50 protein-coding genes, 1 riboswitch and 2 other annotated features are annotated in these 50,984 nt (G+C 38.1%); of the genes, 39 read left to right on the plus strand and 11 right to left on the minus strand.

From position 1 onward, the window contains the following. Together rplT and B3D98_RS14220 are read left to right on the plus strand one after the other, a co-directional pair. On the plus strand, nucleotides 1-328 hold a 328-nt coding region (rplT, locus tag B3D98_RS14215), incomplete at its 5' end, for a 50S ribosomal protein L20 (RefSeq protein WP_288583748.1). 146 nt (nucleotides 329-474) lie between these two features. Further along, the gene (locus B3D98_RS14220) at nucleotides 475-738 is read left to right on the plus strand and encodes a DUF1294 domain-containing protein (RefSeq protein ID WP_048393614.1); all 264 of its coding nucleotides are present in this window, start codon (nucleotides 475-477) and stop codon (nucleotides 736-738) included. A gap of 23 nt (nucleotides 739-761) precedes the next feature. On the opposite strand, the gene B3D98_RS14225 is transcribed toward B3D98_RS14220, so the two are convergent. After that, nucleotides 762-1,157: a hypothetical protein gene (locus B3D98_RS14225; protein ID WP_016994855.1), complete on the minus strand. Its 396-nt coding sequence runs from the start codon at nucleotides 1,155-1,157 to the stop codon at nucleotides 762-764. A gap of 105 nt (nucleotides 1,158-1,262) precedes the next feature. On the opposite strand from B3D98_RS14225, the gene B3D98_RS14230 reads away from it, so the two are divergent. Next, nucleotides 1,263-1,748 (plus strand): dUTP diphosphatase, encoded by a 486-nt coding sequence (locus B3D98_RS14230; protein WP_288583752.1) that lies wholly within the window; start codon nucleotides 1,263-1,265, stop codon nucleotides 1,746-1,748. A gap of 94 nt (nucleotides 1,749-1,842) precedes the next feature. After that, nucleotides 1,843-2,931: a M42 family metallopeptidase gene (locus B3D98_RS14235; protein ID WP_016994857.1), complete on the plus strand. Its 1,089-nt coding sequence runs from the start codon at nucleotides 1,843-1,845 to the stop codon at nucleotides 2,929-2,931. A gap of 239 nt (nucleotides 2,932-3,170) precedes the next feature. Here B3D98_RS14235 and B3D98_RS14240 read toward each other — a convergent pair whose 3' ends face one another. Together B3D98_RS14240 and B3D98_RS14245 are read right to left on the minus strand one after the other, a co-directional pair. Next, the gene (locus tag B3D98_RS14240) at nucleotides 3,171-4,169 is read right to left on the minus strand and encodes a serine hydrolase domain-containing protein (RefSeq protein ID WP_115674486.1); all 999 of its coding nucleotides are present in this window, start codon (nucleotides 4,167-4,169) and stop codon (nucleotides 3,171-3,173) included. Nucleotides 4,170-4,191: 22 nt separating this feature from the next. Further along, nucleotides 4,192-4,638 carry a MarR family winged helix-turn-helix transcriptional regulator gene (locus B3D98_RS14245; protein WP_054549962.1) on the minus strand — a complete coding sequence of 149 codons (447 nt, stop codon included), beginning with the start codon at nucleotides 4,636-4,638 and terminating at the stop codon, nucleotides 4,192-4,194. A gap of 242 nt (nucleotides 4,639-4,880) precedes the next feature. Between B3D98_RS14245 and argF the strand changes: the two genes are divergently transcribed. The 9 genes from argF to B3D98_RS14290 all read left to right on the plus strand — a co-directional run bounded on the left by argF (nucleotide 4,881) and on the right by B3D98_RS14290 (nucleotide 12,691). Further along, on the plus strand, nucleotides 4,881-5,846 hold the full coding sequence (gene argF / locus B3D98_RS14250; RefSeq protein ID WP_048393624.1) for an ornithine carbamoyltransferase: 966 nt from the start codon (nucleotides 4,881-4,883) through the stop codon (nucleotides 5,844-5,846). Nucleotides 5,847-6,143: 297 nt separating this feature from the next. Then, nucleotides 6,144-7,040 (plus strand): LysR family transcriptional regulator, encoded by an 897-nt coding sequence (locus B3D98_RS14255; RefSeq protein ID WP_288583758.1) that lies wholly within the window; start codon nucleotides 6,144-6,146, stop codon nucleotides 7,038-7,040. A gap of 143 nt (nucleotides 7,041-7,183) precedes the next feature. Further along, nucleotides 7,184-8,512 (plus strand): LLM class flavin-dependent oxidoreductase, encoded by a 1,329-nt coding sequence (locus B3D98_RS14260; RefSeq protein WP_288583760.1) that lies wholly within the window; start codon nucleotides 7,184-7,186, stop codon nucleotides 8,510-8,512. A 45-nt stretch (nucleotides 8,513-8,557) separates the two neighbouring features. After that, nucleotides 8,558-9,571, plus strand: coding sequence for an LLM class flavin-dependent oxidoreductase (locus B3D98_RS14265; RefSeq protein WP_288583762.1), 1,014 nt, complete (start codon nucleotides 8,558-8,560; stop codon nucleotides 9,569-9,571). Between the two features lie 13 nt (nucleotides 9,572-9,584). After that, entirely contained in the window at nucleotides 9,585-9,863 is a 279-nt protein-coding gene (locus tag B3D98_RS14270; protein ID WP_004226351.1) for a glutaredoxin family protein, read from the plus strand. Nucleotides 9,864-9,883: 20 nt separating this feature from the next. Beyond that, the gene (locus tag B3D98_RS14275) at nucleotides 9,884-10,708 is read left to right on the plus strand and encodes a transporter substrate-binding domain-containing protein (RefSeq protein ID WP_048393633.1); all 825 of its coding nucleotides are present in this window, start codon (nucleotides 9,884-9,886) and stop codon (nucleotides 10,706-10,708) included. A 24-nt stretch (nucleotides 10,709-10,732) separates the two neighbouring features. After that, complete coding sequence (locus B3D98_RS14280) at nucleotides 10,733-11,437, plus strand: amino acid ABC transporter permease (protein ID WP_288583769.1); 705 nt, start codon at nucleotides 10,733-10,735, stop codon at nucleotides 11,435-11,437. A gap of 12 nt (nucleotides 11,438-11,449) precedes the next feature. Continuing rightward, nucleotides 11,450-12,163, plus strand: a complete 714-nt coding sequence (locus B3D98_RS14285; protein WP_288583771.1) for an amino acid ABC transporter permease — start codon at nucleotides 11,450-11,452, stop codon at nucleotides 12,161-12,163. 15 nt (nucleotides 12,164-12,178) lie between these two features. Next, complete coding sequence (locus B3D98_RS14290) at nucleotides 12,179-12,691, plus strand: GNAT family N-acetyltransferase (RefSeq protein ID WP_048393639.1); 513 nt, start codon at nucleotides 12,179-12,181, stop codon at nucleotides 12,689-12,691. Between the two features lie 47 nt (nucleotides 12,692-12,738). On the opposite strand, the gene B3D98_RS14295 is transcribed toward B3D98_RS14290, so the two are convergent. Together B3D98_RS14295 and sspI are read right to left on the minus strand one after the other, a co-directional pair. Continuing rightward, entirely contained in the window at nucleotides 12,739-14,118 is a 1,380-nt protein-coding gene (locus B3D98_RS14295) for an FAD-binding oxidoreductase (protein WP_066037535.1), read from the minus strand. Between the two features lie 78 nt (nucleotides 14,119-14,196). Continuing rightward, entirely contained in the window at nucleotides 14,197-14,406 is a 210-nt protein-coding gene (gene sspI, locus B3D98_RS14300; protein ID WP_066037534.1) for a small acid-soluble spore protein SspI, read from the minus strand. Nucleotides 14,407-14,644: 238 nt separating this feature from the next. On the opposite strand from sspI, the gene B3D98_RS14305 reads away from it, so the two are divergent. Continuing rightward, on the plus strand, nucleotides 14,645-15,172 hold the full coding sequence (locus tag B3D98_RS14305; RefSeq protein ID WP_269897628.1) for an RNA polymerase sigma factor: 528 nt from the start codon (nucleotides 14,645-14,647) through the stop codon (nucleotides 15,170-15,172). A 198-nt stretch (nucleotides 15,173-15,370) separates the two neighbouring features. Further along, entirely contained in the window at nucleotides 15,371-17,515 is a 2,145-nt protein-coding gene (locus B3D98_RS14310; protein ID WP_288583777.1) for a bifunctional diguanylate cyclase/phosphodiesterase, read from the plus strand. Between the two features lie 45 nt (nucleotides 17,516-17,560). Here the strand turns inward: B3D98_RS14310 and B3D98_RS14315 are convergent, their stop codons facing one another. From B3D98_RS14315 to B3D98_RS14325, 3 genes are all read right to left on the minus strand, one after another. After that, a complete protein-coding gene (locus tag B3D98_RS14315) occupies nucleotides 17,561-17,752 on the minus strand; it encodes an H-type small acid-soluble spore protein (RefSeq protein WP_004226369.1) in 192 nt (63 codons plus the stop codon). 12 nt (nucleotides 17,753-17,764) lie between these two features. Continuing rightward, nucleotides 17,765-17,929 carry a YfhD family protein gene (locus B3D98_RS14320; protein ID WP_004226371.1) on the minus strand — a complete coding sequence of 55 codons (165 nt, stop codon included), beginning with the start codon at nucleotides 17,927-17,929 and terminating at the stop codon, nucleotides 17,765-17,767. Nucleotides 17,930-18,060: 131 nt separating this feature from the next. Then, nucleotides 18,061-19,470: a LysM peptidoglycan-binding domain-containing protein gene (locus B3D98_RS14325; protein ID WP_288583782.1), complete on the minus strand. Its 1,410-nt coding sequence runs from the start codon at nucleotides 19,468-19,470 to the stop codon at nucleotides 18,061-18,063. A 154-nt stretch (nucleotides 19,471-19,624) separates the two neighbouring features. Between B3D98_RS14325 and B3D98_RS14330 the strand changes: the two genes are divergently transcribed. The 3 genes from B3D98_RS14330 (at nucleotide 19,625) to B3D98_RS14340 (ending at nucleotide 22,893) form a co-directional block, all read left to right on the plus strand. Continuing rightward, a complete protein-coding gene (locus B3D98_RS14330; RefSeq protein WP_054549973.1) occupies nucleotides 19,625-20,974 on the plus strand; it encodes an FAD-binding oxidoreductase in 1,350 nt (449 codons plus the stop codon). Nucleotides 20,975-21,099: 125 nt separating this feature from the next. Further along, nucleotides 21,100-21,891, plus strand: a complete 792-nt coding sequence (locus tag B3D98_RS14335; protein ID WP_048393651.1) for an alpha/beta fold hydrolase — start codon at nucleotides 21,100-21,102, stop codon at nucleotides 21,889-21,891. Nucleotides 21,892-21,915: 24 nt separating this feature from the next. Next, nucleotides 21,916-22,893: a sensor domain-containing diguanylate cyclase gene (locus tag B3D98_RS14340; RefSeq protein WP_066037531.1), complete on the plus strand. Its 978-nt coding sequence runs from the start codon at nucleotides 21,916-21,918 to the stop codon at nucleotides 22,891-22,893. Nucleotides 22,894-22,900: 7 nt separating this feature from the next. Here the strand turns inward: B3D98_RS14340 and B3D98_RS14345 are convergent, their stop codons facing one another. Next, a complete protein-coding gene (locus B3D98_RS14345) occupies nucleotides 22,901-23,296 on the minus strand; it encodes a (deoxy)nucleoside triphosphate pyrophosphohydrolase (RefSeq protein ID WP_288583786.1) in 396 nt (131 codons plus the stop codon). A 172-nt stretch (nucleotides 23,297-23,468) separates the two neighbouring features. Here B3D98_RS14345 and B3D98_RS14350 point away from each other — a divergent pair, with 172 nt between their 5' ends. The 3 genes from B3D98_RS14350 to pheT all read left to right on the plus strand — a co-directional run bounded on the left by B3D98_RS14350 (nucleotide 23,469) and on the right by pheT (nucleotide 28,091). Further along, nucleotides 23,469-24,233 (plus strand): TrmH family RNA methyltransferase, encoded by a 765-nt coding sequence (locus tag B3D98_RS14350; protein ID WP_048393656.1) that lies wholly within the window; start codon nucleotides 23,469-23,471, stop codon nucleotides 24,231-24,233. 90 nt (nucleotides 24,234-24,323) lie between these two features. Further along, nucleotides 24,324-24,564, plus strand: a binding site (T-box leader). Nucleotides 24,565-24,623: 59 nt separating this feature from the next. Beyond that, nucleotides 24,624-25,661 carry a phenylalanine--tRNA ligase subunit alpha gene (gene pheS, locus B3D98_RS14355; RefSeq protein WP_004226385.1) on the plus strand — a complete coding sequence of 346 codons (1,038 nt, stop codon included), beginning with the start codon at nucleotides 24,624-24,626 and terminating at the stop codon, nucleotides 25,659-25,661. A 12-nt stretch (nucleotides 25,662-25,673) separates the two neighbouring features. Next, nucleotides 25,674-28,091: a phenylalanine--tRNA ligase subunit beta gene (gene pheT, locus B3D98_RS14360; RefSeq protein WP_288583791.1), complete on the plus strand. Its 2,418-nt coding sequence runs from the start codon at nucleotides 25,674-25,676 to the stop codon at nucleotides 28,089-28,091. 182 nt (nucleotides 28,092-28,273) lie between these two features. Here the strand turns inward: pheT and rnhC are convergent, their stop codons facing one another. Beyond that, entirely contained in the window at nucleotides 28,274-29,197 is a 924-nt protein-coding gene (gene rnhC / locus B3D98_RS14365; protein ID WP_103118620.1) for a ribonuclease HIII, read from the minus strand. 135 nt (nucleotides 29,198-29,332) lie between these two features. Here rnhC and zapA point away from each other — a divergent pair, with 135 nt between their 5' ends. The 14 genes from zapA (at nucleotide 29,333) to B3D98_RS14435 (ending at nucleotide 46,063) form a co-directional block, all read left to right on the plus strand. Beyond that, nucleotides 29,333-29,593: a cell division protein ZapA gene (gene zapA / locus B3D98_RS14370; protein WP_016991554.1), complete on the plus strand. Its 261-nt coding sequence runs from the start codon at nucleotides 29,333-29,335 to the stop codon at nucleotides 29,591-29,593. Between the two features lie 5 nt (nucleotides 29,594-29,598). Then, nucleotides 29,599-30,138: a CvpA family protein gene (locus B3D98_RS14375; RefSeq protein ID WP_004226395.1), complete on the plus strand. Its 540-nt coding sequence runs from the start codon at nucleotides 29,599-29,601 to the stop codon at nucleotides 30,136-30,138. A 58-nt stretch (nucleotides 30,139-30,196) separates the two neighbouring features. Further along, nucleotides 30,197-31,906 carry a DNA polymerase/3'-5' exonuclease PolX gene (gene polX, locus B3D98_RS14380; protein ID WP_288583797.1) on the plus strand — a complete coding sequence of 570 codons (1,710 nt, stop codon included), beginning with the start codon at nucleotides 30,197-30,199 and terminating at the stop codon, nucleotides 31,904-31,906. An 18-nt stretch (nucleotides 31,907-31,924) separates the two neighbouring features. Further along, the gene (locus B3D98_RS14385) at nucleotides 31,925-34,291 is read left to right on the plus strand and encodes an endonuclease MutS2 (RefSeq protein ID WP_048393664.1); all 2,367 of its coding nucleotides are present in this window, start codon (nucleotides 31,925-31,927) and stop codon (nucleotides 34,289-34,291) included. Between the two features lie 22 nt (nucleotides 34,292-34,313). Further along, the gene (locus tag B3D98_RS14390; RefSeq protein WP_008179180.1) at nucleotides 34,314-34,727 is read left to right on the plus strand and encodes a DUF350 domain-containing protein; all 414 of its coding nucleotides are present in this window, start codon (nucleotides 34,314-34,316) and stop codon (nucleotides 34,725-34,727) included. A gap of 447 nt (nucleotides 34,728-35,174) precedes the next feature. Next, nucleotides 35,175-36,869, plus strand: a complete 1,695-nt coding sequence (locus B3D98_RS14395) for an AMP-binding protein (protein WP_048393666.1) — start codon at nucleotides 35,175-35,177, stop codon at nucleotides 36,867-36,869. Nucleotides 36,870-36,923: 54 nt separating this feature from the next. Continuing rightward, entirely contained in the window at nucleotides 36,924-37,589 is a 666-nt protein-coding gene (locus tag B3D98_RS14400) for a TetR/AcrR family transcriptional regulator (RefSeq protein WP_371824156.1), read from the plus strand. 14 nt (nucleotides 37,590-37,603) lie between these two features. Beyond that, complete coding sequence (locus tag B3D98_RS14405) at nucleotides 37,604-38,377, plus strand: enoyl-CoA hydratase (RefSeq protein ID WP_004226413.1); 774 nt, start codon at nucleotides 37,604-37,606, stop codon at nucleotides 38,375-38,377. Nucleotides 38,378-38,491: 114 nt separating this feature from the next. Further along, a complete protein-coding gene (locus tag B3D98_RS14410; protein ID WP_004226415.1) occupies nucleotides 38,492-39,265 on the plus strand; it encodes an electron transfer flavoprotein subunit beta/FixA family protein in 774 nt (257 codons plus the stop codon). A gap of 47 nt (nucleotides 39,266-39,312) precedes the next feature. Then, the gene (locus B3D98_RS14415; RefSeq protein ID WP_288583806.1) at nucleotides 39,313-40,290 is read left to right on the plus strand and encodes an electron transfer flavoprotein subunit alpha/FixB family protein; all 978 of its coding nucleotides are present in this window, start codon (nucleotides 39,313-39,315) and stop codon (nucleotides 40,288-40,290) included. 139 nt (nucleotides 40,291-40,429) lie between these two features. After that, nucleotides 40,430-40,663 (plus strand) — a binding site (T-box leader). Nucleotides 40,664-40,754: 91 nt separating this feature from the next. Then, nucleotides 40,755-42,071, plus strand: coding sequence for an amino acid permease (locus tag B3D98_RS14420; protein WP_284705897.1), 1,317 nt, complete (start codon nucleotides 40,755-40,757; stop codon nucleotides 42,069-42,071). Nucleotides 42,072-42,192: 121 nt separating this feature from the next. Continuing rightward, nucleotides 42,193-42,504, plus strand: coding sequence for a thioredoxin (gene trxA / locus B3D98_RS14425; protein WP_004226420.1), 312 nt, complete (start codon nucleotides 42,193-42,195; stop codon nucleotides 42,502-42,504). 123 nt (nucleotides 42,505-42,627) lie between these two features. Next, a complete protein-coding gene (uvrC, locus tag B3D98_RS14430) occupies nucleotides 42,628-44,418 on the plus strand; it encodes an excinuclease ABC subunit UvrC (RefSeq protein ID WP_237898408.1) in 1,791 nt (596 codons plus the stop codon). Nucleotides 44,419-44,525: 107 nt separating this feature from the next. After that, nucleotides 44,526-44,703: riboswitch (Lysine riboswitch) on the plus strand. A 133-nt stretch (nucleotides 44,704-44,836) separates the two neighbouring features. Beyond that, on the plus strand, nucleotides 44,837-46,063 hold the full coding sequence (locus tag B3D98_RS14435) for an aspartate kinase (RefSeq protein ID WP_066037528.1): 1,227 nt from the start codon (nucleotides 44,837-44,839) through the stop codon (nucleotides 46,061-46,063). A 98-nt stretch (nucleotides 46,064-46,161) separates the two neighbouring features. Here the strand turns inward: B3D98_RS14435 and B3D98_RS14440 are convergent, their stop codons facing one another. After that, a complete protein-coding gene (locus tag B3D98_RS14440; RefSeq protein WP_048393678.1) occupies nucleotides 46,162-46,596 on the minus strand; it encodes a YslB family protein in 435 nt (144 codons plus the stop codon). Between the two features lie 272 nt (nucleotides 46,597-46,868). Here B3D98_RS14440 and B3D98_RS14445 point away from each other — a divergent pair, with 272 nt between their 5' ends. The 4 genes from B3D98_RS14445 (at nucleotide 46,869) to B3D98_RS14460 (ending at nucleotide 50,743) form a co-directional block, all read left to right on the plus strand. After that, a complete protein-coding gene (locus B3D98_RS14445; RefSeq protein WP_004226428.1) occupies nucleotides 46,869-47,477 on the plus strand; it encodes a succinate dehydrogenase cytochrome b558 subunit in 609 nt (202 codons plus the stop codon). A gap of 66 nt (nucleotides 47,478-47,543) precedes the next feature. After that, entirely contained in the window at nucleotides 47,544-49,298 is a 1,755-nt protein-coding gene (gene sdhA, locus B3D98_RS14450) for a succinate dehydrogenase flavoprotein subunit (protein WP_288583813.1), read from the plus strand. Between the two features lie 5 nt (nucleotides 49,299-49,303). Beyond that, a complete protein-coding gene (gene sdhB / locus B3D98_RS14455) occupies nucleotides 49,304-50,083 on the plus strand; it encodes a succinate dehydrogenase iron-sulfur subunit (protein WP_004226431.1) in 780 nt (259 codons plus the stop codon). A 195-nt stretch (nucleotides 50,084-50,278) separates the two neighbouring features. Continuing rightward, nucleotides 50,279-50,743 carry an acyl-CoA thioesterase gene (locus B3D98_RS14460; RefSeq protein WP_288583816.1) on the plus strand — a complete coding sequence of 155 codons (465 nt, stop codon included), beginning with the start codon at nucleotides 50,279-50,281 and terminating at the stop codon, nucleotides 50,741-50,743. Nucleotides 50,744-50,984 lie beyond the last annotated feature (241 nt).

The raw sequence follows: 50,984 nt of genomic DNA on the forward strand, positions 1-50,984 counted from the left end.
CAAACGTCGTAAAAAAGTATTGAAATTAGCTAAAGGTTACTATGGTTCAAAACATACATTATACAAAGTTGCTAACCAAGCAGTAATGAAATCAGGTCAATATGCATACCGTGACCGTCGTCAGAAAAAACGTGATTTCCGTAAATTATGGATCACTCGTATCAACGCAGCTGCTCGTATGAACGGTCTTTCTTATAGCCGTTTAATGCACGGTTTAAAAGTTGCTGGTATTGAAGTTAACCGTAAAATGTTAGCTGACCTTGCAGTAACTGATGCTGCAGCATTTACTCAATTAGCAGACGCTGCTAAAAAAGCAGTAGCTAAATAATAGCTGACAACATTCACTATTATTTCTGCACCGAAAGCTTAGCTACAGGTGTGAAATATCATAAGTGCAATAAAAAGACTGATGGGTTTTTCCATCAGTCTTTTTTGTGTTAGATTAATAGTATCACGGTTTTAAAGGAGTAAGAAATGGGACAAGCATTATTAGCTTATATGAGCATTGTATCAATTGTATTGCTCATTTTAATGGGGATGGATAAATCACGCGCAAAGAATCATGAATGGCGTATAGCAGAGCGTACATTATTTACACTAGCCATAGCAGGAGGGGCAGCTGGGGGTGTATTGGGTATGTATTTATTCCGCCACAAAACACGTCATAATCGTTTTGCATTTGGTTTTCCCCTACTTGCAGCCATACAAATTTTTATCATTGTGCAACTCTGGACATAAATGAGAATAATTAAAACACATCCTCATGATGAGGATGTGTTTCGCATAAGCTGTTCAATGGGCTGCTTCCAATTGATTTTGGCGCTTGGATAGTTCAATAATATTTCTTGCTGCAAATATTCAAAGTCGCTTTTGCTGAAGCCTTGTAATGTGGCAGCATCACGCGCACCGACGAAAATGGTTACAACCTCAAATGCATCCTCTGTTGTGCCTAGGTATTTTTCACCTTCAAAAAGAGCACCCTTATAGGAAATAAAGAAATTTTTTCGGACATTTTTAACGTCATCATAGAAATAATACTGGCCTTTTTCATAGGCTTCATCAAGTTTGCGTTTAGGATCAGTTATATAACGAATCGCTTTGTAAAATACATAAATAATAAGCGCTATTACAGCAAGTCGAATTAGTAACGGCAACATGTTTAAATTTCCCCCTTGAAGAAAGGTTATTCTTTCCTATACGGTTAGAAGGGTCAAATAGTTTCACTTTTTATAAAAAATTTTTTAGAAATTTAGGAGAAAAAAATGAATTTACAACAATTGTTTACCATGCAAAAAGAGCTTGATGATTTTATCGAGCAAACACAAAATATTCAGCAAGATGTGTTTCAGGAAAAGGGCTTAGCCTTACTAGTGGAACTAGCTGAGCTTGCTAATGAAACACGTTGCTTTAAATTTTGGAGCACAAAGGGACCATCAGCACGTGAAGTCATTTTAGAAGAATATGTAGATTCGATTCATTTTATCTTATCTCTTGGCTTATTAAAGGGCTATACATCGATTGACATGTGGCCTTTTGTAGAAGAGATGAAGGATTTAACGGCTACTTTTTTAGAAACACAAAGTGTTATTTTAGCATTTATTCATCAACCTACAGAGGAGCGTTATTTAGCTATTTGGCAATACTATGGATTAATAGCGTATAATCTCGGTTTTACATTTGAGGATGTAGTTGGTGCTTATCTTGAAAAAAATCAAGAAAATTATCATCGGCAGCGTTCAGGTTATTAAATTAAGAAATACACCAATTTTCAGACGATTAAGCTAGGAATATTTCGGTAAACGAAGTATAATAAAATAGATACAAGAAGTAGGAGGCAAAAGGATGACACAACTAGATCCAACATTACAAATGTTTAAAGATTTAACAGATGCGAATGGTATCGCAGGTAATGAACGTGCACCGCGTGAGGTCATGAAAAAATACATCGCACCATATGCAGATACTGTAGAAACAGATAACTTAGGTAGTGTCATTGCTAAAAAAGTTGGCGATGAAAACGGTCCTAAAATTGTTGTAGCAGGACATTTAGATGAAGTAGGCTTCATGGTTACACAAATTGATGACAAAGGCTTTATCAAATTCCAAACAGTGGGTGGCTGGTGGAGCCAAGTTATGCTTGCACAGCGTGTAACGATTACTACACGTAAGGGCGATGAAGTGATTGGGGTTATTGGTTCAAAGCCACCTCATATTTTACCTGCGGATGTACGTAATAAGGTAGTAGACATTAAAGATATGTTTATTGATATTGGTGCAGCTTCTAAAGATGAAGTACTTGAGTGGGGCGTACGTCCTGGCGATATGGTAACACCGTACTTTGAATTTAATGTAATGAAAAATGATAAGTATCTATTAGCTAAAGCTTGGGATAACCGTATCGGCTGTGCAATCGCGATTGATGTTATGAAAGCGTTACAAAATGAAAAGCACCCTAATATTCTTTATTCTGTAGGGAATGTACAAGAAGAAGTTGGACTTCGCGGTGCAAAAACTGCTACACATAAAATCCAACCAGATATTGGATTTGCAGTGGACGTAGGTGTAGCAGGAGATACTCCTGGAGTTACAGCAAAAGAATCAACGAGTAAGATGGGTGCAGGCCCTCAAATCGTTGTGTATGATGCATCTATGGTTTCACATCGTGGCTTACGTGAATTCGTATTAGATGTAGCAGATGAGCACAATATTCCATATCAATTTGAAGCGATGGCTGGCGGTGGTACAGATGCTGGCTCCATCCACGTAACAGCAAATGGTGTACCAGCACTATCAATCGGTATTGCAACACGCTATATTCATTCACATGCAGGTATCCTACATCGTGATGATTATGATAATGCCGTTAAATTAATGGTAGAAGTCATTAAAAAATTAGACCGTGATGCAGTCAATAAAATTACTTTTGACTGATACTGCTAAAAAGATATAGCATGATTTTGCCTTCTAACAAAATGTTAGGAGGCTTTTTTATCATTCCAAGACAATTAGACTTGCTAATATGAATAGTAATTATAAACACAAGTCCCATTCTTATTAGTGAGTAAGACTCTTATAGAAATCAAAATATAGAGAAGTATTAATTTGTAGGTTAATGGAAAATATCTGCAAGTAAATTGATTGTTGCTGTGCTGAGCAACAGCCCATTTTCGCTATAAAGAATTTTGCAAGAGCTGTAGAATATTTTTCCCCATTTCAAGAGGGTTTGTTGCTAGTATAGAGGATCGATAATTGGATAGAATCACGACACCTGTTTGCTGTTTTTTATTAAATCCTAGATAACTAGAGAAGCCTTTCGTTGATCCGTTATGCCAAATAATATCGTCTTCAAGTACCCATCCTAATCCGATCCTTACATCTTTTGAAATAGTATGAGTAGCTTGATGTGTTAATAGATAGCCTGAATTTTGATTGCCAATGTGTATTTTTAAAAATTTTAATAAATCATCAACAGTGGATCGTATAGCGCCAGCTGCCATAAATTCATTCATTTCAAGTGGGGGCTTGTTATGTCCCCGAACAGAATATCCCTTCAATACGGTATTTTCTTTAGAGGGGGGGATAGAAATAAAGGTATTCGTTAAATTTAAAGGTTCTACGATTCTACGAGTAATGGCTGTTTCAAAGTCAGTGTGAAGTTCATTTGCTAATAAATATCCTAAAAGGCCCATTCCTACATTAGAATATCTAAACTTAACTTTAGGCTCCTGGGTATGGGTTTTAAAATACTGTATTACCTCATTCAATGAGTAGGGACAAAAGGGGTCACGAGGCGTTTGGCTATCAAAAAGATTATAGATGTTCTTCAGTACACCAATTCCCGGTAGACCAGATGTGTGATTTGCCAAATGCCTCAAAGTTACAGGGTGATTATCGGGAATTTCAGAAAAGTATTTGGCGATAGAATCTTCTATCTTCACGATTCCTTCTTGAATCATTTCCCCAAACATGGATGTTGTTAAAACTTTAGAGATTGACCCAATTTCATAGACATAGGGTTTTTTATCATATGTGACATTTGAGCCGTTGAATATAAAAGCAGCATCTAGATTACGACAAATAACACCAATGGATAGGATTACATTCGGACGAGTCTTTACGTAAGGATAAGCAATTTTAAAAATATCCTTTTTTAAATCATTTAAATCCACAAATATTCCTCCTTTTCAATCTCTAATTTTTTTGATCGCTAGAGACGATAGCATGGAGTTTCGTGTATATTTCTTTTAATTGCAGTAAATCCTCTTTAGAGAGCTGTGAATAGTATTTATTGATAATGGCTAGTTCAATTTCTTCCTGTTTTTGAAAATAATCAAAGCCCCGCGTATCTAACTCGATGATGATCTCTCTACGGTCCTTTTGATTTATGGTTCTTTTTATAAAGCTCTCCTGTTCTAATCTTCCTACTAATTGACTTACAGCACTAGCAGATGTCCCCATCAACTTTGCTAATTCGAAGGTTTGCAAAGGGCCATGTGTTTGAAGAAGACTTAAAAATAGTGCCTGCTTTGTAGTTAATGTTTCATCTAATAGGGTGGAGAATTCTTCTGTTAGCATCACATTTGTTTCATATTCTACTTGGTTCAGCTCTTTGACCAGCTGTATCAGCTCTTTTTCCATTTTTTCACCGCCTCAATAGTTAATGCATATTAATTATAAATATATATAAACTATAATGCAATTATTTAAGAATATGAATGTTTAGTAAAAAAGAAAATATGTATAAATATTCGCTTTGACGAATTTTTGACACATTTAATAACAAATGAATAATAATTAAGATTAATTATAAAAATTCAGTTGATTTTATATTTATGCATGTTATACTAATTTCAACAGCAACGATATAAGGAGCGAAGGCTATGAAATTACTCGAAGAAGTACAGTTAAAGTTAGTGTCTAGTTTAAAGGGAAAAGATTTACTAACTTTGCTAGACTATACAAGTCAAGAGGTCCAGGATCTTATTGAATTAGCAACACAGCTTAAGATGATTACAAAAGAGGGGAAATGTCCAAGATTACTAGAAGGTAAAACGCTTGGCATGATTTTCGAAAAACATTCAACTCGTACTCGTATTTCATTTGAAGTTGGTATGAATCAATTAGGTGGGAAAAGCATGTTTATGCATGCGCGTGATTTGCAAATTGGTCGTGGTGAATCAATTTACGATACAGCGCATGTATTATCTGGCTATTTAGATGGCATTATGATTCGCGCAAACTCTCACAAAATGGTAAAAGAGCTTGCAGAGCATGCAGCAATCCCTGTCATCAATGGATTAACGGATATTTATCATCCTTGCCAGGCATTAGCTGATTTAGAGACGATTGCAGAAAATAAAGGCATGTTAAAAGGACTTAAAATTGCCTATGTAGGTGATGGCAACAATGTAGCACACTCACTCGTAGTAGCTTCAGCACACGTTGGCATGAATGTAGCTGTTGCGACACCTGTAGGGTATGAATGTGATGGGGAAGTCATCGCTAAAGCACAGGCCATTGCGGCAGCAAATGGCAGTACGATTATGATCACGAATGATCCTGTTGAAGCAGTATTAAATGCAGATGTCGTCTATGCTGATGTTTGGACATCTATGGGTCAAGAGGAAGAAACAGCAAAACGTTTACAAGATTTTGCTGGTTATCAAATTAATGATGAGCTAGTAGCCTATGCAAAACCAAATTATATGTTCTTACATTGCTTACCAGCACATCGTGAGGAAGAGGTTGCGACTTCAGTTATTGACGGACCTAATTCTTACATCTTTGAGCAAGCCGAAAATAGATTGCATGCTCAAAAAGCTGTATTAGCATCGATTTTAGCTTAAATTGAGACATATGCTTTCTCGAGTTGAGAAGTACGATAGATAGAGTTTACATGGACAACAGAGGGTGTTCATGTGAATAACATAAAAGTGGTAGGCAGACAGAGGGATGTTCACCACGTGCGATGTTTGTTGTCAAGATGGATGGCTACATCGCTACATAGTAAAGTAACCTGGGAGACGCTGGGTTACTTTTTTTCTTTGTCAAAAATATAAAACATAGTTTTCTTATAAGTTATAGAGAATATAAGGAATTATTTATATAATAGGTTAAATAAGTAATGAAGGAGTGAACTCCTCGTGAATATAGACCATATCGAGGCATTTTTATATGTTGTCCATTACAAAAGTATCCATAAAGCAGCCAATGCATTATTTCTTTCACAGCCGACTGTAACTGCACGTATTAAGTCATTAGAACGAGAGCTAGGTGTTGAGTTATTTTACCGAGATGGAAGAAGTGTGAGCGTATCAGAGAAAGGGAAAGATTTTTTACCATTTGCCACGCAAATTGTGCAAACATTTCAGCAAGGAAAGAAGCAATTAGAAGAAACGCAGGAGACCGATGAGGTATGTATTGGTGCAAACGGTGTAACAGCCCAGTATTTTTTAGCCTATGCATTGCCTAAATGGAAAGAGCAATTTCCTTATTTGCGTTTTCAATTATTTACAGGTTCCACAACAAACATTTTAGAAAAGCTACAAAGCCACCAAATTCATCTAGGCTTTATTCAATATGTACATGGGGATGACATTGAGAACGAGCTTTTATTGAACAATACTGTGAAACTTGTCAAACACCGTGATCACCCATTACAACTAAATGAACTTATTCAAGCAAAAGAATTAGCTCAGCAGAAAATGGTGTTTTTTGAATGTGGCGCGTTTGATTGGAATTATGTGCATAAAATGTTCGAGGTAGAGGGAGTAGCAGCCAATATTGAGGTACGAACAGATCATTTAGAAGTTGCCAAAGAGTTTATTCGGACAAAAGACTATCTAAGCTTTTTACCACATCTATGCATTAAAAAGGAACTGGAAAGCGGTGAATTTGTGGAGATAGACGTTACGCATTTGCTGGATATGAATCAACATATATTTTTAACCTATAAAGAGAAAGAGACGTTGCCATCAGCCTTTTGGCAGACAATTTGTGAAACAGCTAAGCATTTTGAAAGCATAGGAGACACGTATTGATAAAAAATTTTATCACCACATAAAATTTTTTCTATTACTGTACCTATTGCATATCGTCTAAAGGAAGGGTAATATCATTCTCAATCCAACAAAACATACTTAACCACTATGTTTAGTAAAATAAAGATTGAGGAGGAATTGACATGGCTAGACAGGATAAAATTCGATTTGGAGCAATTATTCATGGGGTAGGAGGAAATATTTCTGGTTGGCGTCATCCAAAGGTGGCGAGCAATCAAAGTGTAAGCTTACCTTTCTATATTCAGCAGGCTCAGAAAGCAGAGCAGGGAAAATTTGATGTAGCATTTATTGCGGATGGTTTATTTATTAACGAAAAATCCATCCCTCATTTTTTAAATCGATTTGAACCTATTACAATCTTATCGGCTTTAGCAGTAGCGACGAAAAACATTGGGTTAGTTGGAACAGTCTCAACTTCCTATAGCGAACCATTTACAGTAGCACGCCAATTCGCTTCATTAGATCATATTAGTGCTGGGCGTGCTGGATGGAATGTTGTAACGACACCATTAGAAAGTACTGCTTTGAACTATAACAAAACAATCGACCAACATCCTAGCCATGCAGAACGCTATCTCATTGCGGAAGAATACTTAGAGGTTGTCCAAGGCTTATGGGACTCGTGGGATGATGATGCGTTTATTGCAGATGTCGACAAAGATCAATTTTTTGATCCAGAAAAATTACACACATTACATCATAAAGGGCGATATTTTTCAGTCCAAGGACCACTCAATATTGGTCGAACAAAGCAAGGCCAGCCCGTTATTTTCCAGGCTGGGTCGTCTGATGCAGGCATTCGATTAGCTGCAAAAGATGCAGATGCCATTTTCACACATGGGGCATCTATTGAAGAGGCACAGAAATTTTACTCGAGAGTAAAAAAAGAGGTGGCAACATTTGGACGAAATCCCGAAGAAGTAAAGATTTTTCCAGGTATATCACCAATTATTGGCGATACGGTGGAGGAAGCAGAGGCGAAATATCAAGAAATTGTTGAGTTAGTTTCCATAGACCGTGCTCTTGCTTATCTTGGACGTTACTTCGACCATCATGATTTTACCCAATACGATGTGGATGCACCGTTTCCTGATCTAGGGGATATTGGAGCGAATAGCTTTAGAAGCACAACCGATTATATTAAACGTTATGCTAAGCAGGAGGGTCTGACATTACGTCAAGTCGCTTTACGCGAGGCGACACCAAAAACAGCCTTTTTTGGGACAGCTGAGCAAGTAGCAGATCTTGTACAAGAATGGTTTGAAAAGGAAGCAGCAGATGGTTTTATTATTGGCGTGACATTACCTAGTGCTCTTGAAGATTTTGTTGATAAAGTAGTGCCAATTTTACAAGCAAGAGGGCTATATCGTAAAGATTATGAGGCAGATACTTTGCGTGGGAATTTAGGTTTACCATTCAAGGAAAGTCGCTATGTTAAACAGTCTGTCTAAAAACCTAGTAAATTTATTTGAATAAAAGAAATTAGGAGGGGTTGTATGAGTTATACATTAGGCATATTAGATCAAAGCCCTATTATTGAAGGAGCAAGCAATGAACAAACATTACAAAAAACGGTGGCTTTAGCACAACGAGCTGAGCAGTTAGGCTATTCACGTTTTTGGGTATCGGAGCATCATCATACAGAGTCATTAGCAGGTTCTTCTCCAGAAGTATTGGTTTCTTATTTACTTGCCAAAACCAAATCCATTCAAATTGGATCAGGTGGGGTTATGCTACAGCATTATAGTCCCTATAAAGTAGCAGAAAATTTCCATGTTCTAGCATCATTGGAGCCAGGACGTGTAGATTTAGGAATCGGTAAAGCCCCTGGTGGCTTGCCACTTTCCACGAAGGCTCTACAATATGGCACACTCAATCAAGGGGAAGATTTTGAAGAGAGACTAATATTTTTACAGCAATTAATTGAGCAATCCATATCAAAAGAGCACAAATTATATGGCATACAAGCAACGCCGATTCCAAAGGCAAAGCCGACATTATTTTTACTTGGCGCTAGCCCTGAAAGTGCTGCTCTTGCAGGAAAACTAGGCATTGCATTTGTCTTTGCTCGATTTATTAATAGTGATAATGATGTTTTGGCGCAAGCGACTACAATCTATCGCAGTCATCATCCAAACGGTACTTTTGCAATTTCCATTGCTGCACTTGCTGCTCCAAGTAAAGAGGAAGCGAAAAAGCTAATAGGAGATCAAAAAATTACAAAAGTGCATTTAGCAAGTGGCAGAAGCCTGACGCTACAATCAGTAGAGCTAGCAGAGAAATTTGGTCAGGAATCTGGAGAGGAATACACGGTGGAGCAGTATGAGGCTGATATTTTATACGGTACAGCAGAAGACATTAGAGCCAATTTAGATGACTACCATGTACGATTCCAAATTGATGAATTTATTTTGCATACGCCCATCTTGAAGGAATTTGAACGTCAACGTTCGTTTGAGCTTTTAAGTCCTGTCCATTTGCAGTTACAGCAAAAGGTGAAGGTAATCTAAGGGAGGTCATGATATGACAAAAAGTTTAGATATAATCATTTGGTCGAAGCAAGGTTGTAGTTATTGCGAGGAAATAAAAGCATATCTACAAGAACGACATATTTCCTACAAAACAGTTGATGTCACGTCTAATGATAATTTTAGAGACATCCTTGATATAAAGTATGGTGTTCGACATGTACCCGTTGTAGAAATTGGTTCAAGTGAAACAGGTATCTATAGAGCCGTAACAGCAATTGGTTTAGAGCATCTACAGAAGGCACTTGCTGTGAATCTACCCTCATATGCATAACAGAAGGAGAGAGGAATCTTATGAAAAAAATATCATTTTATTTGCTACTTGTGCTAGCAGCGCTATTAACTGCGTGTGCAAACTCAGAAAAAACAGTTGGTGACGCAAGTGCTCAAAAAACAGCACAGAGTGGCAAGGATGTTCAAAAAATTATAGTTGGTACGGGAACTCAGTTTCCAAACATCTGTTTTTTAGATGACAAGGGGAATTTAACTGGTTATGATGTAGAGCTTGTTCGTGCAATTGATGAGAAGCTACCAGAATATGAGTTTGAATTTAAAACAATGGAATTCTCCAATTTATTACTAAGTTTAGAAACAAGAAAAATAGATTTTATTGCCCATCAAATGGAAGTTAATAGTGAGCGTGAAGAGAAGTTTTTATTTAATAAAGAGCCGTATAATGTTTTCCCATTAAAGGTGACAGTCAACGAGAAAAATAATGCAATTCAATCCATTGAGGATTTAAAAGGGAAAAATGTGAGTGTTTCACCAACAAGTAATTCTGCTGTTTTTATTGAAAAGTATAATAAAGAGCATAATTTAGGAGCAAATATCGTTTATTCTTCTGGCTCTGTCGATGTTAATAATCAACTTGCAACGGGACGAATTGATGCCATTATTACCACACCGTTTGCTGTTCGATACTATAACGAAAGCAATGAGGCGCAGCAAAAGGTTGTAGGTGATGCATTATTAAATTCAAAGGTCTACTTTTTACTCAATAAAGATGAAGTGAAGTTACAGGAGCGCTTAGATGAAGCGATCGTTGAATTAAAGAATGAGGGGGTAGTGAGTGAGCTTAGTAAAAAGTGGTTGGGTGATGATTATACAGTAGACTTCTAATGAACAGGAAAGGAAGATGGCAGTATGGAAAATAACTTTGATGTCGTGCTAATTGCGAGAGTACTTCCAACATTGCTTCAGTATTTACCCATAACTTTCGAGATTCTAGTATTCTCCATACTTTTTGGTATGATGCTTGGGATTGTACTAGCCATACCAAAGCTACTTCACATACCGATATTGAAGCAAATTATTACAATCTATATTTCCTTTATTCGTGGTACACCCATTTTAGTGCAGTTGTTCTTAGTATTTTACGGTATACCCGCATTGTTAAAGCTCATTCATATTGATGTGACACGAATGGATGCAATGTATTTTGTTATTATTACGTACACATTCAGCAATGCGGCAGCCTTTGCCGAAATATTTCGTGCAGCAATTTTAACCGTTGATCGGGGTCAAATGGAGGCGGCCTATTCAGTAGGCTTAAGTGGATCACAGGCTTTTATGCGAATTGTTTTTCCACAGGCAATACGTGTTGCTTTTCCAAATATAGCAAATACAATGATTAGTTCATTAAAAGATACATCGTTAGCATTCTCCATCGGTGTAATGGATATGGTGGGGAGGGGAGAAACCTTGATTGCTACTACGACACGAGCGTTTGAAATCTATGTAGCTTTGTCAATTGTTTACTATGTCATCGTGATAATCCTTGAAAAAGTATTTAAATTTAATGAACGCTATTTTAATCGCTATATGCCAAAGGAGCTTGCTTCACAATAGGGGGAATATGCTATGACCATTGATATCGCTTTTATAGTAGAAGCATTACGAGAAATTAGTAAAGTAATACCGTTAACCTTATTCATGACTATTACACCTGTTTTATTAGGAATCGTTATTGGCATAATTGTAGCTTTCGTGCGCATTCAACAGATAAAAATAGTCTCATCTGTACTTAATTTTTATGTTTCATTTTTCAGAGGAACACCTATCATTATGCATATCATGCTCGTTTATTTTGGCTTGCCAATGCTAGTTGATAGTGTAGCTAATTTGCTTCATTTAAAGATACAATCAAATTCTATTCCTATATTATTTTTTGTCATACTAGCCTTAACACTTAGTGCAGGGGCTTATGCCTCAGAAATTATTCGTTCAGGGATATTAGCTGTACCTAAAGGACAATTAGAAGCAGCATATGCGATTGGATTAACATTTCCTCAAGCGATGCGACGTTATATTTTACCACAAGCATTTGGGCAATCTATTCCCAACTTGACGAATGTTTTTATTGGTTTTTTACATGCTACATCATTAGCATTTTTCCTATCCATTAAAGAATTGACCGGTGTGGCAAATATTATTGCTTCCATGAACTTAAAGTTTTTAGAGTCATTTATTGCTGTTGGTCTTATTTATTGGGTAATTTCAATCATAGTAGAATGGGTTTCACACCGTATTGAAAAAAGAGTAACAGCCTATAGTAAAGGCGGTTTTTCATCATAGAAAGGGGAAATTAGAATGACAGTAGCAGACATTGTGATTGAACATTTACAAAAGGAAGATTATGCAAGCTATCTTGAAGTTTTAGTTGAGAGCTATGCGCAATATGAAAAGGACTATGAAGACCCAGAGCGCTGGCAATCATATTTAAGTGATATCCGTGCTTCGGTTGGTAATCCGAATGCAGAGACAATTCTTATTGCAAAACGCGGAGATGACATATTAGGTGGATTACAACTATTTACAGATGCAGGGAAAGCGTATGGTTTGCCGGAGCTAAATATTCAATCGACGATTGTGCGCTTATTAGGTGTGCATCCAAAAGGAAGAGGACAAGGGGTTGCTAAGAAATTATTAAATGAAAGTTTTGCCTTTGCTAGAAAGAGACAGGATCAGGCACTTTATTTACACTCAGGTGATATGATGCAGGCTGCCATAAATCTTTACTTATCATTAGGTTTTGTGCGAGATGAGTCGAAGGAATTTTACAAGGGAGATATATTAGTCAAGAGCTTCCGTTATGATTTATAATGATAAACCCGCTGATGCTCTAGTCAATCAGCGGGTTTTAATGTTAATTATAGTGTGAAAATCTTTCCTGGATTCATAATGTTAAGTGGATCAAGCGCTGCTTTTATGCTTTTCATGACGACTAAAGAGGTACCATGCTCAGTGGCTTGGTATTTCATTTTGCCAATGCCAACACCATGCTCGCCCGTACATGTGCCCCCTCGAAGTAATGCATATTGCACGATTTGTTCATTGAAGCGATCCGCTTTTGCCTGCTCCTCGGCGTCATTTGGATTTAACATTAAAAGTGCATGGAAATTTCCATCGCCCACGTGGCCCACAAGCCCACCTGCGAGTCCAACATGATCAAGCTGTTCTCGTGCATATAAAATGGTTTCAGCAAGCACAGAGATTGGTACACAGACATCCGTTGACATGAGCTTTTTACCAGGATAAGCATGAATATATGCATAGGCTAAAGAATGTCGTGCTTCCCAAAGCTTATTACGAGCAGCATTATCTTGCTCGAATTCGACGGATAGACAGCTGTAGTCCTCAAAAATTTCTGTAGCAAATGCGATGTCCGCATGCATACCCGCTTCGTTTCCGTGGAATTCTAAAAACAATGTTGGTTTTTCGCTAAAGGATGTATCGTTATAGACATTGGCCTGCTTCATAGAGGATTCATCGACCAATTCCACTCGACCAATTGAAATACCAGCCTGTAATAAGGCGGTAACAGCACTAACAGCATCTCCAACTGTGTCAAAAACAGCTCGCCCCGCTGTCAAAAATTCAGGTATACCATACACTTTTAACGTTAACTCCGTAAAGCAGCCAAGTGTTCCTTCAGAGCCGACAAATAGACCATTTAAATGATAACCAGAAGAGGATTTCGCGGCTAAATTACCTGTATGGATGACAGAGCCATCTGCAAGGACAACCTCTAAATCACGAACCTGATCACGCATAACACCGTAACGCACAGCAGTCGTACCACTAGCATTCGTCGCAGCCATGCCACCTAGTGTTGCATCTGCACCTGGATCCACTGTGAATTGTAGACCGTGTTTTTTTAACTCCTTATTCAGTTGAGAGCGCGTGACGCCAGGCTGAACTTTTACAAGAAGGTCGTCAGGTCGAACTTCTAAAATCTTATTCATTTCAGAGAAATCAATAGAAATACCATGTGCAATAGGAATCGCGTTTCCTTCTAAGCTGGAGCCAACACCGAATGGTACAACTGGTACACGTTGTGCATGTGCAATTTTTAAGATGGCACTGACATCAGCTGTGGAACGGGGAAAGACAACGATATCAGGTAATCTCATCATATGATGAGATTCATCCTTTCCATGTAGCTGTCGTACCGTTTCGTTTGTTGACACTTGTTCTTCTAATAAAACCTGTTTGAGTTGATTGACAAGTAATTCTACTGCAACAGTCATTCCAATCCCTCCAAATTTTCTGATAAGTAAAACTTTATCACGCATTTATTGGAAATGGAATGCACAGTTCATTAAAAATCAGTTAGCAAATACTTTTTCTAGTTTTTGAACAAATTCATCTTGTTCTGTTGGACTGGATTGCTTCCACCATTTTTCAAAAAACACCCCAAGCCCTGGTAGTAAATGCTCTTCTCCACGATTAATAGCATCTTCCACAATGTCTTTGAATTCTGCGGCAGATTGACCATGTACATTCGCTGTAATTGCATCTCTTATTTGAAAATTCATCTATATCGCCTCCTTAGTAGTAATTTGTCCAACTATCGTTTAAATATGTATGAAATACCAAAGAAAATAGATAATTTTTGCAATAACTTTGGAGGAATTATGACTAAATATGCCAGGCATTTTATTCTTTCTGCGCGCTGAAATGTTGAAAATGGGCATTAGCTCTCAAACAACATGACAGTCTAAGATTGTGTTACCTAGGAATATTAAACTGTGCACAGTTGACAGGAAGAGTGGTATGTCCATTCGCAACAATCGCAAACTTTCATTAACACAATCGTTTGAAGAAATTTTAGAGGCTGTGCAACCAATGATTACAGCCATTTTTACGCAGCTTCATATTTACAAGGATTTTGATTACTATCGTCATATTGCTTCTATTGCGGTATGGAGGGCATGGCTAAAAGCAGATCCAGCAAAGGGACAATTTTCTGCTTATCTTTATTCTTCGATAAAAGGTGAGATTCTAAATGAATTATCAAAGGAAAAAAACTATTCAGAGCGAATAACGGTTGTTGATGGTGAAACACTCAATTTTATTCTTAGTGATATGGAGGGATGGGACAATCAAAAAAATCCTAGCTTACTTGAAATTAAGTTGTCTCAGCTTAAGCAGATAGAAAGAGAAATATTACTACTTTATTATGTAGAAGGTTACAGTGATCAAGAAATAGCTAATGCATTAGGCTTATCCGCTGTTGCTATTAAAAAAAGAAGAGGTAGAATCATCCAGAGATTGAAACATCAACTTTCCAGGGTGGAATAAAGAACTAAAAATATCAAAAGTATGCTAATATTGAAATAAAATGAATATTAGCATACTTCACATAGGTGCATACAAATTCCGATAAAAGTGTTATGATTTGTAAGAAGTCAAAGAAATATACAATTCAAATTTAAATAATCGATATAGATAGATAAAATTTCCTAGTGAATGTTTATATAGTAGTATGGAGGGTTTGGAGTGGAGAGATGGTTTAATCAGATAGAGAAAAAAGAAATTTGGTACATGGTATTACCCTTATTACTTGTCATACCATTACTGAGCTTTAGCAATCAAATATATGGTGTTTTCCAAGGTAACATGTATCAAGATATAAAATTGGTGATACAAATATTAATCATTGTTTTTACAATGGCAATTGCGATCCAATCCTATTTAGTATTTTCACACTTATTATCCAATCAAACTTTATACATAGGAAACATGTTTTTCATTATTGCCTTATTAGAATTAGTTAGCTTGTTTTTTAGCCAATCTAGAGAATGGAACTTTATGAACGAGCCCCTACATATATTAATACGTTTATACTTAGCCATTGGATTTATACTTATTATTTTAAACCCTAAAAAGCGATTAACCATGAATCATCGGATACTGACATATGGTTGTTCGATGCTTTTCGTTCTAGGAAGCGTTTTTCTGGCTTATTATTCGCCCAAAGTATTGCCTAAAAATTGGTTAGATACGATTGATAATATGGTACACTTAATTGCTATTATTCTTCAAATTTTAACCATTGCTATTGTTAGTACATATGTAAAAAAATTACCAAAGCGTTCCATGTGGCTAATTAGCGCAGCTATTTCCCTTATTGTGAGTGATGTCTTCTTTATTGTTAGTCAAGATCAAAATGCGATATGGGATTTCTCAGCACTGATCTATCAGTTTTTAGCATTCTATTTTTTCCTAAAGGCGATTTATTATACATCTGTGGAAAAACCCTTTCAGCAGCTGTTGAAAATAAAAAAGGATCTTGAACAATCTCAACAGGAGCTTCGATTTCAAGCTTATCATGATGATATTACATTGTTGCCAAATGAACATTTTTTACTTAAGACGTTAAAAGAAAATTTACATGAACATAAAGCGCAAAAGGCTATCATTGCCATAGAAATTGATCGCTTTGCGGCGATTCGTTCGTCCATTGGGATTAGTAACTCTAATAAAATGATGAAACTTGTTGCAGAGCGAATTCAATCGATTGTACCTCCACATTATTTTGCAACTAAACTGCGTGAAGGACAATTTGTTATTTATATTGACCATGTAAAGACGATTGAGGAACTACTACAATTTTGCTTAAATCTTAAAAGTGCCATGGCAGATCCTTTACAGGTCCAATTATTTTCATTGAATGGCAGTCTAAATATTGGGATTGCTCTTTATGAGGAGCAATGGACTGGTGAAGAGCTATTAATGCATGCACAGTTAGCGATGCGAGAAGCTAGACAAATACCTCAAAGATTTCTTTTTTATAAACCATACATGTCTAAAGGTATTGCAGATCGAATATTGTTAGAGCAAGACTTACATAATGCGTTAGCCAATAATGAATTTTATTTAGACTATCAACCACAGGTCAACTTAAAAACAGGCACCATTGAATCGGTCGAAGCTTTGGTTCGCTGGCGTCATCCAACTCGGGGATTTGTTCCACCTGATGTCTTTATTCCTATTGCTGAAGAATGTGGCCTTATTATCCCGCTAGGTAAATGGATTTTAGAAAACGCATGCACTCAAGCGAAAATATGGGAGAAACAAGGCTTACCTCCGATGAAAGTGGCAGTGAATTTATCACTTGGCCAGTTATTTCAACAGGATTTAGTAGAAATGGTACAAGATATTTTACATCGTACCAATTTAGATCCGTCATTTTTACAATTAGAAATTACAGAAAGTATGACGATGAATATTGATCAAATGACACAGCTATTACATGCGTTAAAGGCATTAGGCATCCAAATTGCTGTAGATGATTTTGGAACAGGTTATTCCTCTCTATCTTATTTAAAGGAATTCCCAATTGATTGTTTAAAAATTGACCGAACATTTGTGAGAAACGTGCCACATAATCCGAATGATGAAGCACTTGTTTCCATGATTATTTCGATGGCTAAACATTTACGTTTGAAGGTTGTGGCAGAGGGCATTGAAGAAGTGGAGCAATTATCTTTTCTAATAGATGGTGGCTGTGATTATATTCAGGGCTATCTATTCAGTAAGCCAATATCCCCACAGCAAATTACGGAAACCTATAAAGATTTACATCATCGTGTGGAGGAAGTATTAACACAACTTCAATATATTGAAGATTATAGTATTTAAAAAAAGAACCTGCTTATTGCTATTGAGTAAGCAGGTTCTTGCTGTTTAGTGAACGAGATATTCTTCTTTTAATTCGGATATAGCTACTTCAGATCGCTCTTCTAAAGAACGGCGTAGGTGAACTGTCGCTGTTTTTTCATCATCGTGGAGCTGATCGATCCAGATGGAAACACCATTATAGCTCACTTCAAATTCTAAAGGTGAGGCGACAATTTCTTGTGCACGTTGAAAATCCAACTGAAGCCCCCCTTATTTTTTCTGCTTATTCTTATTTTGCGTTACTGTGTTAATTAGCTCCATAAACTCTTGAGAAAATTCCTCACTCACCTTGTTTGGTGCAATCTTTTGGTTTTTTGGCGTTTGAGGTAATGAGCCTTTATTATTGCTTTGACCTTGTTTATTGTCTCTTCCCATGTGAGTTGCTCCTTTCCTGTTGATATAAATTAATATGGCTTTGAAATGAACTTTTTATCCCGTCAGCACAGATCGCACTTCACAAGGAAAAATTCGCATAGCTCTTTGTTTATTGCGAACAATAATGAGTATTAAGATTTTTTAACAGAAAAATTATCGTTTAATAAAACCCAATTTTGAGGAAACGGGAATCCTAATGCCCAATAACTAATGCCACGTAAGTTGTAATGTTTAGTCATGTCAAATTTGGCTTGTGCACTTCTCGCATCTTCAAACCATACCTCGTGTTGCCTTCCTTGCTCATCAACATATCGATAAAAAGGAGATTGTGCCGTTGGATCATATTGGATTGTTGCCCCGTACTTGATGGCCCTATTGAGCGCTTCCTGCGGGCTAAACGTTTCGGCTTCTTGGCCTTTGACATGAGGCAAGAGCCAATCACGCGCATACAACTCAAAACCCAATAAGATTTTATCAGCTGGTATTTCAGTTAAAGCATACTCCACGACTCTTCGCATTTCATTAATCGGGGAAATAGCTTGTGGAGGGCCAAGACGATAGCCCCATTCATATGTCATTAATACAACAAAATCTGCTATTCTCCCATGTGCTTCGTAATCATGCGCTTCATATAATGTCCCAGTTTGTGAAGCACTTGTTTTAGGTGCGAGCGCTGTTGAAACTAAATAGCCTTTTGGATGAAGGGTATCCACAGCCAATTGAATAAAGGCATTGAAATTTTCGCGATCAGCAGGTAAAACATTTTCAAAATCAATATTTAATACTTGATAACCTTTATCTTGCATCACCTGTAATACATTATTCATGACCTTTTTACTTAACTCTGGACTGGACAAGACGACATGTGCTAAATTAGAGCCTTCTTCTGTAGAAGTAAAATTAGTGAGCGTTAACATAGGGATAATATGTTTAGCCTTTGCTGCCGCTATCATATTTTCATCATTAATGGGTTGTAATGTCCCATCTTCCTTCATCTTATAAGCAAAAGGACTAAAATAAGTTAGTAGATGACCAATAGCATTAATGGAGTCTACAGCTTCATCTGAAGGTTGGTAGGAATAAGCATTGACTTCAATCGTTGGTAATTTTCTTGGAATCATCAATTGTGAACCAACATAAAGCATATTGGGAGTGTTTAGTTTATTTTCTATAGCAATGGCTTGAACGGTCGTACCATAGCGCTGTGCTATTTGCCATAAAGTTTCTCCTGGCTGCACGATATGAACAATGGGTGGAATAATTAATTTCGTTCCTGGTGTTAATTGATCGGGATTCGTTAGATGATTTTCTATTATGATAGATTGCAAGGGAACGCTAAATTTCTGTGCGATTGACCATAACGTATCTCCTTTTTGAACGGTATAAATTGTATAAGGAGAAGGGATAACCAGTGATTGTCCGATGGCTAATTGATCAGGAGTAGCTAATGCATTTAATTGGCTAATAGATTGAACGGGTACAGCATAACGATTAGCGATTTGCCACAGTGTTTCGCCAGCACTTACCACATGGATAAGCATAGAACACCTCCAACACGTTGTTGTTATTAGTGCATCATATGTTTCAAGTGTGGAAAAGAGTATTTTAGTGTGATTCTAGAAAAAAGCTGAAATTTCAAATTCTTTCTCAATAAGTTGCATAGGATAAGTATCATTGTGAGAAAGGGGCTTGATGTTGAAAAAGGCGAAGCTCACAGGAAGAATCGTCACGCCTGAAGATTCGGATTATGAACAAGCGAGAACGAATAATAATTTAAATAATCCCAAATATCCGAGTGTCATTGTGTTTTGTCAAAAAACGAAAGATGTGGTTAATGCCTTAAAATGGGCTAGAGAAAACAATGAGCCTTTCAGAATTCGAAGCGGTCGTCATAGCTATGAAAATTTTTCTTTAGTAAATAAAGGGCTTGTCATTGATGTAAGTGATATGAATGATATTTCGGTAAATCTCTCAGAAATGACGGCTAGGATTGATGCTGGAGCTAATATGGGAAACGTATACCGTACATTATGGGAGCATGGTGTTACCATTCCTGCTGGTACAGAAAGTAGTGTTGGGGTGGTCGGTTTGACCCTTGGTGGTGGGATTGGGATGCTATCACGACCATTTGGATTAACTTGTGACAATCTTATTGAAATCGAAACGGTGGTAGCTAGTGAACATGAGGGTGCTCAGGTAATCAGAGCGAATAAGCAACAACATCATGATTTGTTTTGGGCAAGTCGTGGTGGAGGAGGAGGCAATTTTGGTATAGTCACTTCTTTGACATTCAAGCTTCATGCGATTAATGAGGTATCACTGTTCTCTATTACATGGGGATGGGATGACTTTGAAGTGGCCTTTGATGCATGGCAAAAATGGGCTCCCTATACAGATAAGCGTCTAACCTCACAGATTGAGCTAAAAACAAAGGAAGTAGGTGAGATAGTCGCACAAGGTGAGTTTATAGGAACAGCAGCTGAATTAAAGAAATTGCTTCGCCCTCTTAGAAAAACAGGCTTGCCAACAAGTATTTGGATAAAGGAAGTGCCATATAGCAAGGCAATAGAATTTTTTGATTTACCAAGCGGTAATCAGCCTGCGTATCGAAAAAGATCAGGGTCATTTTTGGAGAGACCGTTTCCATATAAGGCGATTCAGAGGATGAAAGAATTTTTAGCCCATGCACCTAATTCAAATACAACAATATGGCAACAGTCTTTAAGAGGAGCAGTAGGTGAAATTGCTCCCCAGCATACAGCCTATTACTATCGCAATGCGATAATAGCTCAAGAATATAATACTTCCTGGAAAAAACCGAAAGAGGAAGAACAAAATATTAAGTGGGTAGAAAATTTACGTCAAGCTTTATCACCTTATACGTCTGGTGATTATGTGAATTTTCCAGATCGATATATTAAGGACTGGCATACAGCCTATTACGGACGTAATTTTAGAAGGCTTCGTGAAGTGAAAACAAAATATGATCCGTATAATGTATTTCAATTTCAGCAGAGTATCCCACCTATTAGGAAGTGGTTGTAGCTGGAGAATGGAGCAGGTGAAGCGGCACTCCTGCTCCTTTTTGATTTTCACGTTTTAGCTTGATAAATACTGTTTAAGGGGTCACAATAAAACTATTACATATATTTCTAAAAGGATTGATTGGAATGGAAAATATTGTTGTTCGTAATAATGTAACAATACTCGGACAAGGGGACCAACCGCTTATTTTTGCACATGGATTTGGCTGTGATCAAAATATGTGGCGTTTCATTACGCCTGCATTTATGGACAAATATAAGATTATATTATTCGATTATGTAGGCTCAGGTAACTCAGATATAAATGCTTATTCATCAGAAAAATATCAATCGTTACAGGGCTATGTACAAGATTTATTGGACATTATTGAAACGCTATCATTACAAAATAGTATTTTTGTAGGGCACTCCATTAGCGCCATGATAGGACTGCTCGCATCTATCCAGCACCCTGACTATTTTAAGAAATTGATTATGATTGGTCCTTCTCCCTGTTATTTAAATGATGATGGTTATCGAGGGGGATTTGAGCGAAGTGATATAGCAGAGTTACTAGACATGATGGAAATGAACTTTACAGGTTGGGCTAGCTATATGGCACCTATTGCAATGAGTAATCCTGAACAGCCAGCATTAACACAGGAATTGAAGCAAACCTTTATAGCAGCAGACCCTATCATTGCAAAGGAATTTGCTGAGGTCACATTTTTATCTGATCATCGAAGTGAATTACCAAAGGTCTCTGTTCCTTCGTTAATTATCCAATGCTCGGAAGATAGTATTGTGCCAAGTAGTGTTGGAGATTATTTGCATCAGCATCTCAAAAATAGCACGTTACAATTAATGGAAGCAAAAGGTCATTATCCACATATTAGTCACCCAAATGAAACGATACAATGTATTGCAGATTTTTTGTAGGGAAAAATGAAAGGATTTTCAACAATGGAAAAACGACTCAACAATGCACCATGTGGATTTCTTTCCATCACACATGAAGGGCTTATTTCAGAAATCAATCGAACCCTGCTAGATTGGATCGGCTATGAGCAAGAGGAATTATTACATATGCATCTAGAAATTCTTCTATCTACGCCCAATAAGATGATTTTTCACTCTTATTTTTATCCTATGATTAATCTAGAGGGGCAAGTAGAGGAATTATTCATTCATCTCAAACAGAAGGACGGAATGTCGGTTCCGTTTTTAATGAATGCCAAATTGTACAAAGAGGATTTGGTAGAGCGCATTGATTGTATTTTAGTAAAGATGAAAAAGCGCATAGATTATGAACAAGAATTACGATCAGCCAAAAAACTACTTGAGGCTGCCTATCAAGAAAAGGATCGTGCATTAGCTAATTTGGAGCAAATTCATGTAGAAATAGAACATCAGCAGGCGAAATTATTGGAAATGAATGCTGCTTTAGTAGAATTATCAATGACTGATAAACTGACCGGCTTGAAAAACAGGAGATTTTTCCAGGAACAACTCGAAAAACATTTTAATCATTTTCATGAGACAGCAGAAATTTTTTCGTTATGCATTTTAGATATCGATCATTTCAAAAAGGTCAATGATACATATGGTCATCAAGTTGGAGACGATGTCCTCGTACAATTGGCACAACTATTACAAATACAAGTACGTCTAGAAGATATCGTCGCTCGTTATGGTGGGGAGGAGTTTATTATCATCCTACCTGAGACCGAGATACCTGCGGCAAAAGAAATCGGCGAAAAAATTAGACACACCGTGGAGCAGGATGGTTGGCCAACAGGCAGTCTTACGATCAGTATGGGAATTGCCACAGTAACTTCAGAAGATACAGAGACGACATTGATAAAAAAAGCAGATAAAGCATTGTATGGATCGAAAGAGCACGGACGAAACAAAGTCACTCATTTTCATGAGATAAAGTGACTAGCCTTTACAATTCCGCCATTAATTTTTGAATAGAAGGAAGATCTGCTGGAGCAAATGGAAGGTCAAGCAATTGGTTGCGGGGAACCCATCTTGCTTCAGCATGTTCTAGAATTTGGGGTGTGCCTTTAATAATTGAAGCTTTGTATGTTTCTAAATGAACGAAAAATTGTTCGTATTCATGGTGTGTTACAGCCACTTGTTTACCTACTTGAATCGTACAGTTAAATTCCTCAAGAATTTCTCGAGAAAGTGCCTGTTTTGGTGTTTCACCCTGCTCTATTTTACCGCCAGGGAATTCCCAATAATTTGCTAATACCATTTGGGGGTTTCTTAAAGCACAGAAAATTTCTTGTTGCTCATTTTCAATTATAGCCCCTACTACATGTATTGTTTTTTTCATTTATATACCTCACTTTGTGTCTTCGTTAGATATGTATGATTATAGCATGTTTAAGTTGTACGCCACTTGCCACCACAGGAAAATAACAGTTTTCTTACTTAGCTATGAAATTTGCTATTTCGTAGGGTATAATAGTGGTCAATATATAGGAAAAAGGCGGTAAGAGGTAGCGATGAAGAGAATTGAATCTACGCAAAATGCGTTAGTGAAATATTGGAAAAAGTTAGCGACAACAAGAAAAGAGCGTGAACGTTCGGGTGAATTCCTAGTAGAGGGCTTTCATCTTGTTGAAGAAGCATTAAAAAATAAAAACCAAGTATTACAAATTATAGTGCGTGAAGGTATCGATTTGCCAATGTTATGGCCAATCGATGATATAGCTATTGTAGAGGTATCGACTGCGGTAGCGAAGGAATTTGCGGAGACAGAAACTTCCCAAGGTGTTTTTGCTGTATGTAAACAGCCCGTCTTAGAGGATAATGTGATGACTACTTGGCGAAAAGTGTTATTAATTGATGCTGTCCAAGATCCTGGTAACATTGGAACAATGATTCGTACAGCAGATGCTGCAGGTTTAGATGCTGTAATTTTAGGAAAAGGCTGTGCCGATCTTTATAACCCTAAAACACTACGTGCTGCTCAAGGTTCGCATTTCCATATTCCGGTAGTGCGTGGAGATTTAGCAGAATGGATAGATATATTACAGGATCAAGGTGTACCAGTATTTGGTACTGCATTAGATGAGGAAGCGGTGCCGTATAGTGATATTCAGCATACGGGTGCATTTGCGATTATTATGGGGAATGAAGGAAGTGGCATTCAGCCTCAGTTATTAGCGATGACAGATCAAAATATGATCATTCCTCTTTTTGGACAGGCCGAATCATTAAACGTCGCAGTAGCAACAGGTATTGTTTTATATGGCTTTGCCAAATAATTAATTGTTCATTGTGGGATTGAGGCAGTTGTCTCTTGATTTGCTACAGTCCATTATTGTATAATTTATTCTAAAATGTATGTTTAAATAATAAATGCTTTGACCGGGAAGTAGTAAAGATTGTGAATGGACGACAGGGAGCGTAGGCCAGAGATTGAGAGCCAACGCCGTATCAATGCAGTTTTGAATTCAGCCCGCGAGCAGCTACCGGGACCAGTGTACTGCTGTAAAGGTAAGCCGGCTTTATCAAGTCGTTATGTCAATGAAGTGATTGTAAGGCTTTGCTTTGCAATAACTAGGGTGGTACCGCGAAAATGTCCTCGTCCCTTTTTAGGGGCGAGTTTTTTTATGCCTAAAAAGCAGGCATTTATTTTCTGAGGAGGTTATAACATGGAAGAGCAATTAAAACAATTAGAGCAAGAAGCACTTGCTAAAATTGAAGCAGCTGCAAATTTAAAAGAATTGAATGAAGTACGTGTTGCGTATTTAGGAAAAAAAGGACCTATCACTGATTTACTAAAAGGGATGGGCAAATTATCAGCTGAAGAACGTCCGAAAATGGGTGCTTTAGTGAATAATGTTCGTGAAAATGTAACGGCAGTATTAGAAACAAAGATTACCGTGTTGGAAGAGGCAGCCATTGCTGAAAAATTAGCGAGTGAGTCGATTGATGTCACTTTACCAGGTCGTGAAATTAAAGTGGGGAACCGTCACCCTTTAACACGTGTCATTGAAGAAATTGAAGATTTATTTATTGGAATGGGCTATGAAATTGCTGAAGGTCCAGAAGTGGAGAAGGATTACTATAACTTTGAAGCACTAAATTTACCAAAAGGTCATCCAGCTCGTGATATGCAAGATTCGTTCTATATTTCCGAGGAAATATTATTACGTACCCATACTTCACCAGTACAGGCTCGTACGATGGAAGCCAAAAAAGGTGAATCGATTCGCATAATTTGTCCTGGTAAAGTATTCCGACGTGATAATGATGATGCAACACATTCACATCAGTTTATGCAAATTGAAGGTTTAGTCATTGGCGAAAATATTCGCATGAGTGACCTAAAAGGAACATTAGATACGTTAGCGAAAAAAATGTTTGGTGCAGACCGCGAAATTCGACTACGTCCGAGCTTCTTCCCATTTACTGAGCCATCTGTAGAGATGGATATCTCTTGTTTCAAATGTGGTGGAGCAGGCTGTAACGTATGTAAGGGCACTGGCTGGATTGAGATTCTAGGAGCAGGTATGGTGCATCCAAACGTATTAGAAATGGCTGGCTATGATCCAAAGAAAGTTTCTGGATTTGCATTTGGTATTGGTGCAGAACGTATTGCGATGTTGAAATATGGTGTTGACGATATTCGTCATTTCTATACAAGTGACACTCGCTTCTTATCACAATTCGAGCGAACAGAAGCGTAAGGGGGATAAAACATGTTAGTATCATTAGAATGGTTAAAAGATTATATCAATACGCAGGACTTAGCACCTGAGCTATTAGCAGAAAAAATTACACGCTCTGGGATCGAAGTAGATGCAGTAATTGATCGTGCTAATGCTATGGATAAAGTTGTAGTTGGTTATGTAGTTTCTAAGGAGAAACATCCAGAGGCTGATAAGTTAAATATTTGCCAAGTTGACGTTGGCGAAGCAGAGCCTCAACAAATAATTTGTGGTGCACCGAATGTTGATGCTGGTCAGAAAGTCATTGTTGCTCGTCCAGGTGCACATTTACCAGGTGGCATTAAAATCAAAAAAGCAAAACTTCGCGGTCATGAATCGAACGGAATGATTTGTTCCTTACAAGAGCTTGGAATCGAAGGAAAGCTTGTTCCTAAGGCGTATTCAGAAGGTATCTTTGTCCTACCAGCAGATGCAGAAGTAGGCACAGATGCACTGGCTATATTGGGCCTACGTGATACAGTGTTAGAACTAGGACTAACACCAAACCGCTCAGATGCCCTTTCAATGCTAGGTGTAGCGTATGAAGTAGGTGCCATTCTTTCAGAGGAAATTAAATATCCAGAAATTTCCTATCAAACTGCTAGTGAAAAAGCACAGGATTACCTGAAGCTTCATGTAGAAGATTTACAAGCAAATCCTATGTATGTAGCAAAAGTTGTGAAAAACGTAAAAATCGGTGAATCACCAATGTGGCTACAAAATCGTCTAATGGCTGCGGGAGTACGTCCACACAATAATGTCGTAGATGTAACGAACTATGTATTAATGGAATATGGTCAACCTTTACATGCTTTTGACTATGATAGTCTAGCAACGGGTGAAATCGTTGTTCGTAAAGCAACAGAAGGTGAAAAAATTACAACATTAGATGACCAAGAACGTACATTAAAAGCTTCAGATTTAGTCATTACAAATGGCAAAGAGCCAGTAGCCATTGCTGGTGTAATGGGTGGTGCTAATTCAGAGGTAACAGATTCAACAACGACTGTTGTCATTGAGTCAGCCTATTTTGATGGTTTAACAGTGCGTCAAACGTCTCGTCATCTTGGCCTACGCTCAGATGCATCGGCTCGTTTCGAAAAAGGGGTAGACCCAAATCGTGTCTTACTAGCTGCTGAACGTGCTGCCGCTCTACTTGCTGAATTAGCAGGAGGCGAAGTATTAGAAGGTACATGTTTAGTAGATGAGTTAGATAAAACACCAGCGCGAGTAGTCGTTTCCCCAGATTTTATTAATGAACGTTTAGGTATGAAGATTGCATTAGAAGATATGCTTTCTATTTTAGAGCGTTTAAAATTTGGTGTAGAGGCAGCAAATGGTTTATTAATTATTGATGCACCAACACGTCGCCAAGATATTAAAATTGAAGAGGATATCGTGGAGGAAATTGCTCGTCTTTATGGTTATGATGAAATCCCAATGACATTACCAGAGGGTGCAACACAAGTAGGTAATTTATCACCTTACCAAGCAAATCGACGTGTTGTTCGTCATTACATGGAAGGGGCTGGCCTATATCAAGCGGTAACTTATTCGTTAACGTCGGATGCATTGTCACAACGTTTTGCTTTGAAAGCAGAGCCGGTAACTCGCTTGCTTATGCCAATGAGTGAGGAGCGTTCTACATTACGTCAAAGCCTTATTCCACATTTAATCGAAGCGGCGGCTTATAATGTTGCACGTCAAGCTGAAGGCGTGGCTTTATATGAAATTGGCTCCGTGTTCCTTGGTCAATCAGATGAGGGGCAACCATATGAGGAAGAGCATGTGGCAGCAGTACTAACTGGCAAATGGCTAGACCATGCTTGGCAAGGTGAGAAAAAAGCTGTAGATTTCTTTGTGCTAAAAGGTATCATCGAAGGTGTCATTGGCAAACTTGGCTTAGCAAATCGCATGACATTTGTGAAATCACAAGTGGATGGCTTACATCCAGGTCGTACGGCTAGCATTTTATTGGATGGCAAGCAAGTCGGCATCATTGGTGGACTTCACCCAGCAGAGCAAAAAGCATGGGGTGTAAAAGACACGTATGTAATGGAAATGAATTTAGTGGCGCTATTAAGTGCAACGGCACAAGAAGCACCACTTGCCTATACACCAGTACCTCGTTTCCCAGCTATGTCTCGCGATATCGCTCTTATAATGGACCGTACAACAACAGCGGGCGAAGTAATGGAAGCTATTGATGCAGCGGGTGTGAAACTATTAAAAGATATCCGCGTATTCGATGTTTACGAAGGGGAGAAAATGGAACCAGGTAAAAAATCGGTTGCCTTCTCACTGACATACTTTGATCCAGAACGTACTTTAACAGACGAAGAAGTAGTGGCCGCACATAACAAAGTGTTAAAAGCCATTGCTACGATTGCAGGCACAGAAGTACGCTAATATATGAAAAAAGACTGTCTTACGAGGCAGTCTTTTTTTGTTTGAGAATGGTGAAGATGATGATCCAAAAGGTGAAGAAAGAATGATCCAAAAAATGAGGAAAGCGCTCAAAAAGGTTCCTAATGCGTCTCACGCTCATCAGGAACCCCAAAAAAGCTTTTTTAAGCAACCAATAGTATGATTTACTTCATCTTCCGTGCTTTATCAGTGTTGGCGAAATGCCATTTTGTGATGGAGCGTAGAAATTCTTCGCCCTGATTACGCCAGATTCGGGCTGCTTGCACATCTACCTTGTTAGAGGCGCCCTTCATTAATGTAAGCCCTGTAATGTCACTCAAACGGTCCATTTCCTTTAAAAAGGCAGCACGAGCTAAAATAGATGCTGTAGCCACAGCTACATGTAATTGTTCTGCTTTAGTAGAAAAGTAGACATTCTCTTGTACAAGTTCACGTTCATTTTTTAAATAATTGTAATAGACACCACGTTCAGCAAACTGGTCGATTAAGATAAATTCAGGTTTTTCAGGTGCCATTTTTGATAGTGTGTTTTGTAGCGCCTTGTTATGCATCATGGCTTTCATTTTACCTTGGGAATAGCCTTTCGCTTGTAAGTTGTTATATTTCTCGTTGCGTAAGACGAGAACACTATGGACACAGGCTGCACGCAAATCAGGTGCAATTTTCCTCATATAGTCATCTGTTAGCATTTTTGAATCTTTTACGCCAAGCTCATTCATGAGTTCGATTTTGGAAGTAGGTACATATACTGCTGCTACAGTGATTGGACCAAAATAATCACCTGTGCCCGTTTCGTCTGAGCCTAAGACAGACATGGTTGCGAAATTGTTAGGCAGTACATCCCCTTTTGCCCCGATAGTGGAGAGTGGAGTAGCAGTTTTTTCAACAGTTCCCCAACGTGCTGCCTCACGTTCAGCACCGCCCCCCTGAAACATTAATTTGCCTGATTTATACATAGTTATGGCTGTATCTGGTAGTTTTGCCGCAAAAATGACTCCCGGAGCCTTTCGTTCTATAAAGTGCGATGCATAGTAAGCCATCACCTCTTTTTGAATATTTGTTGAAATGGAAAGCACAATATTTGCCATTTAATCGTTCCTTTCTGTCCTCGTTGTTCACAATTTTATACCTTTCATGGTATGATAATAAATAGCTTTTTTGTGTGATGGTGCTCACAAGCCTCTAAAATCGTGTGTGCATCGAATTTATAGGAGGGTGCGACTATGGAAAAACAAGAAAAGAATAAAATTTCTGTTGAAATATATGGTCATACATATAAAATGGTCGGCTCTGAATCCATTGGCCATATGCGACTTGTTGCTTCGATTGTTGATGACCGTATGCGCGAGATGAACGTACATAATCCCTCACTTGATAGCACAAAACTTGCTGTTCTGACAGCAGTAAATACAGTTCATGATTATTTACTATTAAAAGAACGAATGGAGCAATTAGAAGAAGAATTGAAAAAGTTAAAGGGTTGAAGAGAATGTTAGATTTAATCATATTAGTGGTACTGTTAGCTGGTATAGGCGTCGGTGCAAAACGAGGTTTTATTGTACAGATGATGCATATTGTCAGCTTTGTAGTAGCCCTAATTGTTGCGTATATTTATTATAAGCCATTAGCACAAAAATTTGTATTTTGGGTTCCGTATCCAGGTGTCACTGACACAGGTAGCCTTGGCGTTGTCATTGATAGTCTAGATTTAGACCGCACCTTTTATCGGGTAATTGCCTTTGCTGTTATTTTCTTTGCAGTAAAAATAACGTTGCAAATCGTGGCATCGATATTTGATTTTATCGCGTATTTGCCGGTGCTAAATACAGTGAATCGTTGGCTTGGGGCGTTACTTGGCATGATTGAAAACTATTTAATTATGTTTATTTTGCTATATGTGTGCGCCTTATTACCAGTAGATGCCATACAAAATTTAATGTCGAAGTCATTGTTAAGTGGTCTTATGTTGGAGCATACACCAATTATTACAAAGATGTTCCAAAACTGGTGGTATATTTATATGCAATAGTAACTGTGCACTTCTCTCTGTCTTGAGGGAAGTGTTTTTACGATAGGAGGAATTACCAATGAATAAAAAAACAATTATTCGCACACTCGAAAAAATTGCTTTATATATGGAACTACAGGGAGAAAATCCATTCAAGGTATCAGCCTTTCGAAAGGCTGCGGCAGCACTAGAGGGGGACGAGCGTTCATTAAGCGAAATGGATGATGTAACAAAACTCAAAGGTATTGGCAAGGGTACTGCGGCTGTAATAGAGGACTTAATGTTAACAGGTGAATCGAGTTTGTTAAAGGAGTTAGAAGAAATTGTACCTAAAGGGTTACTGCCATTGCTAAAATTACCTGGCTTGGGAGGAAAAAAAATTGCGAAACTACACCAAGAGCTTGGTATTGACTCTGCAGAAAGCTTGAAGGCAGCTTGTGAGGCAGGAAAAGTACGTGAATTAGCTGGATTTGCTGTAAAAACTGAGGAGAAGATTTTAAAGGAGCTAGCCAATTTAGCAAATCGTTCAGAACGACTACCAATTTGGCAGCTTGAGCCTGTGGTTTTACAAATTGAGGCGCTTCTAGGTAGTATGAAGGAAGTAGACCGGTTTTCAGTTGCTGGGAGTTTCCGTCGAGCATTAGAAACTAGCAAAGATATTGATTTTATTGTTGTGACAGAAGCAGTTGAGGAAGTACGCGAAAACTTGTTAAATAGCTTGGCCATTCAAGAAGTCGTGGCGGCAGGGGATACAAAAATTTCGGTGATTTTAGACTTAGATGAACCAGTTAGCGTTGATTTCCGTTTAGTGAAAGACAATGAATATGCGACTGCGTTGCATCATTTCACAGGTTCAAAAGATCATAATGTTCGTATGCGGCAAATTGCCAAAGCCCGTGGTGAAAAAATAAGTGAATATGGAGTGGAACAGGAAGATGGTACCGTTTTAACGTTCCAAGACGAGGCAGCATTTTTCGCTCATTTTGATCTACCTTGGATTCCACCGAGCTTACGGACAGGAACAGCAGAATTTGACAAAACAAACATAATTCAAAACTTAGTTCGACTAGAGGATATTAAAGCTGATTTGCATATGCATACAACATGGTCGGATGGAGCATACTCTGTTGCAGAAATGGGCGAGGCGTTACTAGCACGGGGCTATCAATATAGCGTTATTACAGACCATTCGCAATTCCTAAAAGTAGCAAATGGATTAACGCCAGAGCGTTTAGAAAAGCAGCGTGGAGAAATTGAGGCGTTTAATACAGCACATCCAGATTTTCATTTGTTTAAAGGGACGGAGATGGATATTTTACCAGACGGCTCCCTTGATTTCGAAGATCAGGTGTTAAAAGAGCTCGATTTTGTTATTGCTTCCATTCATTCTAGTTTTACACAATCACAAGATAAAATTATGGCACGTTTACTAACAGCTATGCAAAATCCCTATGTTCATATGATTGCCCATCCGACTGGTAGAATTATTGAAGATCGCGATGGTTATAATCCTGATATGAAACAGTTAATTGCCTGGGCAAAGGAATATGGTAAAATTTTAGAGTTAAATGCAAATCCGTATCGTCTCGATTTATGTGTAGAACATTTAGAAATAGCATGCGCTGCAGGTGTGCCAGTAGCCATCAACACAGATGCGCATGATATTGCACATTTACGTTTTATGGATATTGGGGTTCGCTATGCAAATAGAGCATGGTTACCGAAAGATATGATTGTGAATACATGGACGCGTGAACAGTTTGAAGCGTTCATACAACGAAATAAATAGGCTGAGGAGGTGTTCTCAGTGATTGCAGAACGCGCATTGAAAACACTAGAATACGATAAAGTTAGGCAACAAGTGGCTTCCTATTGTACTTCCTCCATTGGTAAATCTGCCATTGAGGAGCTTGTGCCACAAACAGATTTTGATAAAGTAGTACAATTATTAGAGGAAATGGATGAGGGACTTTCCATTTTGCGTGTGAAGGGCAATGTACCAATGGGAGGAATTTTTGATGTCCGTCCCTCTGCCAGACGTGCTCAAATAGGAGGCATGTTAGCAGCAGTAGAACTAATGGAAATTTCGAGCACGATTCGAGCAAGCCGAATTCTACGCAATTTTATTGAAGATTTAGAAGCCGATGAAGTGATTGATATTCCCCATTTCATCTCCAAAAAGGAAGCAATGCCTGTCCTAACAGGATTGCAACATGAAATTAATAACTGTATTGACGACAATGGAGCTGTCTTAGATTCTGCTAGTCAAACATTGCGCTCTATTCGCCAATCTTTGCGTGCTGAAGAAGGGAAAGTCCGCTCTAAGCTGGAAAGTTTAATTCGGGGAAGTAATGCAGCGAAAATGCTTTCTGATACACTTGTGACAATTCGTAATGATCGCTTTGTTATTCCCGTAAAGCAGGAATATCGTCACCACTATGGTGGGATTGTCCATGACCAATCTTCTTCTGGTCAAACCTTATTTATTGAGCCAGATTCTGTTGTCCAAGCAAACAATGAAATTCATCGCTTGAAAATGAAAGAGCAGGCAGAAATTGAACGTATTTTACTAGCATTAAGTGCAATGGTGCAAGAAGTAGCATCAGATTTATTTAACTTAGTGAAGGTATTAGGCGATATCGATGTCATTTTAGCAAAGGGCAAATATGGCCAAGCCAATAAATGTACAATGCCTAAAATGAATCAGGATGGCTATATCCGACTAATACGTGCACGTCATCCACTACTACCAATAGAATCAGCTATTCCAAATGATATTGAATTTGGTAAAGACATTACAGCTATTGTCATTACAGGTCCTAATACAGGTGGTAAAACGGTGACATTAAAAACGGTTGGTCTGTGTACATTAATGGCACAAGCTGGATTACCAGTGCCAGCATTAGATGGCTCAGAACTTGCTGTATTTGAGCAATTATTTGCCGATATTGGTGATGAGCAATCAATTGAGCAGTCACTTTCTACGTTCTCGTCCCATATGGTTAATATTGTTGACATCCTACAAAAATTTGATCACGAATCACTTGTTCTTTTTGATGAGTTAGGGGCAGGTACTGACCCACAGGAAGGGGCAGCCTTAGCCATTTCAATCTTAGACGAAGTACATGGGCGCGGTGCTCGTGTAATGGCTACAACTCACTATCCTGAGCTAAAAGCTTATGGCTATAATCGACCAGGTGTAGCCAATGCCAGTGTAGAATTTGATATTGAAACTTTGAGCCCGACCTACCGTCTACTTATCGGTGTACCTGGGCGTTCAAATGCATTTGAAATTTCCAGTCGTCTTGGTTTACCTGAATCCATTATTGATCGTGCTAAAGGCTTTACTGGAACCGATCGACATGAGGTTGAATCGATGATTGCCTCATTGGAAGAAACACGTCGCCAATCTGAAGATGATGCAGAGCGTTCACATGCATTGCTATTAGAATCAGAAACATTACGTAAAGAGCTTCAAGATAAATTGCAAGCCTATGAGGAGCGTAAAGAGGCGCTTGATAAGAAGGCGAAGGAAAAGGCACGTAAAATTGTTGATGAAGCAAAACGTGAAGCAGAAGCGATTATTGCAGAGCTTCGAGAAATGCGTAAAAATGCTGATCAAGTTGTCAAGGAGCATGAATTGATTGAAGCACGTAAACGCTTGGAAGAAGCAACACCACTTGAAGACAATAAAGTGCTAAAAAAGGCGGCACAAGTTAAAGCTCGTGCACAAAACTTAGTTGTCGGAGACGAGGTAAAGGTGTTAAGCTATGGTCAACGAGGTACTTTGTTAGAAAAGGTGTCGAATACCGAATGGGTTGTCCAAATGGGGATTTTAAAAATGAAAATCTCAGATAGTGATTTGGAATATATTAAACCTGAAAAAGAGCCTGTATTACGAACAGCTGGTGTGAAAAATCGAAATAGTCATGTGAAACTAGAATTAGATTTACGTGGTGAACGTTATGAGGATGCAATCGTAAGAACAGAGAAATATATTGATGATGCATTACTCTCTAATTATGGTCGTGTGTCCATTATTCATGGAGTTGGTACAGGGGCTTTACGTCAAGGAATTCAAAGCTATTTGAAAAAGCATAAGCGCGTAAAATCCTTCCGTTTTGGTGAAGCCGGTGAAGGGGGCTTAGGCGTCACAGTTGTTGAATTGAAATAAGCTATAAAGGGGACGGAGAAAAATGCTGAATTCTGGCTTTTGGCGATATCCAATTATCGAAACGGCAGGATATTTTAGTGTTGTAGTATTATGTTTAGTCGTCTCGATGGCATTGTTCGAAGTCGTTACGAAATATAAAAATTGGGAAGAAATTAAAAAAGGTAATGTCGCTGTGGCTCTTGCAACAGGTGGAAAAATACTAGGGATTTGTAATATCTTCCGCTTTTCCATTGCACGTCATAGTACATTAAGTGAAATGATCGGTTGGGGCCTTTTTGGCTTTACATTATTGATTGTAGCGTATTTCTTATTTGAATTTATGACACCTCGTTTTAACGTTGATCAAGAGATTGCCAATGATAATCGCTCAGTTGGTTTCATTTCCTTTACCATTTCAGTCGGTCTTTCGTTTGTAATTGGGGCAAGTATTGCATAGGAGTGTCATGACATGGAAAAATTAGCAAAAGTACTAATCGTTGTCTGTATTGCATTTTTGGCAGTAGGTGTCTACTATATGTTAACGATTTAAATAAAAAACGCATTCTCTTTATGAGGATGCGTTTTTTGTTAATTTAACATAGCATAAATTTCTACTACAACCTATTAACTTTCTTTCATAAAACTCTATTAAAGGGTAGAAAAATTATTTTTATAATATAGGAATATGCTGGTTATTTTTTTATGGAGTAACTCAAGAATGAACGAGCATTCATAAGGTGTATTCAAATAAATCCCGATAAATATCAATCATATTAATGTTGTTAATTGCATAATAATTAATCGAAAATGCATTTATTTTCTATTTTCTGTTTGAAACTGTATTTCTTTTTCATTATAATAAATATAAGAATTGACAAAGTTTGGGACAAAGGGGAGAGGACGTATGACAGCAAAACCATGGCTAGCAAATTATCCTGAAGAAGTACCATCGTCTTTAACGTTTGAGGAAATTCCAGTGCAAGAGTTTTTGACACGTGCCTATAAAAAGAATCCATCCAAAGTAGCGATTCATTTTATGGGAAAGGATTTGACGTACACCGAGCTATATGAGTCAGCTTTAAGGTTCGCAAACTATTTACAAGCACTAGGTGTGGAAAAGGGAGATCGAGTAGCAATTATGCTGCCTAACACGCCACAAAGTGTAATCGCTTACTATGGTGCCATGTATGCAGGTGCTGTTGTAGTACAAACAAATCCACTTTATACTGAACGTGAGCTTCAATATCAAATGGCTGATTCAGGAGCAAAGGTGATTCTCGTAATGGATATTTTATATCCGAGAGTCATGAAAATTATGAAAGAGACAGCTCTTGAAAATGTCATTGTGACAGCTATTAAAGATTATTTACCATTCCCAAAAAATTTAGTCTATCCATTTATTCAAAAAAAGCAGTATGGCTTTAGTGTCAAGGTTGAACATAGCGGCCAAAATCATCTGTTTTCAGAAATTATGCGTTCAGCACCAATTAAGATAATTGACAATATGCCATTTGATTTTGAAGAAGACCTAGCACTCCTTCAATATACGGGAGGGACAACAGGTTTTCCAAAAGGCGTTATGCTGACCCATAAAAATTTAATTGCCAATACGACAATGTGTGATGCTTGGATGTATAAATGTGTTCATGGTGAAGAAACCATTATGGGCATTCTACCATTCTTCCACGTCTATGGCATGACAACTGTTATGCTTTTATCTGTATTTACTCAAAATAGAATGGTGCTTTTACCGAAGTTTGATGCTGAAACGGCATTAAAGACGATTGATAAACAAAAACCAACACTGTTCCCCGGCGCACCAACCTTATACATCGGCCTTTTAAATCACCCAGACATTGCGAATTATGATTTATCATCCATTAAGGCATGCCTAAGTGGCTCTGCTTCATTGCCAATTGAAGTGCAAGAGAAGTTTGAGGCAGTGACTGGTGGAAAGCTAGTAGAAGGATATGGGTTAACAGAAACCTCACCTGTAACACATGCTACGCCAATTTGGGGGAAGCGGGTGATTGGCTCGATTGGTTTACCTTGGCCAAATACAGAAGCGGTTATTTTACGTACAGGTGATACAGAAGAGCTACCTATTGGTGAAGTTGGTGAAATTGCTGTTAAAGGACCACAAGTAATGAAGGGCTACTGGAACCGTCCAGAGGATACAGCTGCGACATTTGCTGATGGTTGGTTTTTAACAGGTGATCTTGGTTATATGGATGAGCAAGGCTTCTTCTATGTAGTAGATCGTAAAAAAGATTTAATAATAGCAGGCGGCTTTAATATTTATCCACGTGAAGTAGAAGAAGTGTTATATGAACGTGAAGAGATCCAAGAGTGCGTAGTAGCAGGCATACCTGATCCGTATCGTGGTGAAACAGTTAAAGCTTATATTGTATTAAAAGAAGGATATTCGATTACTGAGGACGAATTAAATAAATATTGCCGTCAGCATCTAGCAGCTTTTAAAGTTCCGCGTTATTATGAATTTAGAGAAGAGCTGCCAAAAACAGCTGTAGGAAAAATTTTGCGTCGTACGTTAGTTGAAGAAGAAAAAACAAAATTAGCGAATAAAGAAGCGAAATAAATACCTGTGAAAGTATTGACAAGCAATGCTGTAAAATATAATATGAAAATATGAATGAATGACCATTCATATTTTCATATTTTTTTAGGTTTACACGTCATATCGACGTGCGCATGTTTTTTAGGTGGTGATATAAAAGTGAAACGAGATAAGCCAAAATATAAACAAATTATTGATGCAGCTGTCATCGTTATTGCGGAAAATGGGTATCACCAAGCGCAAGTATCGAAAATCGCTAAACAGGCTGGGGTGGCCGATGGAACAATCTATTTATATTTTAAAAATAAAGAAGATATATTAATTTCTGTCTTTAATGAAAAAATGGCTGTTTTTGTAGAGTCATTACAAGATATAATAGAAAAGGGGAGTACGTCTAAAGACAAACTTTCACGAATGATTGAAAATCATTTTAATGTTCTAGCGACAGATCGATACCTAGCAACTGTCACACAATTAGAGCTTCGCCAGTCAAACAAAGACTTACGATTAAAAATTAATTCCGTATTGCGCGAGTATTTACAGCTACTTGATCAAATTTTAATCGAGGGTATGCTTACAGGTGAGTTCAATCAGACGATGGATGTACGCTTGGCTCGACAAATGGTTTTTGGAACAATTGATGAAACTATTACGTCGTGGGTTATGAATGACTATCGATATGATTTGATGGAACAGGTTCCAAAGGTTCAGGCATTAATCCTGAACGGCATTAAAGCTTAAAAGGATGTGGAGAAATGGAATTTCTAAGTTGGAAAGTAGAAGATGGAGTAGCGATTATTACAATTGCACGTCCACCAGCAAATGCATTATCTCGCGGTATTATTGCAGAAGTTAACGCTGTGCTTGATGCTGTAGAACACGATGATGCTGTAAGAGTCCTTGTACTTCATGGTGAAGGCCGTTTCTTCTCTGCAGGGGCAGATATTAAAGAATTTATTGGGGTAGAATCTGGTGAGGAATTTACAAAGCTAGCTAGCAACGGGCAGCAGGTTTTTGAGCGTGTTGAATCGTTTTCTAAGCCTGTAATTGCAGCCATCCATGGTGCGGCATTAGGCGGAGGGCTTGAGTTAGCAATGAGCTGTCATATGCGATTTGTCACTGAATCAGCAAAATTAGGTTTACCTGAATTACAATTAGGGCTTATTCCTGGTTTTGGTGGTACACAGCGCTTACCACGTTATGTTGGAGTAGCAAAGGCTGCTGAAATGATGTTTACAAGTGAACCAATCTCTGGTAATGAAGCTGTTCAGTGGGGCTTAGCAAACCGTTCATTCTCAGACGAAGCATTGCTAGAAGAAACGTTAAAGATTGCTAAGAGCATTGCTAAGAAAAGCCCAATTGCTTTAAAAGCAGCTATTCAAACATTGCAATATGCAAAGCATGCATCATTCTATGAAGGCATTGAAGCAGAGGCTAAATCCTTTGGGACAGTATTTGTCACAGAAGATGCCAAAGAAGGAATTCAAGCATTCATTGAAAAGCGTGAGCCTGTGTTTACTGGCAAATAATTTTCCAAATGTCGATAGCAACGTTCAGTATGTTATCGGCGTTATCTAAACTGAAAATATATAATATTTATAAGTTTACTTAGAATTATAAAACGTTCCAGGAGGTATGGATATATGAACATTTTTGCATTAATTAAACGTACATTTGATACAGAAGAAAAAATCGTTGTGTCGGGTGGTAAAATCCAAGAGGACGGCGCAGAATTCATTATCAACCCTTATGATGAATATGCCATTGAAGAGGCAATCCAAGTTCGCGATGCTGCTGGTGGTAAGGTAACAGTGGTGACAATTGGTGGCGAGGATGCAGAGAAGCAATTACGTACAGCACTTGCTATGGGAGCAGACGAAGCAGTGCTTATTAATACAGAAGATGATTTAGATGAGCTGGACCAACATGCAGCAGCTTATCTACTAGCAGAATACTTAAAAGATAAAGATGCAGATTTAATTTTAACAGGAAATGTTGCGATTGATGGTGGTTCAGGGCAAGTTGGTCCACGTGTTGCTGATTTATTGGATATGAATTATGTAACTACGATTACAAAACTTGAAATTGACGGAACATCTGCGAAAATTGTTCGCGATATCGAAGGGGATTCAGAGGTAATTGAAACTTCTTTACCGTTATTAGTAACTGCTCAGCAAGGTTTAAATGAGCCTCGTTACCCATCTCTACCAGGTATTATGAAAGCGAAAAAGAAACCGCTTGCAGAGCTTGAGTTAGATGATTTAGATATCGATGAAGATGATGTAGAAGTGAAGATTGAAACCGTAGACATCTTCTTACCAGCTCAAAAAGCAGCAGGCCGTATTTTAGAAGGCGACCTTTCTGCCCAAGCAAAAGAACTGGTAAATCTACTTCACACGGAAGCAAAAGTTGTTTAATTATTTGATGTCAATCGAATCTTAAAGGGTAACGGAGGGAATATGCTATGTCAAAAAAAGTATTAGTATTAAGTGAAGTTCGTGAAGGAAGCTTACGTAATGTTTCTTTCGAAGCAATTGCAGCTGCAAAACAAATCGCTGATGGTGGCGAAGTTGTTGGGGTACTTTTAGGGGATGTTGTAGCAGGTTTAACTGGTCCATTATTTGAATATGGTGCTGATCGAGTAGTAACAGTGGAACACCCACATTTAAAACAATATACATCTGATGGCTATAGTCAAGCACTATTAGCTGTTATTGAGCAAGAACAACCAGCAGGTATTGTCTTTGGTCATACAGCAAATGGGAAAGATTTATCGCCAAAAATTGCAAGCAAATTGCAGGCAGGTCTAGTATCTGATGTCACTGCTATTGAAGGTGCAGGCGACGATGTGGTATTCATCCGACCAATTTACTCTGGTAAAGCCTTTGAAAAAGTAAAAGTTAAAGAAGGCGTTGTCTTAGCTTCTATTCGTCCAAATAACATTACACCTTTAGAAAAAGCAGAAGGTAAAACAGGTGATGTGTCTGCCATCTCTGTAGAGATTACAAATCTGCGCACAATTATTAAAGAAGTTGTTCGTAAATCTTCAGAAGGTGTAGATCTTTCAGAAGCGAAAGTAGTTGTTGCAGGTGGTCGTGGCGTGAAGTCAGAAGAAGGCTTCGAGCCATTAAAAGAGCTAGCTGATTTACTAGGCGGTGCAGTAGGTGCATCACGTGGTGCATGTGACGCTGAATACTGTGATTACTCGCTGCAAATCGGACAAACAGGTAAGGTTGTAACACCAGATCTTTATATTGCAGCAGGTATTTCGGGCGCAATTCAGCATTTAGCTGGAATGTCCAATTCAAAAGTCATTGTTGCTATCAATAAAGATCCTGAAGCAAATATTTTCAAAGTAGCGGATTATGGTATCGTAGGAGATTTATTTGAAGTTATTCCGCTTCTAATTGAAGAATTTAAAGCATTAAAAGTGAACGCATAATACAGATGCAGGAAGGGATAACCCTTCCTGCTTTTTTATATTGCTTTCCATTTTAAAAAGTACTATTTGAAAATTATTGCAAAATAAAATATTGACATAATTAACGATAGACATTATAGTGATGGATACATTAATGATTTGAAACGCAAAGATTAGGAGTAGTAAAAGCTCGTTATTCGGTGAAGAGAGCTGCGGGTTGGTGCAACGCAGACCAATAAGACTTTGAACTTGCCTAGGAGTGGTAACACAAATAGAATTATCAGATTATTCTATTTGTTTGACGGTTAACCTTCGTTACAAGGTTTTTTAAGCTGGGTTCTCAAGAGCCAATTAGAGTGGTACCGCGGTTTGCTGATAGCATATCGTCTCTTCTTTCATTTGATGATGAAGGAATAGATGGTATGCTTTTTTGATATTTAGGAGGTAAGAAAGTGGAAAAAAACAAGCAACAATTAACAAGAACAATGACCTCGCGTCATATCACGATGATGGCGTTAGGTGGTGCCATTGGCGCGGGATTATTTAAAGGAAGTAGTGCAGCCATTGATATGGCAGGACCATCTGTGCTGATTGCGTATTTAATCGGCGGCATTATTTTATTATTTGTTATGCAAGGCTTAGCAGAAATGGCCGTGCGTAATAAAGAAGCAAGAACCTTTAGAGATTTAGTGCAATCCGTGTTAGGTAAATACCCTGCGTATTTCCTAGATTGGATCTACTGGAAAATGTGGGTTTTAAATATTGCAGCAGAGTCTGTCGTGGCTGCTATCTTTATTCAATATTGGTTACCAGAATATCCAATTTGGATACTGGCACTATCTGTTTCTGTGTTAGTAACAGCGATTAATTTATTATCCGTAAAAATCTTTGCAGAAACAGAATATTGGCTAGCATTAATCAAAATTACTGTTATTATTGTCTTTATCATTGCAGGACTTATTTTATTGCTTGTGACGTTTGGAAATCATAGTGCTGTTGGTTTTGCTAACTTAACGGAGCATGGTGGGTTCTTCCCTAATGGCTCGACGGGATTAATTGCTGCAATGCTTGTAGTTATCTACTCCTATGGTGGGACAGAAATCATCGGGATTACATTAGCTGAAACGAAAAATCCTGAAAAAGTAGTGCCAAAAGCTGTTCGCAGTACATTAGTACGTATTGTTACTTTTTATTTACTGCCATTCTTTATTATCGTAAGCTTGATTCCTTGGAATGAAGTAAATGGGGTTCCTGAAAGCCCGTTTGTCATGGTTTTTAAAATGGTTGGTATTCCAGGGGCAGACCATATTATGAACGCTGTTGTTTTACTTGCCATTATTTCATCAATGAATTCAGGACTGTATGGATCATCACGCGTACTATATACACAGGCTGTAGATGGACGTGTGCCTAAAATCTTTGCTTATTTATCGAAACGAAAAGTACCAGTATATGCTATTTTAATGTGTACTTTAGCGATGTATTTAGGGGTCATTTTATCTTTATATGCGGGAAGCAAAACATTTGATTTTCTAATGGGATCACTTGGTTATACTGTGTTATTTATTTGGTTAATTATTGCGATTGCACATTTAAAATCACGTAAAAAACAAGCAGAGCACACAAGTGCCTATGAAGTAAAATGGTTCCCTTATACGACTTGGATAGCTATATTGGCGTTAAGTGCGATTCTCATCGGAATTATTTTCACCACATCTATTATTGTGACAGGCATTACGTTAGCTATTTACCTTTTTATTACGTTAACCTATGTATTGAAGGGGCGTTATCAAGTCAATTAATGACTGTGTATTGATTTTTCGACACAGATTTGCATAAAAAATACATTGTAGGCAGATTGTTCGCTCAAGTGAATTTATCCATGCTATACTACAAGCATAGTAAGTTTAAGGAGGATTTCAAATGGCAATTGTACATGCAACAGATGCTACGTTCCAGGACGATATTAAAGAAGGGTTAGTACTAGTAGACTTTTGGGCTGCTTGGTGCGGACCATGTAAAATGATTGGGCCAGTTCTTGAAGAAATGGACGCTGCAGGTAGTGCGGCTAAAATTGTAAAAGTTGACGTTGACAATAACCAAGGTACTGCAGCTCAGTATCAAATTATGTCAATCCCATCTTTACTATTATTTAAAGATGGAGAATTAGTTGACAAAACAGTAGGCTTCCAACCAAAAGAAGCTTTAGAAGCATTTATCGCAAAACATGCGTAATGAATGAAGTTCACAAAGCCGAGCCATCAATTGATGTGTTCGGCTTTTTTTCGTTATATAATAAAGAAAATAACTAACATTATTCTAATGAGGGGAATTTTTACTTAGGGGGGCAGGTAGGTAATGAACGATTTAATAAAGCGAAAACTGGATATTTTACCAGATCAACCTGGCTGCTATTTGATGAAGGATCGACAAGGGACTATCATTTATGTCGGTAAAGCAAAAGTTCTAAAAAACCGTGTACGTTCTTATTTTACGGGAACACATGAAGGGAAAACGCAAAGGCTTGTAGGTGAAATAGAAGATTTTGAGTATATTGTAACGTCATCAAATATTGAAGCACTTATTTTAGAGCTGAATCTCATCAAATTACATGATCCAAAATATAATGTCATGTTAACGGATGATAAGACCTATCCATATTTAAAAATTACGAATGAAAAACATCCACGTCTGATTACGACACGGAAGGTAAAAAAGGATAAGGCAAAATATTTTGGTCCTTATCCGAATGCCTATGCAGCAAGTGAAACGAAAAAGCTATTGGATCGATTGTATCCGCTGCGCAAATGTGTACAATTACCTTCCAAGGTTTGCTTGTACTATCACATGGGTCAATGCTTAGCACCTTGTGTGAAGGAAATTGATGGTCAGGTTTATCAAGAAATGATTGAGGATATGACGAAGTTTCTAAATGGTGGTGTGGAGGCAGTCAAAAAAGAGCTTGAAGTTAAAATGCTAGCAGCTGCAGAAAACCTAGAATTTGAGCGAGCGAAGGAATTCCGAGACCAAATTGCCCATATTGATACGGTTATGCAGAAACAAAAAATAGTTTCAAGTGATACAACAAATCGAGATGTATTTGGCTATGCTGTTGAAAAAGGATGGATGTGTGTTCAGGTTTTCTTTGTGCGTCAAGGAAAGCTGATTGAGCGCGATGTCTCAATTTTTCCCATCTATCAAGATGCAGAGGAAGAATTTTTAACATTTGTTGGGCGCTTTTATGAAAAGCCAGAGCATATTAAGCCAAAAGAAATTTTTATTCCACAAGCCATTGATGCAGCTATCTTAACAGAATTATTAGAAATTAAAGTGCTCACACCGAAAAGAGGTCAAAAGAAGGAATTGGTTGAATTAGCTACCAAAAATGCTGAAATTGCTGTGGCAGCTAAATTCCAGCTAATAGAGCGTCAGGAAGAACGTACGATTGGTGCTTGTGAGGCACTTGGTGAAGCAATGGGTATTAGTACACCTTTACGAATTGAAGCTTTTGATAATAGTCATATGCATGGAACGGATGCAGTGTCTGCTATGGTTGTTTTCATTGATGGGAAGCCTGCGAAAAAGGAGTACCGAAAATATAAAACGCGTACAGCAGCCAAGCATGATGATTACGGTGCAATGCAGGAGGTTATACGTCGTCGCTATATACGTGTTTTAAAGGAAGGACTACCATTACCAGATTTAGTCTTAATTGATGGTGGTAAGGGACAAATGGAAGTAGCCCGTGAAGTACTAGAAGATGAGCTTGGTCTTGTTATACCGATTGCTGGTTTAGCCAAGGATGATAAGCATAATACATCTCAGCTCTTGTTTGGTGATCCACCAGAAGTGATTAGCTTAAAACGTACAAGTGATGGCTTTTATTTATTACAACGAATTCAAGACGAAGTCCATCGCTTTGCTATTACCTTCTTGCGTCAACAGCATGAGAAGCATGCCATTCAATCTGTATTAGATCATATTGAAGGGGTAGGACCAAAACGAAAGCAACAGCTGCTTAAACATTTCGGTTCAGTCAAAAAAATTCGAGAGGCGAGCGAGCTAGCATTACAGGAGGCTGGGATGCCCGCTAATTTAGCAAGCCAAATTTTTAGCTATTTTCAGCAACAATCATTGTCAAAGGAATAGGCATGTGCTATGGTTATAAATAACATTGTTTTCAATGTTATGAAGAGTCAACTGCGTGACTAGTTTGTTTACGCAAAGGCTTAATGAATTGAATACATTCACTTTAAAGTGATGATAGAGGTGCAAGATTCAAGAGTAACACGATGGAGGATGGACAAGTCCAGAGATATTGTGTGAAAGGGGAGCTTGCCGAAGTACAGGATTGTTGTTCCATTGTTGTACTGGTTTTGCATTTAAGAAATGTAAGACTGTCGATTCTAAACGTTTCGGAGAGCTATCACACATGCGCAAGTTACGATTATTGTACATGTTATAGGCAGCTTTCACGTTATGTGGAGGCTGCCTTTTAGTTTTCTAGAAACGGTTTTACCCCCCATAATTTGGTGAAATACATGAACTGGAAGGGAGAACGAAAGAAATGGCTAAAATCGTGATGAAGTTTGGAGGAGCTGCATTAGCTTCTACTGAACAAATCCAAGAGGCTGCTAGGAAAGCGATTGCTGAAAAGGACAAAGGATTGGATGTAGTAGTGGTCGTTGCAGCGATGGGACACACTGCGAAAGAGATGAAAATGATGGTACACCAACTAACTGACGATGTGTCGAAAAGAGAATTAGATGCAGTTTTGTCAACTGGATCTCAATTATCTAGTGCTTTATTTACCATCGCTTTGCAGGAAGCAGGCTATGAGGCTGTGTCTCTAACTGGATGGCAAGCTGGTATACATACGGATGGTATGTATCGACATGCTCGTATCGACTATATAGATATTAGTCGTATGGAAGAACATTTTGCACAGGGACAAATTGTGGTTATTGCTGGAGAACAAGGGATTGACGAAGTGCACAATATCACCACGCTTGGAAAAGGTGGAGCTGAAACAGCTGCTGTTGCACTTGCCATAGCGTTGGAAGCGGAGAGAGTAGATATGTATACAAATGTGGATGGTGTTTATACAGCAGATCCACGATATGTTCCCAATGCCCAAAAGCTTCAAGAAATTTCATATGATGAAATGTTGGAATTATCGAATTTAGGGTCTCATATCATACATCCTCGTGCGGTGGAGTTAGCGAAGAAATTTCAAATGCCTGTTATTATACGTTCAAGTTTAATAGAATCAGTAGGCACTTTATTGAAGGAGGAAGTGGAAATGGAAAAAAATTTAGTCGTTCGTGGTGTTGCATTTGAATCAGATATTATTCGTTTAACAGTAGGGTATGATGCTTTTTCCAATGCTTCATTAGCAGATATATTTACGGTTCTTGCAGAGAACCGTATTAATGTAGATATTATTGTCCAAGCCATTATTGATGGGTTGAAGCCAACTGTATCGTTTTCCATTTTAAAAGAGGAATTTGCGGAAGCATTACGTGTTTTAGAGGATAGTAAATTATCACTTGGATTTAGTTTTGCTGACTTCGAAATTGGACTAGCAAAAGTTTCTATTATTGGTTCAGGCATGGCTTCCAATCCAGGCGTTGCTGCTCGTATGTTTGATCGGTTACGTCGTGAAAATATCCCTGTAAAAATGGTTAGTACTTCTGAAATAAAAGTGTCCGTTGTTGTACCACAGGATGATATGATCCAAGCAGCTAATGCTCTCCATGATGAGTTTAATTTAGAGCAAGCACTTTACATATAATAATAGAAGAAACAGCATTTTATGTAATTGACCGAAATAAAAGGAAGAAAAAAGAAGGATTGTCATCCCATTCTTTAATGGGAAACAATCCTTTTTAATTATTCTGAGGGAATGGTATTCATAATACGTTCTTTAACGTCCCATTTGACTGTAAACATGACGTATTGTTGCTTTTCCCGTTTTTCATTATAGCATTCTGTCAGGTAGCCTTTAGCTAGTTGAATTTGCTCTGCTATAAATCCTGCTTCAAGTTTAAAGCTACGCTGCTTTATTTGAAGAATTTCAGGGTCATTTGTCAACTGGAAAATACGTCCATCTTTTGATTCCTTTATGAGTTCTAATGTACCCCAGCAGGCATCTGCGAAAAATGCGATAAGTTCATCTTGACTTTTACATGGGAACTTGCGAGCAAGCTCTTTACCTGCCCAATAAAGGACGTCATCTTCATGTTTACCGAGTATAGAAGATAGAATATGATCACGAATGATCTCATAGCCAAATGATGAGATTGTAGGAGATGGAGTGTTTAACATTGTTATCCTTCTTTCTTAGAATTTTCTTAAAATTTAACGGTAATAAAGTAATGATAGATTTTTCGAGAAAAAACGACGCATCATGTACTAGATTAGTTCTTTAATAAGCTCTATGAAAAACTCCGAGTTGCCTTGACGCTCGTAGCTCTTGAGAGTACAATAAACATGTCATAATATTGTACCATGATGAAATACACAGTCAATGAAGTATCATTTACAAAATGATGACTTCTTTTGTTGTGCTATTTTAAGTACTAAGGGGGGTAACAGTCTTGTCGAAAGATCGAGAGTTTTTATGGCGTCGCTTACATTCTCTACTTGGGATCATTCCAGTAGGTCTGTTTTTAACGATGCACCTGTTCATTAACTTTACAGCAACAGGCGGGGCAGAAAGTTACAACGATGCTACCGCAGTAATGGAAAAGATTCCATTCCTTATCCTAGTTGAATGGATTGTCATCTATATTCCATTAATGTTCCACGCATTTTATGGTGTCTACATTGCATTCACTGCTACACCAAACACAGGACGTTTCAGCACGTACCGTAACTGGATGTTCTCTTTACAACGTTTTACTGGTGTATTCTTAGTGATATTCATTGCATGGCATATTTTCCAAACTCGTATTCAAAAAGCACTTGGCACACACGTTGATTACGACATGATGGCGAATATTGTTGCTAATCCATTCATGCTTGGATTCTACATTGTTGGTATTTTATCAGCAACTTTCCACTTATCTAACGGTTTATGGGCATTCCTAGTAAGCTGGGGTATTACACAATCTCCTCAGTCTCAAAAGATCGCTACTTACGTAACAAACATTCTTTTCGTAATTCTAAGTGTAGTTGGTGTGGCTGCTATTTTAGCTTTCGTATAATTCAATAGAAGCTACGATAGAGCACATGCAATCATTGCAATTTTTTAAGAGGAGTGAGAAATAATCATGGCGAAAAGCAAAGTAATTGTTGTCGGCGGTGGTCTTGCCGGTCTGATGGCAACGATTAAAGCAGCTGAAGTTGGTACTGAAGTTGATTTATTCTCATTAGTTCCTGTAAAACGCTCACACTCTGTTTGTGCGCAAGGCGGAATTAATGGTGCGGTAAATACTAAAGGTGAAGGGGATTCTCCATGGATCCACTTTGATGATACAGTTTATGGTGGGGACTTCCTAGCGAACCAACCACCAGTTAAAGGTATGTGTGATGCAGCACCTGGCATTATCCACTTAATGGACCGTATGGGTGTTATGTTCAACCGTACACCAGAAGGACTTTTAGATTTCCGTCGTTTTGGTGGTACTTTAATGCACCGTACAGCTTTCTCTGGTGCAACAACAGGTCAACAATTACTTTATGCGCTAGATGAGCAAGTTCGTTCTCATGAAGTAGCTGGTTTAGTAAATAAATATGAACACTGGGAATTCCTTGGTGTTATTATCGATGAAGACGGCGTTTGTCGTGGTATCGTAGCGCAAGATATGCGTACAGAAGAAATTAAATCATTCCGTGCAGACGCTGTTATTATGGCGACTGGTGGCCCTGGTATTATCTTCGGTAAAACAACAAACTCTGTTATTAACACAGGTTCTGCTGCATCTATCGTTTATCAACAAGGTGCTTCATATGCAAATGGTGAGTTCATTCAAATTCACCCAACAGCGATTCCTGGAGATGACAAAAACCGTCTAATGTCAGAATCAGCTCGTGGTGAAGGTGGTCGTATTTGGACTTACAAAGACGGTAAACCTTGGTACTTCCTAGAAGAGAAATACCCAGCTTATGGTAACTTAGTACCACGTGATATTGCGACACGTGAAATTTTCGACGTTTGTGTAAACCAAAAACTTGGTATCAATGGCGAAAACATGGTATACCTAGATCTTTCACATAAAGATCCACATGAATTGGACGTTAAACTTGGTGGTATCATCGAAATCTACGAAAAATTCGTAGGGGATGACCCACGTAAATTACCAATGAAAATTTTCCCAGCAGTTCACTATTCAATGGGTGGATTATGGGTTGACTACAATCAAATGACTGAAATTCCTGGTCTATTTGCAGCAGGTGAATGTGATTACTCTCAACATGGTGCAAACCGTCTTGGTGCAAACTCATTATTATCTGCTATCTACGGTGGTATGGTTGCAGGACCAAACGCAGTAGACTATGTAAAACACCTTAAAAAGCATGCTGAAGATCTTCCACAAGAGATTTACGATGCTCGTGTAAAAGAGGAACAAGCGAAATGGGATGCTATCATGAAAATGGAAGGCACAGAAAACGCTTACTTACTGCATAAAGAGCTTGGTGAAATGATGACTGCTACAATGACTGTAGTACGTTACAATGATCAGCTTGAAGATACATTGAAAAAACTTGATGAGCTTACTGAGCGTTGGAACAACATCAACATCAATGATACGCAAAAATGGAGCAATCAAGGCGCACACTTTACACGTCAGCTTAAAAATATGTTAGTGCTTGCAAAAGTAATGACAAAAGGTGCACTATTACGTAATGAATCTCGTGGTGCACACTATAAACCTGATTTCCCTAACCGTGATGATGAGAACTTCTTAAAAACAACAATGGCGAAGTTTGACCCAGCTACTGGTAATCCAATCATCACGTACCAAGAAGTCGACGTTTCATTAATCCCACCACGTAAACGCGACTACTCTGCGAAAGGAGACTAAAAGTTATGCAAATCGCAGCTAATACTGGAAGAATGGTCAAAGTGGAAATCTTACGTCAAGATACACAAGGCGGCAATAGCTACTGGCAAAAATTCCAAGTGCCTTACCGTCATGGTATGAACGTAATTTCAATTTTAATGGAAATTCAAAAAAATCCTGTTACTGAAGATGGTGTAAACACATCACCAGTATCATGGGATATGAACTGTTTAGAAGAAGTTTGTGGTGCATGTTCAATGGTGATCAATGGCCGTCCACGTCAATCATGTTCTACACTAGTAGACCAATTGACAGAGCCGATTAAATTGGAGCCAATGAAAACATTCCCTGTTATTCGTGACTTACAAGTTGACCGTGAACGTATGTTCAACGCGCTTAAAAAAGTTAAAGCATGGGTACCAATCGATGGTACGTATGATTTAGGTGAAGGTCCACGTATGCCAGAAGGTAAACGTCAATGGGCTTATGAACTATCTAAATGTATGACTTGTGGTGTATGTATGGAAGCATGTCCAAACGTGTCTGAAAAAGCTTCATTCATCGGACCAGCTCCATTATCACAAGTACGTCTTTTCAACACTCACCCAACTGGTGCTATGATTAAAGATGAACGTTTAAATGCGATTATGGGTGACGGTGGCCTTGCAAACTGTGGTAACTCTCAAAACTGTGTTGCTGCATGTCCAAAAGGTATTCCTTTAACAACATCCATCGCTTCATTAAACCGTGCAACTACAGTGCAAATGTTCCGTAACTTCTTCGGTTCTGACCACTACGTAGACTAATATACGGACAAGCTGAACTCCCTTACACGAAGTGTAAGGGAGTTTTTTATAGTTATAGAAATGAAATTTATCAAGTTGTTTATTTACATTTTTTCTATGATAATATAGCATTTTCTTTTATAATGAATATATATTCATTTTGTTTGCCGTTGATTGATAAAAGACGTGCAATTACATGACAGGGGATGGTATATCATGAAGGCAAATTATATCGATAATTTTCAAGAGTGGGAAAAGGGTTTTTCATTTTTTAGCGAGGTACGAGTGCGATTTTCAGAAACAGACATGTATGGTCATATGAACAATACGATTAGCTTTACATATTTTGAGCAAGCAAGAATTGATTACTTCAGACATTTAGGAATTTTAATGCCCCCAGTTGGAGAAGAGAATGTGAAATCTATACCTATTGTAGCCGATTTACTATGCGATTATGTAAAGCAGGTATTCTTTGATGACGTACTACGAATCTATACAAAAATCGCGCAAGTTGGGAATTCGTCGATGGACATTCACTATCTAGCAAAAAATCAAAAGGACGAAATCTGTTTCACTGGTCGTGGGACAATTGTACAAATGGATCCTCGTACAGGTAAAAGTGTGCCGATTTCAGAGGAAGAAAAAACGAAATTCATTCAGTTAGCCATTCTGCCTCACTAGTTCAACATATAAGTATATGTGAATTTATTGAAATAGTAGGTTTTGCTTTTTACGTAAAATTTATGAATGTAACAATGTAATTTTCGAAATTTTTAAGGAAACATGGAATAATCATGCAAATAGCCGTCACCGCTTCCTGCCCCTTAACATAAGTTACAATACGTGCGGGGGAGGAGGGTGTAACTGAATGAATGGCTCTCATCATCGTTCTCTTTTAACAAACCGAGAACGTGAAATATTT

This window comes from Lysinibacillus sp. UBA5994, assembly GCF_002429725.1.
Classification (GTDB): domain Bacteria; phylum Bacillota; class Bacilli; order Bacillales_A; family Planococcaceae; genus Lysinibacillus; species Lysinibacillus capsici.

Bases quoted from the DNA above. Each gene is read 5' to 3' on its own strand.
- B3D98_RS14220 (WP_048393614.1), top strand. From the start codon at position 475: ATGGGACAAGCATTATTAGCTTATATGAGCATTGTATCAATTGTATTG.
- B3D98_RS14225 (WP_016994855.1), bottom strand. From the start codon at position 1,157: ATGTTGCCGTTACTAATTCGACTTGCTGTAATAGCGCTTATTATTTAT.
- B3D98_RS14230 (WP_288583752.1), top strand. From the start codon at position 1,263: ATGAATTTACAACAATTGTTTACCATGCAAAAAGAGCTTGATGATTTT.
- B3D98_RS14235 (WP_016994857.1), top strand. From the start codon at position 1,843: ATGACACAACTAGATCCAACATTACAAATGTTTAAAGATTTAACAGAT.
- B3D98_RS14245 (WP_054549962.1), bottom strand. From the start codon at position 4,638: ATGGAAAAAGAGCTGATACAGCTGGTCAAAGAGCTGAACCAAGTAGAA.
- argF (WP_048393624.1), top strand. From the start codon at position 4,881: ATGAAATTACTCGAAGAAGTACAGTTAAAGTTAGTGTCTAGTTTAAAG.
- B3D98_RS14260 (WP_288583760.1), top strand. From the start codon at position 7,184: ATGGCTAGACAGGATAAAATTCGATTTGGAGCAATTATTCATGGGGTA.
- B3D98_RS14265 (WP_288583762.1), top strand. From the start codon at position 8,558: ATGAGTTATACATTAGGCATATTAGATCAAAGCCCTATTATTGAAGGA.
- B3D98_RS14270 (WP_004226351.1), top strand. From the start codon at position 9,585: ATGACAAAAAGTTTAGATATAATCATTTGGTCGAAGCAAGGTTGTAGT.
- B3D98_RS14275 (WP_048393633.1), top strand. From the start codon at position 9,884: ATGAAAAAAATATCATTTTATTTGCTACTTGTGCTAGCAGCGCTATTA.
- B3D98_RS14280 (WP_288583769.1), top strand. From the start codon at position 10,733: ATGGAAAATAACTTTGATGTCGTGCTAATTGCGAGAGTACTTCCAACA.
- B3D98_RS14285 (WP_288583771.1), top strand. From the start codon at position 11,450: ATGACCATTGATATCGCTTTTATAGTAGAAGCATTACGAGAAATTAGT.
- B3D98_RS14290 (WP_048393639.1), top strand. From the start codon at position 12,179: ATGACAGTAGCAGACATTGTGATTGAACATTTACAAAAGGAAGATTAT.
- B3D98_RS14295 (WP_066037535.1), bottom strand. From the start codon at position 14,118: ATGACTGTTGCAGTAGAATTACTTGTCAATCAACTCAAACAGGTTTTA.
- sspI (WP_066037534.1), bottom strand. From the start codon at position 14,406: ATGAATTTTCAAATAAGAGATGCAATTACAGCGAATGTACATGGTCAA.
- B3D98_RS14305 (WP_269897628.1), top strand. From the start codon at position 14,645: ATGTCCATTCGCAACAATCGCAAACTTTCATTAACACAATCGTTTGAA.
- B3D98_RS14320 (WP_004226371.1), bottom strand. From the start codon at position 17,929: ATGGGAAGAGACAATAAACAAGGTCAAAGCAATAATAAAGGCTCATTA.
- B3D98_RS14325 (WP_288583782.1), bottom strand. From the start codon at position 19,470: ATGCTTATCCATGTGGTAAGTGCTGGCGAAACACTGTGGCAAATCGCT.
- B3D98_RS14335 (WP_048393651.1), top strand. From the start codon at position 21,100: ATGGAAAATATTGTTGTTCGTAATAATGTAACAATACTCGGACAAGGG.
- B3D98_RS14340 (WP_066037531.1), top strand. From the start codon at position 21,916: ATGGAAAAACGACTCAACAATGCACCATGTGGATTTCTTTCCATCACA.
- B3D98_RS14345 (WP_288583786.1), bottom strand. From the start codon at position 23,296: ATGAAAAAAACAATACATGTAGTAGGGGCTATAATTGAAAATGAGCAA.
- B3D98_RS14350 (WP_048393656.1), top strand. From the start codon at position 23,469: ATGAAGAGAATTGAATCTACGCAAAATGCGTTAGTGAAATATTGGAAA.
- pheS (WP_004226385.1), top strand. From the start codon at position 24,624: ATGGAAGAGCAATTAAAACAATTAGAGCAAGAAGCACTTGCTAAAATT.
- pheT (WP_288583791.1), top strand. From the start codon at position 25,674: ATGTTAGTATCATTAGAATGGTTAAAAGATTATATCAATACGCAGGAC.
- rnhC (WP_103118620.1), bottom strand. From the start codon at position 29,197: ATGGCAAATATTGTGCTTTCCATTTCAACAAATATTCAAAAAGAGGTG.
- zapA (WP_016991554.1), top strand. From the start codon at position 29,333: ATGGAAAAACAAGAAAAGAATAAAATTTCTGTTGAAATATATGGTCAT.
- B3D98_RS14375 (WP_004226395.1), top strand. From the start codon at position 29,599: ATGTTAGATTTAATCATATTAGTGGTACTGTTAGCTGGTATAGGCGTC.
- polX (WP_288583797.1), top strand. From the start codon at position 30,197: ATGAATAAAAAAACAATTATTCGCACACTCGAAAAAATTGCTTTATAT.
- B3D98_RS14390 (WP_008179180.1), top strand. From the start codon at position 34,314: ATGCTGAATTCTGGCTTTTGGCGATATCCAATTATCGAAACGGCAGGA.
- B3D98_RS14395 (WP_048393666.1), top strand. From the start codon at position 35,175: ATGACAGCAAAACCATGGCTAGCAAATTATCCTGAAGAAGTACCATCG.
- B3D98_RS14400 (WP_371824156.1), top strand. From the start codon at position 36,924: ATGAATGACCATTCATATTTTCATATTTTTTTAGGTTTACACGTCATA.
- B3D98_RS14405 (WP_004226413.1), top strand. From the start codon at position 37,604: ATGGAATTTCTAAGTTGGAAAGTAGAAGATGGAGTAGCGATTATTACA.
- B3D98_RS14410 (WP_004226415.1), top strand. From the start codon at position 38,492: ATGAACATTTTTGCATTAATTAAACGTACATTTGATACAGAAGAAAAA.
- B3D98_RS14415 (WP_288583806.1), top strand. From the start codon at position 39,313: ATGTCAAAAAAAGTATTAGTATTAAGTGAAGTTCGTGAAGGAAGCTTA.
- B3D98_RS14420 (WP_284705897.1), top strand. From the start codon at position 40,755: ATGACCTCGCGTCATATCACGATGATGGCGTTAGGTGGTGCCATTGGC.
- trxA (WP_004226420.1), top strand. From the start codon at position 42,193: ATGGCAATTGTACATGCAACAGATGCTACGTTCCAGGACGATATTAAA.
- uvrC (WP_237898408.1), top strand. From the start codon at position 42,628: ATGAACGATTTAATAAAGCGAAAACTGGATATTTTACCAGATCAACCT.
- B3D98_RS14435 (WP_066037528.1), top strand. From the start codon at position 44,837: ATGGCTAAAATCGTGATGAAGTTTGGAGGAGCTGCATTAGCTTCTACT.
- B3D98_RS14440 (WP_048393678.1), bottom strand. From the start codon at position 46,596: ATGTTAAACACTCCATCTCCTACAATCTCATCATTTGGCTATGAGATC.
- sdhA (WP_288583813.1), top strand. From the start codon at position 47,544: ATGGCGAAAAGCAAAGTAATTGTTGTCGGCGGTGGTCTTGCCGGTCTG.
- sdhB (WP_004226431.1), top strand. From the start codon at position 49,304: ATGCAAATCGCAGCTAATACTGGAAGAATGGTCAAAGTGGAAATCTTA.
- B3D98_RS14460 (WP_288583816.1), top strand. From the start codon at position 50,279: ATGAAGGCAAATTATATCGATAATTTTCAAGAGTGGGAAAAGGGTTTT.